At 66.8% G+C, this 55,384-nt stretch carries 57 protein-coding genes, 1 other RNA gene and 2 riboswitches (1 of these 60 cut by a window edge); of the genes, 31 read left to right on the top strand and 27 right to left on the bottom strand.

The window, feature by feature from the left end; translation table 11 throughout:
* Positions 1-823: the start of a DNA gyrase subunit A gene (gene gyrA, locus Q0632_RS02470; RefSeq protein WP_298923987.1), read on the bottom strand. Its footprint begins 1,829 nt before the window's first position; 823 of the gene's 2,652 nt are visible here — the first part of the coding sequence; the start codon lies at positions 821-823; its stop codon lies off the left edge, out of view.
* 226 nt (positions 824-1,049) lie between these two features.
* Here gyrA and ompA point away from each other — a divergent pair, with 226 nt between their 5' ends.
* The 7 genes from ompA (at position 1,050) to Q0632_RS02435 (ending at position 5,035) form a co-directional block, all read left to right on the top strand.
* The gene (ompA, locus tag Q0632_RS02465; RefSeq protein WP_298923986.1) at positions 1,050-1,709 is read left to right on the top strand and encodes an outer membrane protein OmpA; all 660 of its coding nucleotides are present in this window, start codon (positions 1,050-1,052) and stop codon (positions 1,707-1,709) included.
* A 70-nt stretch (positions 1,710-1,779) separates the two neighbouring features.
* On the top strand, positions 1,780-2,493 hold the full coding sequence (gene ubiG / locus Q0632_RS02460; protein ID WP_298923984.1) for a bifunctional 2-polyprenyl-6-hydroxyphenol methylase/3-demethylubiquinol 3-O-methyltransferase UbiG: 714 nt from the start codon (positions 1,780-1,782) through the stop codon (positions 2,491-2,493).
* On the top strand, positions 2,493-3,167 hold the full coding sequence (locus tag Q0632_RS02455) for an HAD-IA family hydrolase (RefSeq protein ID WP_298923982.1): 675 nt from the start codon (positions 2,493-2,495) through the stop codon (positions 3,165-3,167). The genes ubiG and Q0632_RS02455 overlap by 1 nt, the downstream gene beginning before the upstream one ends.
* Before the next feature lie 13 nt (positions 3,168-3,180).
* Positions 3,181-3,567: a transfer-messenger RNA gene (gene ssrA, locus Q0632_RS02450) on the top strand.
* A gap of 73 nt (positions 3,568-3,640) precedes the next feature.
* A complete protein-coding gene (locus tag Q0632_RS02445) occupies positions 3,641-3,949 on the top strand; it encodes a hypothetical protein (RefSeq protein WP_298923979.1) in 309 nt (102 codons plus the stop codon).
* A 115-nt stretch (positions 3,950-4,064) separates the two neighbouring features.
* A complete protein-coding gene (locus tag Q0632_RS02440) occupies positions 4,065-4,247 on the top strand; it encodes a hypothetical protein (protein ID WP_298923977.1) in 183 nt (60 codons plus the stop codon).
* A gap of 65 nt (positions 4,248-4,312) precedes the next feature.
* The gene (locus Q0632_RS02435; protein WP_298923975.1) at positions 4,313-5,035 is read left to right on the top strand and encodes a pseudouridine synthase; all 723 of its coding nucleotides are present in this window, start codon (positions 4,313-4,315) and stop codon (positions 5,033-5,035) included.
* Here the strand turns inward: Q0632_RS02435 and Q0632_RS02430 are convergent, their stop codons facing one another.
* On the bottom strand, positions 5,036-5,809 hold the full coding sequence (locus Q0632_RS02430) for an alpha/beta hydrolase (protein ID WP_298923973.1): 774 nt from the start codon (positions 5,807-5,809) through the stop codon (positions 5,036-5,038).
* Positions 5,810-5,902: 93 nt separating this feature from the next.
* On the opposite strand from Q0632_RS02430, the gene Q0632_RS02425 reads away from it, so the two are divergent.
* The 9 genes from Q0632_RS02425 to ntrC all read left to right on the top strand — a co-directional run bounded on the left by Q0632_RS02425 (position 5,903) and on the right by ntrC (position 15,178).
* A complete protein-coding gene (locus tag Q0632_RS02425) occupies positions 5,903-6,856 on the top strand; it encodes a YncE family protein (RefSeq protein ID WP_298923971.1) in 954 nt (317 codons plus the stop codon).
* Positions 6,822-7,652: a polysaccharide deacetylase family protein gene (locus tag Q0632_RS02420; protein WP_298923969.1), complete on the top strand. Its 831-nt coding sequence runs from the start codon at positions 6,822-6,824 to the stop codon at positions 7,650-7,652. The genes Q0632_RS02425 and Q0632_RS02420 overlap by 35 nt, the downstream gene beginning before the upstream one ends.
* Before the next feature lies 1 nt (position 7,653).
* The gene (locus tag Q0632_RS02415) at positions 7,654-8,610 is read left to right on the top strand and encodes a sterol desaturase family protein (protein WP_298923967.1); all 957 of its coding nucleotides are present in this window, start codon (positions 7,654-7,656) and stop codon (positions 8,608-8,610) included.
* Positions 8,611-8,635: 25 nt separating this feature from the next.
* Complete coding sequence (locus tag Q0632_RS02410) at positions 8,636-9,499, top strand: EI24 domain-containing protein (protein WP_298923965.1); 864 nt, start codon at positions 8,636-8,638, stop codon at positions 9,497-9,499.
* Positions 9,477-10,289, top strand: a complete 813-nt coding sequence (locus Q0632_RS02405) for a molybdopterin-binding protein (protein WP_298923963.1) — start codon at positions 9,477-9,479, stop codon at positions 10,287-10,289. The genes Q0632_RS02410 and Q0632_RS02405 overlap by 23 nt, the downstream gene beginning before the upstream one ends.
* 208 nt (positions 10,290-10,497) lie before the next feature.
* Entirely contained in the window at positions 10,498-11,916 is a 1,419-nt protein-coding gene (gene glnA, locus Q0632_RS02400) for a type I glutamate--ammonia ligase (protein WP_298923961.1), read from the top strand.
* 148 nt (positions 11,917-12,064) lie between these two features.
* On the top strand, positions 12,065-12,562 hold the full coding sequence (locus tag Q0632_RS02395) for a hypothetical protein (protein ID WP_298923959.1): 498 nt from the start codon (positions 12,065-12,067) through the stop codon (positions 12,560-12,562).
* Positions 12,563-12,566: 4 nt separating this feature from the next.
* Positions 12,567-13,646, top strand: a complete 1,080-nt coding sequence (glnL, locus tag Q0632_RS02390; RefSeq protein ID WP_298923958.1) for a nitrogen regulation protein NR(II) — start codon at positions 12,567-12,569, stop codon at positions 13,644-13,646.
* Between the two features lie 38 nt (positions 13,647-13,684).
* Positions 13,685-15,178 (top strand): nitrogen regulation protein NR(I), encoded by a 1,494-nt coding sequence (gene ntrC / locus Q0632_RS02385; RefSeq protein WP_298923957.1) that lies wholly within the window; start codon positions 13,685-13,687, stop codon positions 15,176-15,178.
* A gap of 103 nt (positions 15,179-15,281) precedes the next feature.
* Here ntrC and xth read toward each other — a convergent pair whose 3' ends face one another.
* Complete coding sequence (gene xth / locus Q0632_RS02380) at positions 15,282-16,058, bottom strand: exodeoxyribonuclease III (protein ID WP_298923956.1); 777 nt, start codon at positions 16,056-16,058, stop codon at positions 15,282-15,284.
* Between the two features lie 229 nt (positions 16,059-16,287).
* Between xth and Q0632_RS02375 the strand changes: the two genes are divergently transcribed.
* From Q0632_RS02375 to Q0632_RS02365, 3 genes are read left to right on the top strand one after another with little or no spacing between them, the layout of a single operon-like run.
* Positions 16,288-16,857: a DUF3302 domain-containing protein gene (locus Q0632_RS02375; RefSeq protein WP_298923955.1), complete on the top strand. Its 570-nt coding sequence runs from the start codon at positions 16,288-16,290 to the stop codon at positions 16,855-16,857.
* Positions 16,857-17,993: an HlyD family secretion protein gene (locus tag Q0632_RS02370; RefSeq protein WP_298923954.1), complete on the top strand. Its 1,137-nt coding sequence runs from the start codon at positions 16,857-16,859 to the stop codon at positions 17,991-17,993. The genes Q0632_RS02375 and Q0632_RS02370 overlap by 1 nt, the downstream gene beginning before the upstream one ends.
* Before the next feature lie 6 nt (positions 17,994-17,999).
* Positions 18,000-19,433 carry a TolC family protein gene (locus Q0632_RS02365; RefSeq protein ID WP_298923953.1) on the top strand — a complete coding sequence of 478 codons (1,434 nt, stop codon included), beginning with the start codon at positions 18,000-18,002 and terminating at the stop codon, positions 19,431-19,433.
* A 78-nt stretch (positions 19,434-19,511) separates the two neighbouring features.
* Here Q0632_RS02365 and Q0632_RS02360 read toward each other — a convergent pair whose 3' ends face one another.
* From Q0632_RS02360 to Q0632_RS02340, 5 genes are read right to left on the bottom strand one after another with little or no spacing between them, the layout of a single operon-like run.
* Positions 19,512-20,120 (bottom strand): DUF4337 domain-containing protein, encoded by a 609-nt coding sequence (locus tag Q0632_RS02360; RefSeq protein ID WP_298923952.1) that lies wholly within the window; start codon positions 20,118-20,120, stop codon positions 19,512-19,514.
* Between the two features lies 1 nt (position 20,121).
* Positions 20,122-20,619, bottom strand: coding sequence for a dihydrofolate reductase (locus Q0632_RS02355; protein WP_298923951.1), 498 nt, complete (start codon positions 20,617-20,619; stop codon positions 20,122-20,124).
* Between the two features lies 1 nt (position 20,620).
* Positions 20,621-21,430 (bottom strand): thymidylate synthase, encoded by an 810-nt coding sequence (locus Q0632_RS02350; protein ID WP_298923950.1) that lies wholly within the window; start codon positions 21,428-21,430, stop codon positions 20,621-20,623.
* 7 nt (positions 21,431-21,437) lie between these two features.
* Positions 21,438-22,856: an FAD-binding oxidoreductase gene (locus Q0632_RS02345; RefSeq protein WP_298923949.1), complete on the bottom strand. Its 1,419-nt coding sequence runs from the start codon at positions 22,854-22,856 to the stop codon at positions 21,438-21,440.
* The gene (locus Q0632_RS02340) at positions 22,853-23,248 is read right to left on the bottom strand and encodes a DUF2069 domain-containing protein (protein ID WP_298923948.1); all 396 of its coding nucleotides are present in this window, start codon (positions 23,246-23,248) and stop codon (positions 22,853-22,855) included. Before Q0632_RS02340 ends, Q0632_RS02345 begins: the two co-directional genes overlap by 4 nt.
* 22 nt (positions 23,249-23,270) lie before the next feature.
* On the opposite strand from Q0632_RS02340, the gene Q0632_RS02335 reads away from it, so the two are divergent.
* Complete coding sequence (locus Q0632_RS02335) at positions 23,271-24,473, top strand: YihY family inner membrane protein (protein ID WP_298923947.1); 1,203 nt, start codon at positions 23,271-23,273, stop codon at positions 24,471-24,473.
* Positions 24,474-24,479: 6 nt separating this feature from the next.
* Complete coding sequence (locus Q0632_RS02330; protein WP_298923946.1) at positions 24,480-25,913, top strand: class I adenylate-forming enzyme family protein; 1,434 nt, start codon at positions 24,480-24,482, stop codon at positions 25,911-25,913.
* Here the strand turns inward: Q0632_RS02330 and Q0632_RS02325 are convergent.
* Genes Q0632_RS02325 through Q0632_RS02310 form a run of 4 tightly spaced genes read right to left on the bottom strand, consistent with a single transcriptional unit; the run spans position 25,903 to position 29,671 of the window.
* Complete coding sequence (locus Q0632_RS02325) at positions 25,903-26,247, bottom strand: Mpo1-like protein (RefSeq protein WP_298923945.1); 345 nt, start codon at positions 26,245-26,247, stop codon at positions 25,903-25,905. The genes Q0632_RS02330 and Q0632_RS02325 overlap by 11 nt on opposite strands.
* Before the next feature lie 24 nt (positions 26,248-26,271).
* Positions 26,272-27,531, bottom strand: a complete 1,260-nt coding sequence (locus Q0632_RS02320; protein ID WP_298924415.1) for a cytochrome P450 — start codon at positions 27,529-27,531, stop codon at positions 26,272-26,274.
* 23 nt (positions 27,532-27,554) lie between these two features.
* Positions 27,555-28,361, bottom strand: a complete 807-nt coding sequence (locus tag Q0632_RS02315; RefSeq protein WP_298923944.1) for an alpha/beta hydrolase — start codon at positions 28,359-28,361, stop codon at positions 27,555-27,557.
* A complete protein-coding gene (locus Q0632_RS02310) occupies positions 28,361-29,671 on the bottom strand; it encodes an O-acetylhomoserine aminocarboxypropyltransferase (protein WP_298923943.1) in 1,311 nt (436 codons plus the stop codon). Before Q0632_RS02310 ends, Q0632_RS02315 begins: the two co-directional genes overlap by 1 nt.
* A gap of 85 nt (positions 29,672-29,756) precedes the next feature.
* Between Q0632_RS02310 and Q0632_RS02305 the strand changes: the two genes are divergently transcribed.
* Complete coding sequence (locus tag Q0632_RS02305) at positions 29,757-30,221, top strand: CBS domain-containing protein (protein ID WP_298923942.1); 465 nt, start codon at positions 29,757-29,759, stop codon at positions 30,219-30,221.
* A gap of 52 nt (positions 30,222-30,273) precedes the next feature.
* Here the strand turns inward: Q0632_RS02305 and Q0632_RS02300 are convergent, their stop codons facing one another.
* Positions 30,274-31,485, bottom strand: coding sequence for a polyhydroxyalkanoate depolymerase (locus Q0632_RS02300; protein WP_298923941.1), 1,212 nt, complete (start codon positions 31,483-31,485; stop codon positions 30,274-30,276).
* A 133-nt stretch (positions 31,486-31,618) separates the two neighbouring features.
* Between Q0632_RS02300 and Q0632_RS02295 the strand changes: the two genes are divergently transcribed.
* Complete coding sequence (locus Q0632_RS02295) at positions 31,619-32,275, top strand: glutathione S-transferase (RefSeq protein ID WP_298923940.1); 657 nt, start codon at positions 31,619-31,621, stop codon at positions 32,273-32,275.
* Between the two features lie 97 nt (positions 32,276-32,372).
* On the opposite strand, the gene Q0632_RS02290 is transcribed toward Q0632_RS02295, so the two are convergent.
* A complete protein-coding gene (locus Q0632_RS02290; protein ID WP_298923939.1) occupies positions 32,373-32,795 on the bottom strand; it encodes a cupin domain-containing protein in 423 nt (140 codons plus the stop codon).
* Between the two features lie 89 nt (positions 32,796-32,884).
* Here Q0632_RS02290 and aroC point away from each other — a divergent pair, with 89 nt between their 5' ends.
* From aroC to Q0632_RS02275, 3 genes are all read left to right on the top strand, one after another.
* Complete coding sequence (aroC, locus tag Q0632_RS02285) at positions 32,885-33,982, top strand: chorismate synthase (RefSeq protein WP_298923938.1); 1,098 nt, start codon at positions 32,885-32,887, stop codon at positions 33,980-33,982.
* A gap of 4 nt (positions 33,983-33,986) precedes the next feature.
* Positions 33,987-35,171 carry an MFS transporter gene (locus Q0632_RS02280; protein ID WP_298923937.1) on the top strand — a complete coding sequence of 395 codons (1,185 nt, stop codon included), beginning with the start codon at positions 33,987-33,989 and terminating at the stop codon, positions 35,169-35,171.
* A gap of 97 nt (positions 35,172-35,268) precedes the next feature.
* Positions 35,269-36,054 (top strand): alpha/beta fold hydrolase, encoded by a 786-nt coding sequence (locus tag Q0632_RS02275; RefSeq protein ID WP_298923936.1) that lies wholly within the window; start codon positions 35,269-35,271, stop codon positions 36,052-36,054.
* A gap of 35 nt (positions 36,055-36,089) precedes the next feature.
* Here Q0632_RS02275 and Q0632_RS02270 read toward each other — a convergent pair whose 3' ends face one another.
* The gene (locus tag Q0632_RS02270; protein WP_298923935.1) at positions 36,090-37,829 is read right to left on the bottom strand and encodes a cation:proton antiporter; all 1,740 of its coding nucleotides are present in this window, start codon (positions 37,827-37,829) and stop codon (positions 36,090-36,092) included.
* 60 nt (positions 37,830-37,889) lie between these two features.
* Here Q0632_RS02270 and Q0632_RS02265 point away from each other — a divergent pair, with 60 nt between their 5' ends.
* Entirely contained in the window at positions 37,890-38,540 is a 651-nt protein-coding gene (locus Q0632_RS02265; protein WP_298923934.1) for a DsbA family oxidoreductase, read from the top strand.
* A 97-nt stretch (positions 38,541-38,637) separates the two neighbouring features.
* Here the strand turns inward: Q0632_RS02265 and Q0632_RS02260 are convergent, their stop codons facing one another.
* The 10 genes from Q0632_RS02260 to Q0632_RS02215 all read right to left on the bottom strand — a co-directional run bounded on the left by Q0632_RS02260 (position 38,638) and on the right by Q0632_RS02215 (position 49,828).
* A complete protein-coding gene (locus tag Q0632_RS02260; RefSeq protein ID WP_298923932.1) occupies positions 38,638-39,081 on the bottom strand; it encodes a response regulator in 444 nt (147 codons plus the stop codon).
* A gap of 90 nt (positions 39,082-39,171) precedes the next feature.
* Positions 39,172-39,576: a response regulator gene (locus Q0632_RS02255; RefSeq protein ID WP_298923930.1), complete on the bottom strand. Its 405-nt coding sequence runs from the start codon at positions 39,574-39,576 to the stop codon at positions 39,172-39,174.
* Positions 39,577-39,684: 108 nt separating this feature from the next.
* Positions 39,685-40,437 carry a sulfite exporter TauE/SafE family protein gene (locus Q0632_RS02250; protein WP_298924413.1) on the bottom strand — a complete coding sequence of 251 codons (753 nt, stop codon included), beginning with the start codon at positions 40,435-40,437 and terminating at the stop codon, positions 39,685-39,687.
* A 9-nt stretch (positions 40,438-40,446) separates the two neighbouring features.
* Complete coding sequence (gene gcvP, locus Q0632_RS02245; RefSeq protein ID WP_298923929.1) at positions 40,447-43,335, bottom strand: aminomethyl-transferring glycine dehydrogenase; 2,889 nt, start codon at positions 43,333-43,335, stop codon at positions 40,447-40,449.
* A gap of 16 nt (positions 43,336-43,351) precedes the next feature.
* Positions 43,352-43,726, bottom strand: coding sequence for a glycine cleavage system protein GcvH (gene gcvH / locus Q0632_RS02240; protein WP_298923928.1), 375 nt, complete (start codon positions 43,724-43,726; stop codon positions 43,352-43,354).
* 36 nt (positions 43,727-43,762) lie between these two features.
* Complete coding sequence (gcvT, locus tag Q0632_RS02235) at positions 43,763-44,923, bottom strand: glycine cleavage system aminomethyltransferase GcvT (RefSeq protein ID WP_298924411.1); 1,161 nt, start codon at positions 44,921-44,923, stop codon at positions 43,763-43,765.
* A 14-nt stretch (positions 44,924-44,937) separates the two neighbouring features.
* A riboswitch (glycine riboswitch) is annotated at positions 44,938-45,052 on the bottom strand.
* Between the two features lie 13 nt (positions 45,053-45,065).
* Positions 45,066-45,156, bottom strand: a riboswitch (glycine riboswitch).
* A 10-nt stretch (positions 45,157-45,166) separates the two neighbouring features.
* Positions 45,167-46,459 carry a TRAP transporter large permease gene (locus Q0632_RS02230; RefSeq protein WP_298923927.1) on the bottom strand — a complete coding sequence of 431 codons (1,293 nt, stop codon included), beginning with the start codon at positions 46,457-46,459 and terminating at the stop codon, positions 45,167-45,169.
* On the bottom strand, positions 46,456-46,968 hold the full coding sequence (locus Q0632_RS02225; RefSeq protein WP_298923926.1) for a TRAP transporter small permease: 513 nt from the start codon (positions 46,966-46,968) through the stop codon (positions 46,456-46,458). The genes Q0632_RS02230 and Q0632_RS02225 overlap by 4 nt, the downstream gene beginning before the upstream one ends.
* A 50-nt stretch (positions 46,969-47,018) precedes the next feature.
* A complete protein-coding gene (locus tag Q0632_RS02220; protein WP_298923924.1) occupies positions 47,019-47,993 on the bottom strand; it encodes a TRAP transporter substrate-binding protein in 975 nt (324 codons plus the stop codon).
* A gap of 137 nt (positions 47,994-48,130) precedes the next feature.
* Positions 48,131-49,828, bottom strand: coding sequence for an electron transfer flavoprotein-ubiquinone oxidoreductase (locus tag Q0632_RS02215; protein WP_298923922.1), 1,698 nt, complete (start codon positions 49,826-49,828; stop codon positions 48,131-48,133).
* Positions 49,829-49,954: 126 nt separating this feature from the next.
* Between Q0632_RS02215 and Q0632_RS02210 the strand changes: the two genes are divergently transcribed.
* Genes Q0632_RS02210 through Q0632_RS02200 form a run of 3 tightly spaced genes read left to right on the top strand, consistent with a single transcriptional unit; the run spans position 49,955 to position 52,055 of the window.
* Complete coding sequence (locus Q0632_RS02210; protein WP_298923920.1) at positions 49,955-50,737, top strand: SDR family oxidoreductase; 783 nt, start codon at positions 49,955-49,957, stop codon at positions 50,735-50,737.
* Between the two features lie 11 nt (positions 50,738-50,748).
* Positions 50,749-51,639 (top strand): DMT family transporter, encoded by an 891-nt coding sequence (locus Q0632_RS02205; RefSeq protein ID WP_298923918.1) that lies wholly within the window; start codon positions 50,749-50,751, stop codon positions 51,637-51,639.
* Positions 51,636-52,055, top strand: coding sequence for a thioesterase family protein (locus Q0632_RS02200; RefSeq protein WP_298923916.1), 420 nt, complete (start codon positions 51,636-51,638; stop codon positions 52,053-52,055). The genes Q0632_RS02205 and Q0632_RS02200 overlap by 4 nt, the downstream gene beginning before the upstream one ends.
* Positions 52,056-52,072: 17 nt before the next feature.
* Here Q0632_RS02200 and Q0632_RS02195 read toward each other — a convergent pair whose 3' ends face one another.
* A complete protein-coding gene (locus Q0632_RS02195) occupies positions 52,073-53,590 on the bottom strand; it encodes a methyl-accepting chemotaxis protein (RefSeq protein ID WP_298923914.1) in 1,518 nt (505 codons plus the stop codon).
* Between the two features lie 178 nt (positions 53,591-53,768).
* Positions 53,769-54,347 (bottom strand): peroxidase-related enzyme, encoded by a 579-nt coding sequence (locus tag Q0632_RS02190; protein WP_298923912.1) that lies wholly within the window; start codon positions 54,345-54,347, stop codon positions 53,769-53,771.
* 222 nt (positions 54,348-54,569) lie between these two features.
* Here Q0632_RS02190 and Q0632_RS02185 point away from each other — a divergent pair.
* Positions 54,570-55,384 (top strand): Tar ligand binding domain-containing protein (locus Q0632_RS02185; RefSeq protein WP_298923910.1); only part of this gene is annotated, 815 nt, incomplete at its 3' end.

Genomic DNA, 55,384 nt, shown 5'->3' with positions numbered 1-55,384 from the left:
CCTGCAGGGTCTTCTTGTTCACCTGGTAGGGCAGCTCGTCGACGATGATGGCCTGGCGGGCGCCCTTGTCGATGTCCTCGAAGTGGCACTTGGCCCGCATCACCACCTTGCCGCGGCCGGTGCGGTAGCCGTCCTTGACGCCGTTGATGCCGTAGATGATGCCGGCGGTGGGGAAGTCGGGCGCCGGGATGATCTCCATCAGCTCGTCGATGGTCGCTTCCGGGTTGCGCAGCATGTGCAGGCAGGCATCGACCACTTCATTGAGGTTGTGCGGCGGGATGTTGGTGGCCATGCCCACCGCGATGCCGCCCGAGCCGTTGACCAGCAGGTTGGGCAGCTTGCTGGGCAGGACCGCCGGCTCTCTCTCGGAGCCGTCGTAGTTGTCCTGGAAATCGACGGTTTCCTTGTCGATGTCCGCGATCATCTCGTGGGCGATCTTGGACAGCCGGATTTCGGTGTACCGCATGGCCGCGGCGTTGTCGCCATCGACCGAGCCGAAGTTGCCCTGGCCGTCCACCAGCATGTGGCGCATGGAGAAGTCCTGCGCCAGCCGCACGATGGTGTCGTAGACCGACTGGTCGCCGTGCGGGTGGTATTTACCGATCACGTCGCCGACGATACGGGCCGACTTCTTGTACGGCCGGTTCCAGTCGTTATTGAGTTCGTGCATCGCGAAGAGCACGCGGCGGTGTACCGGCTTGAGGCCGTCCCGGGCGTCGGGAAGGGCGCGTCCCACGATCACGCTCATCGCGTAATCGAGGTAGCTGCGCCGCATTTCCTCTTCAAGACTGATGGGCAGGGTTTCTTTGGCGAATTGGGTCATGAGGAGGATTGAGGCGCGCGGAGTCCGGATTTTACGGGCAAGCCTTGCCTGTCGCGCACCAGCAACATTCCTCCCTAATTAGGTTTTGTCCTACGTTGCTTGCACCCGGTACCCATTGCTTGTGTAAGGACGTGTGGCACAATAACTTTGACGTTTTCGGTGATGGTCACCTTAATCGTAATGTTTAACGCAGCGCAGCTGCGGCTTTTTCCCCAAGAGGAGAACCATGAAGAAACTGAACAAAGTGGCGCTGTTGATTGCCTCCGCTGCGCTGGCAACTGCTGCGGGCGCACAAACCCGCGTGACCGCAGCCGATGGTGGCACCCGTATCGACAACTGGGTCAACGGCACCGGCGAATACGTCTGGAAGAACGGCACGAACGAACTGTGCTGGCGCAATTCCAACTGGACGCCTGCCACTGCCGCCAAGGGTTGCGATGGCGCTCTGGTCGCTCAGGCTCCGGCTCCTGTTGTCGCCCCGGCCCCGGCCCCGGCCCCGGCTCCCGCCGCCCCTCAGCCGCCCGCAGCCACCAAGGTGACCTACGCTGCTGACGCCTTCTTCGACTTCGACAAGTCTGTCCTCAAGCCCGAAGGCAAGGCCAAGCTCGACGATCTGGTCGGCAAGGTCAAGGACATCAACCTGGAAGTGATCATCGGCGTCGGCCACACCGACTCCGTCGGTTCTGACGCCTACAACCAGAAGCTGTCGGTCCAGCGCGCTGAATCGGTCAAGGCCTACCTCGTGTCCAAGGGCATCGAGAAGAACCGCGTGTACACCGAAGGCAAGGGCGAGAAGCAACCTGTCGCTGACAACAAGACCAGCGAAGGCCGCGCCAAGAACCGCCGCGTGGAAATCGAAGTGGTCGGTACCCGCGCCACCAAGTAATCCGCAAGGATTGCCCGAAAAAAGCCCCGGCAACGGGGCTTTTTTCATTGGCTCCGCGAAAATGACGTCCATGACCGACACCCCTGCCGTCAACGCCGACCCGGCCGAACTGGCCAAGTTCTCGGAACTGGCCCACCGCTGGTGGGACCCCGACAGCGAGTTCCGGCCGCTGCACCAGATCAACCCGCTGCGCTTGGACTGGATAGGTTCGCAAATGCCGCTGGCCGGCAAGCGCGTCCTGGACGTCGGCTGCGGCGGCGGCATCCTGTCCGATTCGATGGCCCGCAAGGGCGCTGACGTGCTGGGGATCGACCTGGCCGCCAAGGCCTTGCGGGTCGCCCAGCTGCATGCACTCGAAGCGCAGACACCGAATGTGACCTACCGCGAGGTCAGCGCCGAAGCCCTGTCGGCCGAGCAGCCCGGCAGTTTCGATGCCGTGACCTGCATGGAAATGCTGGAACACGTGCCCGACCCTTCGTCCGTGGTCCGTGCCTGTGCCACCCTGGTCAAGCCCGGTGGCTGGGTGTTCTTTTCCACCATCAGCCGCAACCCCAAGGCCTTCCTGTTTGCCATCGTGGGCGCTGAGTACCTGCTCAACATGCTGCCGCGTGGCACGCACGAGTACCTCAAATTCATCCGGCCCAGCGAACTGGCTGCGCATTGCCGCGAGGCGGGCCTGCAGCTGGGGCAGACGCGAGGCATGGAATACAACCCGCTGACGCAGCGCTACTGGCTGTCGGCCAACACCAGCGTCAATTACCTCATCTCGACGCAAAAAAATTGATGTTCAAGGATGTGCAAGCCGTGCTGTTCGACCTGGACGGCACCCTGATCGACAGTGCGCCCGACCTGGGCGCGGCAGCCGACCGCATGCGCACCGGCCGCGGCATGGCTTCCCTGCCCCTGGAGCAGTACCGGCCGATGGCCGGTGCCGGGGCCCGCGGCATGCTGGGTATTGCCTTCGGCATGCAACCTGACCATCCCGAGTACGAGGCCATGCGCGAGGAGTTCTTCGTCAACTACGAGAACTGCATGACCGAGCGCACCTATGCCTTCGACGGCGTTGCCCAGATGCTGGCGCAACTGCACAGCCTGGGCCTGGCCTGGGGTGTGGTGACCAACAAGTCGCAGCGTTTCACCCTGCCGCTGACGCGGCAGATGCCGCTGTTTGCCACGGCCGGCACGGTGGTCAGCGGCGACACCACGCCGCACGCCAAACCGCATCCGGCCCCGTTGCTGGAAGCCGCCAGGCAATTGCGTCTGGATCCGGCACGCTGCGTGTATGTGGGCGACGACGAGCGGGACATCGTGGCTGGCCTGGCGGCTGGCATGGGCACGGTGGCGGCCAGCTATGGCTACCTCGGCAGCAACGCCGACACGCAGCAATGGGGCGCCCATGCCCACATTGATTCACCGCTTGAATTGCTGGCGCTCTTGCAATCGGCCGCCAGGGCTTAAACTATGCCTTCCTGGGGCTGCACTGGTTTCGACGTGGGTTCGGACGCGCGGCAGGGCATGTCGAGCTGAATGCGCTCGTAAAACAGATTCAAACAAACTAACTGCAAACGACGAACGTTTCGCACTCGCCGCTTAATTGCCGGTGAGCTTTGCAACAGCAGGCCTCTGGGCTGGGCAAGGGGTCTTTAGCGCAAGCTAGGGGCTCCCGGCTGCAAAGATAATTTCAGAGGCTGGCTCCGTGTCGGGTAACTTGGCACGGGACGAGAAAATAGGTTGCTGGCGTCCTCTAGAGCGTGCCGCTGTGCGCTAGGGGAAGCGAGATCCAAATCAGACGGCTAAACATGTAGAACTGTGCGAAAAAGGCTTGCGGACGCGGGTTCAATTCCCGCCAGCTCCACCATCTCGCAGACGGCCTGCCTTTTGAAGCTCTTCCGGGCTACGATAGGCAGGCTTTCTTTTTTCCAGGAGTACTCATGCGTGTTGCACTGTGCTGCGTGGCCCTCGCGCTGACGGCGGGCTGTTCCACGGTGTCGTCCATCGGCGACGCCTGGACCTGGCAGGCGGCCGGTTCGCGGCCCCGGCCCACGCTGACGGCGGAGCAGGTTGCTGATCTGATCAGCCAGGCCGTACCTTTGCAGGCGCGCCGCAATGAGATCCGCACCCGCATCAGCGCCGAACCCGACATCTGGGCACGCCAGAGCCTGTACAGCGAGCTCCATGCGGTCGGCATGGAACTGGCGCCCCTGGAGCGCCAGCTGGCGATGACGTCCGCAGTGCGCTGAGCGCCGCTGTCCTACACGCACGGGAATTCGTCCTACGGCAGGCGCGCGCTGCGGCCACTACGTTTTGCGCAGAGGTGGCCCTCGGCTGCCAAACGCAGGACCAAGAGGACGAGCCATGCACCAATCCCCTGAAAAGCACCCGGTCAGCCGGCGCGACAAGTACGCCGGCCTGGACGCGTCGGATGCCGAGGCCGAGCGCCGCAGCTACCGCGCCAGCCAGCCCAAGGCACGCAAATTTCTGCGGCGCGACGAGGAAGCGCCGCGAGAGCAGCGCCAGAACCGCCAGCCGCGCGGCTGACCCTGGGCAGGCGGCCTGAGGCCGCTGCAAGCCTGCGCGTGGCGGACGTTTGCGATACTCCCCGCATGCAGTTGCAGGAAATTCTTTATTCACAGGGCTTCGGCACGCGCCGGGTCTGCGCCGGTCTGGTCCAGCAGGGCAGGGTGAGCGTGGCAGACGAGGTTTGCACCGACGCCTCGGCGGAGTTTGAGGCGCTGGGCCTGTGTTTCAGCGTCCAGGGCGTTCCCTGGGCGTACCACGAGAAGGCCTATGTGTTGCTGCACAAGCCGGCCGGCACGGAGTGTTCGCAAAAGCCTTCGACCTGGCCGAGTATCTACACCCTGCTGCCGGCGCCGCTGCGCCAGCGGCCGCAAAAGGGCCCGATCCAGGGTGTGCAGGCGGTGGGCCGGCTCGACCAGGACACCACGGGCATGCTGCTGCTGACGGATGACGGCAAGTTCATCCACCGCATGAGTTCGCCGCGCCACCACGTGCCCAAGGTCTATGAGGTCGGGACCAAGCACCCGGTCGACGCCAAGCAGGTGGACAAGCTGCTGGCTGGCGTGGTGCTGGACGACGACCCCAAGCCCGTGCTGGCGGCCGCCTGCGAGGCGACCGACGAACACAGCCTGCGCCTGACCCTGACCGAGGGCAAATACCACCAGGTCAAGCGCATGCTGGCGGCAGTGGGCAACCGGGTCGAAACCCTGCACCGCTCGCGCATCGGCGCGCTGGCGCTGCCGACCGACCTGGCGCCCGGCCAGTGGCGCTGGCTGACGCCAGCCGACCTGGCGGCTCTGCAGCCCTGATCAGCCGACGGCGGCCAGGAAGCTGGCAATGCGCGCCGTCGTGCGCTCGGGCTGGTCCTTGTGGGGCGAGTGGCCGCATTGGGCGATGGGCTCCATCTCGAAACGCCCCAGCGTCGGCGCGATCTCCCTGATCTGGCGCAGGCTGCCATAGGGGTCATCCAGGCCCTGGATCGCCAGCACCGGCGTACTGATGTGCTGGCACTCGGCGCGGATGTCAAAGTCGCGGAAGGCGGGGCTGAGCCAGATGTCGTTCCATTGCCAGAACGCGCCGTCTACATCCGCGTGGTAGCGCGCCAGCCGCTCGCGCAAGCCCCCACCGGCGTAGGCGTCGCGCGCCTGGGCGATGGCCTGGACCGACATGTCCTCCACGATGACATGCGGGGCCATCACCACGCAGGCCTGCACCGGGAAACGCGAGGCGTGGAGCAGGGCGATGCTGCCGCCGTCGGAGTGGCCCACCAGGACCGGTTTTTCGATGCCCAGCTGCGCCAGCACTTGCGGCAGCACCTGCAGTGCCTCGCGGTGCATGTAGTCCGGCTGCAGCCGGCCGGTGGCGCGCACGTCGGAAACGGCCTCGGAGCGGCCATAGCCACGCCGCGAGTAGACGATGCCCGGCCGGCCCGTCTCCAGGCACAGCCGTGCCGGCCAGTCGCGCCACATCGCCACCGAACCCAGCCCTTCATGCAGGAACACCAGCGGCGCCAGCGGTCGGCCGGCGCCGGCAGCCAGGCGTTGAACTTCGAGGCGCGCGCCGTCTGCCAGGATGGTTTCCATGCGCGGATGTTACGGGGAGCGCAGGGCGCCGGATACACTTGACGATTCCCCTGGAAGTGCCTTGTTGTGATCTTTTTATTGCGTCGCCTTGCCTTGACGGCAGCCCTTTTCTGCGTTTTCTGCCACGCCGCCCTGGCCCAGACGTCGCCGATCTTCGTGCTCAACTCGCTCGATGCCAGCGTCAGCGTGATCGATCCGGTGACGTGGAAGGAGGTCAAGCGCCTGCCCACCGGCAAGGAGCCGCACCACCTGTACATGACGCCCGACGAGAAGTCGGTGATCGTGGCCAATGCCCTGGGCGACACGCTGACCTTCATCGACCCCAAGACGGCCGGCATCCAGCGCACCCTGCGCGGCGTCTTCGACCCCTACCACCTGCGCTTCTCGCCCGACATGAAGTGGTTCGTCACGGCGGCCAACCGCCTGAACCACGTCGACATCTACCGCTGGGACGGCAGCAACATCCAGCTGGCCAAGCGCGTCGCCACCGGCAAGACGCCCAGCCACATCTGGATCGACAGCAAGAGCACGACCGCCTATGTCTCGATGCAGGACAGCGACGAGCTGGTGGCGATCGACCTGGCCAGCCAGACCCAGAAGTGGCGCGTGAAGACCGGTTCGTTGCCGGCCGACGTGTACGGCACGCCGGACGACCGCATGGTGCTGGTGGGCATGACAGGTGGCGACACGGTGGAGGTCTATGACGTCAGCGGCAAGGAGCCCAAACTGGTCAAGGCGATCAAGACCGGCGCCGGTGCCCATGCCTTCCGCGGCGCCGGCGACAAGCGCCATGTCTACGTCAGCAACCGCGTCGCCAACACCATCGGCAAGATCGACCTGCAGACCCTGGAACTGGTCGACACCTATGCCGCACCTGGCGGCCCGGACTGCATGGAGGTGCTGGCTGACGGCAAGCTGCTACTGGTGAGCTCGCGCTGGGCCAGGAAGCTGACCGTGATCGACACCGCGACCCGGAAGATCGTGCGGCAGGTCAATGTCGGGAAATCCCCCCATGGCGTCTGGACGCTGGACCACGCGCCGCGCTGAAGCCCTGCGGAAGCTGGCATTTGCTACGCTTTTGGTAGCGGGCTGCGTCCATTCCACGGGGGCTGCAGGCCAGAACGCCTGCGAAAAGCCGCTCTACCTGACATTCGACACCGGCCACATGGAAGTGGCACCCCTGGTGGCCCAGGTGCTGCAGCGCCAGCAGGTTGTTGTCACCTTCTTCGGCGCCAACGAGCCCACCAAGGCCGGCGACGGCAGCCTGGGCGGGCACTGGGCGCCCTGGTGGAAGGCGCGTGCAGCCGAGGGCCACGAGTTCGCTTCCCACACCTGGGACCACACGTACTGGCGCGCCGACGTGGCCGGCGATCCACCCCGTTTTCGCGTCCGTCCCTCGGCCGGCCCGAACGCCGCTGTCGAGGCGACATGGACAGCAGGCCAGTACTGCACCGAGATCGGCAAGGCGGCGCAGCGCCTGCAGGACATCACGGGCAAGAAACCCTTGCCTCTGTACCGCGCGCCCGGCGGCAAGACCTCGCCGAGCCTGCTCGCAGCCGCCAAGGCATGCGGCTATGCGCACGTGGGCTGGGCGCCGGCCGGCTTCCTGGGCGACGAGCTGCCCAGCGAGTCTTCCAGCAATGATGCGCTGCTCAAAAAGGCTTTGCGCGACATCCGCGCCGGCGACATCCTGCTGGCGCACCTGGGCATCTGGTCGCGCAAGGACCCCTGGGCGCCGGCCGTGCTGGAACCGCTGATCGTGGGACTCAAGGACAAGGGCTTTTGCTTCCGGACGCTGCGCGAGCATCCGGCGTACAGCGGCTGGATCGGGGGGACGCGCTGACATGGATTGGCTGGACAACACCTTCTCTGGCGCGCAGCAATGGCTGTTTGAAACCGCGGTGCAGCCGCTGATGTTCGCGCTGGGCCTGGGCCAGCTGCTGGAAGATGGCTACACCGCCACCGGCTGGCTGCTGGTAGGGCTGCTGCAGATCGCCGTGCTGCTGGCGGTGATCGGGCCGCTGCAGCGCTGGCGGCCGGTGGAAGCGGTGACCGACCGCGCCACCATCCGCACCGACGTGCTCTACACCCTGATCCACCGGCTCGGGCTGTTCCGGGTGGCGCTGTTCTTCCTGGTCGAGCCGCTGTTCGATGCGCTGTTCGGCATGGCACGGGTGGAGGGCCTGGGCACCTTCCACCTCGACCAGCTCTGGCCGGGCGTGACCGACGTGGCCTGGGCCAGCTTCCTGATCTACCTGCTGCTGTTCGACCTGGCCGACTACTGGATCCACCGTGGCCAGCATGGGCTGAACCTGTGGTGGAGCCTGCATTCGCTGCACCACTCGCAGCGCCAGATGACGATGTGGAGCGACAACCGCAACCACCTGCTCGACGACTTGATCCGCGACAGCCTGCTGGTGCTGCTGGCGCAGCTGCTGGGCGTGGCGCCGGGCCAGTTCGTCGCCATCGTCGCCATCACGCAGTTGAGCGAAAGCCTGCAGCACGCCAACCTGCGCCTGGGCTTCGGACGGGTGGGGGAGCGGTTGTGGATCAGCCCACGCTTTCACCGCCTGCACCACAGCATCGGCATTGGCCACGAGACGCACGGCAAAGGCACGCTGGGAGGGCATAACTTCGGCGTGCTGCTGCCCTGGTGGGACATCCTGTTCGGCACGGCCAACTTCGAGCAGCGCTACGACCCGACCGGCGTGCGCGACCAGGTTGAACAGGGCCGCGACTACGGCCGCGGCTTCTGGTCGCAGCAATGGCTGGGCGTCAAGCGCCTGTTCGGCAAGGCCTGACACGGCGCCGCGCTATGCTGCGCCCATGAGCCTGTTTCTCGATGCTTTCTGGCGTGCGGTGGCCTACTGCCTGCATCCGCGGGTGATCGCCTTGTCGGTTCTGCCGCTGATCCTGATGGTGGCCCTGGCGCTGGGCCTGGGCTGGCTGTACTGGGACACGGCAGTGGGCGGCGTGTTTGCCTGGCTGGAATCTTCGGCGCTGATCAGCAGCATCGGCAACTGGCTGCAAGGCATGGGTGTGGGCAACCTCAAGACCGTGGTGGCGCCGCTGATCGTGATCTTCGCCGTGACCCCGCTGATCGTGGTGGGCTGCCTGTTGCTGGTGGCCGTGCTGATGGCGCCCGCGCTGGCGTCGCTGGTGGCCGAGCGTCGCTTTCCGGCGCTGGAGCGCAAGAAGGGCGGCTCGCTGCTGTGGGCGATCGCCTGGTCGCTGGGCTCGACCCTGCTGGCGCTGGTCGCCCTGGTCATCTCCTTGCCGCTGTGGCTGGTGCCGCCCCTGATCCTGGTGCTGCCGCCGCTGATCTGGGGCTGGCTGACCTACCGGGTGATGGCCTTTGACGCGCTGGCCGACCACGCCAGCCCCACCGAGCGGCGCGAGCTGATGCGTCGCCACCGCATGACCTTGCTGGGCATGGGCGTGCTCACCGGCTACCTGGGGGCCGCGCCCAGCCTGATCTGGGCCTCGGGCGTGCTGTTCGCCGCCGCCTTCGTCATCCTGGTACCGGTGGCGATCTGGATCTACACCCTGGTGTTTGCCTTCTCCTCGCTCTGGTTCTCCCACTACTGCCTGGCGGCGCTGGAGAAGCTGCGCGCCGAAGCGCCCGCGGCGCCGCCCGGGCCCATTCCCACCTTGCCCCCCATCGAGAATGTCCCACTCACCATCCCCTGACGTCGGCCTGGTCATCGTCGGCGACGAAATCCTCTCGGGCAAGCGCGCCGACAAGCACATGCCCAAGCTGATCGAGCTGCTCGCCGCGCGCGGGCTGCAGCTGGCCTGGGCCGACTACGTGGGCGATTCGCCCGAACGCATCACGGCCACGCTGCAGCGTGCTTTCGCGTCGGGCAGCCCGGTGTTTTCCTGCGGCGGCATCGGCGCCACGCCCGACGACCACACCCGCCAATGCGCGGCCCGCGCCCTGGGCGCGGAGCTCGAGCTGCACCGCGAAGCTGAGGCCCTGATCCGCGAGCGCATGCAGGACATCGCGCGTGAGCAGGGTACGCCTTACGAACCGGACCGGCCCGACAACATCCACCGACTGAACATGGGTGTGTTCCCCAAGGGCGCGACCATCATCCCCAACCCGTACAACAAGATCGCCGGCTTCAGCGTGGGCGATGTCCACTTCGTGCCCGGCTTTCCGGTCATGGCCTGGCCGATGATGGAGTGGGTGCTGGACACCCACTACCAGCACCTGTTCCGGCAACAGGCCTATGTCGAGAAGTCGGTCATCGTCTTCGGCGCGATGGAGGCTGCGTTGACGCCGCTGATGGAAACCATAGAGCGCGACCATCCGGGGATCAAGGTGTTCAGCCTGCCCAGCGTCGACCACCCGCAGTACGGCCGCCACATCGACCTGGGCGTCAAGGGCGAGCCCGGTGCGGTCGATGTCGCCTACGCCCAGCTCATCACTGGCCTACAGGCACATGGGGTCAAACTTGGCCCCGAATTGGTGCGATAACACAATGCACTATGACGGTGCATTGTGTTGGTTTGCACTGTTGTGGTGCTTTGTGCGGGGAGCTGTGACAGCTCCCCGTAGGGAAAAGCGCCCAAGATGGTAGACAATCGCCGGGCTTTGCGGGACCGCGCCATGCACCAGCTTTGGCACAGAAACTGCATTCCTGTGTCCCATCAATTGATCAACAACCATCGAACAGGAGAACCTGATGGCAGCCAAGACCGTCGCCGACGTGATGAAGATGGTGAAGGAAAACGAAGTCAAGTTTGTTGACTTCCGCTTCTCCGACACCCGTGGCAAGGAGCAGCACGTCACCGTGCCCGTGTCGCACTTCGACGATGACAAGTTCACCTCCGGCCATGCCTTCGACGGCTCGTCCATCGCCGGCTGGAAGGGCATCGAAGCGTCCGACATGCTGCTCATGCCGGACCCGAACACCGCCAACATCGACCCGTTTTACGAAGAGACCACGCTGTTCATGTCGTGCGACGTGCTCGACCCGACCGACGGCAAGGCCTATGACCGCGACCCGCGCTCGATCGCCCGCCGTGCCGAGGCCTACCTGAAGGCTTCCGGCCTGGGCGACACGGCCTACTTCGGACCGGAACCCGAATTCTTCATCTTCGACGACGTGCGCTGGGGCAATGAAATGTCCGGCTCGTTCTTCCACATCGACGAGTACGAAGCGCCGTGGAATTCCGGCAAGAAGATCGAAGGCGGCAACAAGGGCCACCGTCCCACCGTCAAGGGCGGCTACTTCCCCGTGCCCCCGGTCGACAGCACGCAGGACATGCGCGCCGAGATGTCCTTGATCCTCGAATCGCTGGGCATTCCGGTCGAAGTGTTCCACCACGAAGTGGCCGGCGCCGGCCAGAACGAGCTGGGCACCAAGTTCAGCACGCTGGTGCAGCGCGCTGACTGGACCATCCTGCTCAAGTACGTGGTGCACAACGTCGCCAACGCCTACGGCAAGACCGCGACCTTCATGCCCAAGCCCATCGTCGGCGACAACGGCTCGGGCATGCACGTGCACCAGTCGATCTGGAAGGACGGCAAGAACCTGTTCGCCGGTGACGGCTACGCCGGCCTGTCGGACTTCGCGCTGTACTACATCGGCGGCATCATCAAGCACGCCCGCGCCTTGAATGCGATCACGAATCCCGGCACCAACAGCTACAAGCGCCTGGTCCCCGGCTACGAGGCCCCGGTCAAGCTGGCCTACTCGGCCAAGAACCGTTCCGCATCGATCCGCATCCCGTTCGTGGCCAACCCCAAGGGCCGCCGCATCGAGGCGCGCTTCCCCGATCCGCTGGCCAACCCCTACCTGGCCTTCTCGGCCCTGATGATGGCCGGCCTGGACGGCGTGGAAAACAAGATCCATCCGGGCGAAGCCGCCACCAAGGACCTGTACCACCTGCCGCCCGAAGAAGACGCGCTGATCCCGACCGTCTGCCACAGCCTGGACCAGGCGCTGGACTACCTGGACAAGGGTCGCGGCTTCCTGACAAAGGGTGGTGTGTTCACCGATTCCATGCTCGACGCCTACATCGAGCTGAAGATGCAGGAAGTCACGCGCTTCCGCATGGCCACCCACCCGGTCGAATACGACATGTACTACTCCCTGTAATTAAGCACAGGGGGAATTCCCCGGGAATTGCAAAAGGGCGACATTTGTCGCCCTTTTCCTTTTTGAATCAATGGCTTAATTGGATTTCATCAAGCTTTGCACGATACTGGCAGACCGTCCCGCGCATTCCGATGCGAGGAAGCAAGCCATGAAGTCCCTCCTGCTGATCCCCTTGCTCGCTGCCGTCATGGTGGCCAACAGCCAAGCGCAAAGCCGCGTCTACCGCTGCGGCAACAGCTACACCAACAACACCGCAGAGGCGCAATCCAAGGGCTGCAAGCTGGTCGAAGGTGGCAACGTCACCGTGGTGGAGGGTACGCGCGTCAGCGGCAGTTCCTCTGCCCGTGCGCCGTCGGCCGAGGCCAAGGCCGCGCCCCGCGTCGACTCGGGTGACCAGCGCGCGCGCGATTCCGATGCGCGCCAGATCCTGGAGTCGGAGCTGAAGAAGGCCGAGGCCCGCCAGGGTGAACTGGTCAAGGAATACAACAACGGCGAGCCCGAGAAGCTCGGTCCCGAGCACCGCAACCATCAGAAGTACCTGGACCGCGTGGCCGAACTCAAGACCAGTATCGCCCGCAACGAGAGCGATATCGCCGGCATCCGCCGCGAACTGGGCCGGGTGCCCGCGCCCACTGCGTCAAAATAAGGGCTTGACCAAGCCCTCACCCCCGCTCCCCCCCGCCGCCCGCTTCCAGTCCTTCGACCTGCTGGCCACACTGGTGGCAGTCGTCCATGGCGACGGCGCCGTTCTGTTTGCCAATGCAGCGCTGGAAGACGCCCTGGGCAGCTCGCGCCGGACCATCGAAGGCTCGAGCTTCCCGCAGTGCTTCACCGAGCCGCACATCCTGAGCAATGCGCTCGAAGGCGCAGGCAGCAACGAGTTCGCCGCGCTGCGCTACGACGCCTGGCTGCTGCGCCACAACGCCGATCCATTGCAGGTCCACGTCATCGTGGCGCAGACCGACAGGCCGGGCGAGTTCGTGGTCGAACTGCTGCCGCTGGAGCAGCAGGCCCGGCAAGAGCGCGAGGAGCGGCTGATCGACCAGGCCCAGGCCAACAAGGAACTGATCCGCAACCTGGCCCATGAGATCAAGAACCCCTTGGGCGGCATCCGTGGCGCGGCGCAACTGCTGCAGATGGAGATCGAGTCCAAGGACCTGATCGAGTACACCCAGGTCATCATCCATGAGGCCGACCGGCTGCAGACCCTGGTGGACCGGCTGCTGGCGCCACACCGCCGGCCCCACGTGGTGGGCGACGTCAACATCCACGAGGTCTGCGAACGCGTTCGCTCGCTGATCCTGGCGGAGTTCCCGCGCGGCCTGCGGGTCGTGCGCGAGTACGACATCTCCATCCCCGAGTTTCGCGGCGACCGCGAGCAACTGATCCAGGCCGTGCTGAACATCGCGCACAACGCCTGCCAGGCGCTGGCCGAACGCATCGCGCAGGGCGAGGCCCAGCTGACTTTACGCACCCGGATCGCCCGCCAGGTGACATTCGGCAAGCAGCGCTACCGACTGGCACTGGAATTGCATGTCATCGACAATGGGCCCGGTGTTCCGGACTCGATCAAGGACCGCATTTTTTACCCGCTGGTGTCGGGCAGGGAAGGCGGATCCGGCCTGGGGCTGACGCTGGCGCAAACCTTCGTGCAGCAGCACCATGGCCTGATCGAATGTGACAGCGTGCCCTGGAGGACGGATTTCAAGCTCTTGATTCCGTTGCCATGAACAAATGATGTATCTGACCCGAGGTTGACAAGGAACCCATGAAGCCGATCTGGATCGTTGACGATGACCAATCCATCCGCTTCGTGCTGGAAAAAGCGCTGTTGCGCGAGGATCTCCCCACCCGCAGCTTCACCAACCCGCGCGATGTGATCTCGGCGCTCGACGACGCCGACGACGACGGCCCGCAGATCCTGGTCAGCGACATCCGCATGCCCGGCGGCTCCGGCCTGGACCTGCTGTCCAAGGTCAAGGAAAAGCATCCTGGCCTGCCGGTCATCATCATGACGGCCTTCTCCGACCTGGACAGCGCCGTCTCGGCCTTCCAGGGCGGCGCGTTCGAATACCTGCCCAAGCCGTTCGACCTGCCCAAGGCGGTGGAGCTGATCCGCCGTGCAGTGGAGGAAAGCCAGCGCGAGGAGGTGGCCGAGGAGCGCATGGCCGCCACGCCCGAGATGCTGGGCCAGGCGCCGGCCATGCAGGACGTGTTCCGCGCCATCGGCCGGCTGTCGCAATCCAACGTCACGGTGATGATCACCGGCGAGTCCGGCTCGGGCAAGGAACTGGTGGCGCGCGCGCTGCACAAGCACTCGCCGCGCGCCAACGGTCCCTTCGTCGCCATCAACACCGCCGCAATCCCCAAGGACCTGCTCGAGAGCGAGCTGTTCGGCCACGAGCGCGGCGCCTTCACCGGCGCCCAGACCATGCGCCGCGGCCGCTTCGAGCAGGCCGAGGGCGGCACGCTCTTCCTCGACGAGATTGGCGACATGCCGTTTGACCTGCAGACGCGCCTGTTGCGCGTGCTGTCGGACGGCCACTTCTACCGCGTCGGCGGCCACAGCGCCGTCAAGGCCAATGTGCGCGTCATCGCAGCGACGCACCAGGACCTGGAGCAGCGCGTCAAGGAAGGGGCCTTCCGCGAGGATCTGTTCCACCGCCTGAACGTGATCCGCCTGCGCCTGCCGGCGCTGCGCGAGCGCCTCGAAGACATCCCCATGCTGACCCGGCACTTCCTGGGCCAGAGCGCCAAGCAGCTGGGCGTGGAGCCCAAGCGCATCTCCGACGCGGCGATCACCCGCCTTGGCACCTTCGGCTTTCCGGGCAACGTGCGCCAGCTGGAGAACATCTGCCACTGGCTGACGGTGATGGCGCCGGCCCAACTGGTCGAAGCCAAGGACCTGCCACCGGAAGTGGCCGCAGGTCCTGCGGACGCGGCCCCACCACGGCCCAGCCTTGCCCCGGCAGCCGAGCCGGCCAGGCTGATGGGCGACGGCGCTGCGCTTGCGGTGCCGGCCGAAGTCTTCGCCGCCCCGGCAGGCCAGCGCAGCTGGGAGTCGGGCCTGGAAGCCGAGGCGCTGGAGCTGCTGGCCAGCGGCCGCATGGATGTCTGGGATGAGCTGACGCGGCGCTTCGAGTCGCGCCTGATCGTCACCGCCCTGGCCAACACCCGTGGCCGCCGTATCGAGGCCGCGCAAAAGCTGGGTATCGGCCGCAACACCATCACGCGCAAGATCCAGGAACTCGGCCTGGAGTAAGACGCCCCCCGAAGCGGCCTGCGGCCGCCTCCCCCCACTGGGGGGCGACGCAGTGGACCGGCGGAGCCGGATCCACGCGTCCTGGAAAAGACACTGCCGCCGGTTAGATCTCTAGTGTCACGGGTGCGTGGTCGCTGGGCTTTTCCCATTTGCGCGGGACGCGGTCGATGCTGCAGGCTTTGACCTGGGCTTGGAGCGGCGCGCTGACCAGGATGTGGTCGATGCGCAGGCCGCGGTTCTTCTGGTAGCCCAGCATGCGGTAGTCCCACCAGCTGTAGCTCTTCTCGGGCTGCTCGAACAGGCGGAAGCTGTCGCTCAGGCCCAGCGCCAGCAGCTGGCGGAAGTGCTCGCGTTCTTCCACTGTGTGGTGGATGGTGTCCTTCAGGCCGACCGGGTCGAAGGAATCGCGGTCTTCCGGCGCGATGTTGAAGTCGCCCAGCAACACCAACTGCGGATGGCGGGCCAGTTCGGCCGCCACGTAGGCTTGCAGGCCGCCCAGCCAGCGCATCTTGTAGCCGAACTTCTCCGAGCCGGGCTCCTGGCCGTTGACGAAATAGCCGTTGATGACGCGCAGCGGGCCCTGGGGGCCGTCCACCGTTGCTGCGATCACGCGCGAATGTTCGTCCTCGAATCCGGTGATGTTGCGCACCACGTCCAGCAGGGGCAGCCGGCTCAGGAGGGCGACGCCGTTGTAGGTTTTCTGGCCGAAGACCGCGCAGTGCGCGTAGCCGGCCTGCTGCAGAGCCTGCAGCGGGAATTTGTCGTCGGTCAGCTTGAGTTCCTGCAGGCACAGGACATCGACCGGGTTGGCGGCCAGCCAGTCCAGCACATGCTGCAGGCGGGCCGTCAGCGAATTGACGTTCCAGGTGGTGATTTTCATGGGGGCCCCATCGTTGCTCAGGCCGGGATTTTCACTGATGCCAGGACGGCCCACTGGCCGCAGCGCTGTCCATTGGCGAAAACCATCGGTAGGACCAAAGGGCAATTGTCCGTCCAGCCGGGTGACTGAACACTCGCTGGGGTACAACACCGTCCGTACAGTCCGGACGGCGCACACCGTTGGGATCTTCGCCACCCCTGCTTTTTCATCCCTCTGGAGGGGACGCGCCATGACTGTGACAATCAAACGGGCAGCAACGCCAGCCGTGATCGGGCCAGCCATGGCCGCCGGTGGGCTTTTGTGCGCCGGCCCGGCGCAAGCCTCCTTCCTGTCGGGCGAGGCGCTGGACACTGCCGCCAACGTCATCTCCTACATCGTGCTGCTCATTGTTCCGGTCATCGCGATCGCGGTGTTCTGGATCGTCCATGTGATGCCCGAAAAGATCGCCGAGAAGCGCCACCATCCGCAAAAGCAGGCCATCCATACCCTGTGCCTGCTGTCGCTTGCCTTCGGCGGCCTGTTGTGGCCGCTGGCCTGGTTGTGGGCCTACACCAAACCGATTGGCTACAAGGTGGCCTACGGGACGGAAAAGCACGATGACTTCTTCATCGAGGCCGGCGAGAAGGCGCGCCGCAATGAGTTGGAGGACGAGCACCTGGAGCACCTGCTGGCCGAGCTGGACCGGCTCGAGCAGCACGGCGCCCTCACCCCCGAACTCAAGCTCGTCCGCGCGCGCGCGCAGGCCGCGCGTTCGGGCATGCCATCGGCCTCCGCGCCGCGTCCTGCCGGAGCCGCGTAATGGACATCCTGCTGCTTGGCATCTACGCGTCCTTCGTGTGGCTGATCTTCTTCAAATTCAAATGGTTGCCGTGGAATACGACGTCCATGGTGATCGTGATCACCATCCCCATCGTTGCGTTGACTGCGATGATCCTGGCGTTGAACGTGTTCGCCCCGTCCACCGCCGACGTGCGTGTCTTCAAGTACGTGATCAACGTGGTGCCGCAGGTCAAGGGCAAGGTGATCGCCGTGCCGGTCGAGCCCAATCGCCCCGTCAAGCGCGGCTCCGTGTTGTTCAAGATCGATCCCACGCCCTATGAGCTGCAGGTCAGGGCGCTGGAGGCGCAGCTGGAAAACGCGATCGGCGGCACCCGCAAGCTGCGCGAAGAACTCAATTCCGCCACGGCCAAGTCCAGGGCCGTGCGCGCGCAACTCGAACTGGCGCGCAAGCGTGTCGAGCAGAACAGCCAGCTGGTCGCCGGCGGCGCGGGCGACCGTTTCGCCCTCGAGCAGGCACAAGCCAACACGCTGGAACTCGAAGCCCAGCTTGCCGGCGCCCTGGCGGGCGAATCGCAGGTGCGCGCCAGCTTGTTCGCCACCGTCGGCGACGACCGCGCCGATGTGGCGCAGATCAAGGCCCAGCTGGAGAACGCGCGCTGGGAGCTGTCGCAAACCACCATCCTGGCGCCCGCCGATGGCTATGCGATCAACGTGCAGCTGCGTCCCGGCGCGATGACGACGGCTTTTCCCGTGACGCCGGCGATGACGTTTGTCGAGCAGACCTATGAGGTGGTCGCGCTCTACAGCCAGAACGAGCTGCACCAGGTCGCACCCGGCGACGAGGCCGAGTTCACCATCAAGACCAACCCCGGCGTGGTGATCAAGGCCAAGGTCGACTCCATCGTCTGGGCCCAGGCTCAGGGGCAGGTGGCGAACTCCACAAACCTGCCGACGACCGGCCCGATGGCGATTCCGCCGGGCCGCTTCGGTGTCAAGCTGGACGTCGACCCCAAGTTCGCCGACGTCTTTCTGCCGGCCGGCGCGGTGGGCGAGGGCGCCATCTACACGCAGCATGTGCAGGCGATCCACATCCTGCGCAAGGTGCTGCTGCGCGTGAGCACCAAGCTGGACTACCTGGTCCTCAAACTCCACTGAGCGGCCATGACCTTGTCTTCCAAGCGATTCTGGTGGCTGGTCGCCGTCGCTGGCCTGGGAGCCGGCTGCGCGACCAAGCGTCCGCCCGACCAGGCCGAGCTGGCCAAGGAGGCGCTGGCCAACGCCCAGCCGCCGGCGCAATGGCGCGCCGGCGCGGTGACGGGCAGCGTGCAGAACGACTGGATCGCCGTCTTTGCCGACCCGGTGCTGACGCGTCTGGTGGCCGAAGCGCTGAGCTACAACAACGACCTGCGCGCATCTGCTGCGCGGGTGGAACAGGCCGCCGCGGGCGTGCGCATCGCCGGCGCCCAGGCCCTGCCGGCGGTCGACCTGCTGGGGCGCTTTGGCGGCAAGATGGGCGGCGACGGCTCCGGCCTCAATGGCTGGGTGGTCTCCGCCTCCTGGGAGCTGGACCTGTGGGGCCGTGTCCGCTATGCCAGGCGCTCGGCGGAGGACCAGTACGCATCGACCGAGGCCGACTTTGCGGCGGCCCGGCAGTCGATCGCCGCGCTGGTCGCCAAATCCTGGTTTTTGGCCACGGAAGCCGCGCTGCAACGCCAACTGGCGCGCCAGATGCTCGGCTCCAGCGAGCAGTCCGTGCAGCTGGCCGGCCAGCGCCAGCGCGTGGGCGTGGGCAGCGATGTGGATGTGGCCCAGGCCCAGGTGAACCGCCAGACCTTTGCCGACGCCGAGCGGCAGCTCGACCTGTCCTACACCAAAGCCGTGCGTTCGCTGGAGCTGCTGCTGGGCCGCTACCCGGCTGCGGAGTTGCAGACCACCGAGGCCTGGCCGCGCGTGGACTTCGCGGTGGCGGCGGGCGTGCCCTCGGAGCTGCTGGAGCGCCGGCCCGACATCGTGGCCGCCCACAGGCGCGTGGCCGCTGCCTTCAACCGCGCCGGCGAGGCCCAGGTGGCGCGCCTGCCGCGCCTGACCTTGACGGCGGGTATTTCCTCCATCAGCAGCGACATGTTCGTGATGCAGGAAAGGCCTGACCCGCTGGGCAGCGTGGGTCTGAGCCTGCTGGCGCCGTTGTTCAACGCCGGCGCGCTCAAGGCCCAGGCCGAAGCGCGCGCGGCCGAGCAAAAGCAGGCCACCGCGGTCTGGGCGCAGACCGCGCTGCGGGCGTTCAGCGAGGTTGAGACGGCGCTGTCCGAAGAGGCCACGCTGCGGCAGCGCGAGCCCATCATCGAGGCCCAGACCCGGGACTCACAACGCGTGCTGGACCTGCAGAACGTGCGCTACCGGGTCGGCTCCACCGACCTGCGCACGGTGACGCAGCAGCAGCTGGCCGTCTACTCGGTGCGCTCCACCATGCTGCGGGTGCAGGCCGAACGGCGCGTGCAGCGCGTCAACCTGCTGCTGGCGCTGGGCGGTGGCTTCAGTGCCGAGCCGGCCATTGCGTCTGTCCCGCCGTCGCAGCAGCAGGCCAGCCAGCCCTGAGGACATCTGGGGGCGCGGCGCCGCCGCGCTTTCAGGGAAAAAGGCCTGTAACCCCCTCCCAATGGGCCTGGGCTGCTATCAAATACGGAGCATTGCGAGCACGCCGATGCCCAGGCCCAGCAGGCCCATGCCGGCCATGCCCCATTCCAGCCAGCGCTTTTTCGTCAACAGGGCGATCGCCGCCAGCGCGATCGTGACCTGCAGCGCCGTGGTGGCCTGGGCCCAGCGGTGGTGCTGGTGCATCTGCTCGTCGCTTCGCTTGTCCCAGTCCGCTGAGGTGGCCTCCAGCTTGCGCGCCTCGGCCTCGATCTCTTTCTTTTCCTTCTCGTAGCGCTCCATCTTGGCCTGGTAGACGGCCTTGCCTGCTTCCGGCGACAGGTCGCGCGAGACCTCGGCCAGCGATTGCTTGGTGCTCTTGGACTGGAAGTAATTCCACTGGTTGGAAGCTTCGGTCTTCTTGATGGCGGCGTTGTTCTTGTACAGCCCGGCATTGGCCTGGGTCGCGCCGCCCATGTAGGAGAAGATGGCGCCGACGGTGGCGATCACCGCGGTGAACATGGCGACCTGGCTGGTCAGGCTGCCGCCGCCGATACCATGGCCCTTGTCGCCGCCGTGCGCCGCATGCTCGCGCGCATGTTCGAGTTCGTGGTCGTGCGGGCCGTGCACGTGGAATCCGCCTGCTGACATGTCAGTCTCCCCGTTGTGTGTTGTTGTAGGTGACGAAGCTGTAGGGCAGGCCGCTGGCCGCCGTGTGTTCGCTGCGCGCCACTTCCTGCCAGCGCGCATCGAGCTCGGGCGCGAAGGCATCGCCTTCGTAGTCGGCGTCGATGAAGGTGACCTCGGCACGGTCGGCCAGCGCCAGGGCCTGACGGTAGATCTGGGCGCCGCCGATGACCCAGGTCTGGGCCTGGCCTGCGCACAGCGCCAGCGCCTCTTCGAGCGAGCCGGCGCGCTCGGCGCCTGCGGCCAGCCAGTCGCTCTGGCGCGTGATGACGATGTTGCGGCGGCCCGGCAGCGGGCGAAACTTCGGCGGCAGCGAATCCCAGGTCTTGCGGCCCATGAGGACGGGCGCGCCCATGGTGACGGTCTTGAAGTGGGCCAGGTCCTCCGGCAGCCGCCAGGGCATGGCGTTGTCCTTGCCGATCACGCCGTTGCGCGAGCGCGCGTAGATGATGCCCAGCTTCATGCTAGACAGCCACGGGCGCCTTGATCGCGCCGTGGCACTGGTACTCCAGCACCTCGAAGTCCTCGTACTGGTAGTCGAAGATGGATGCCGGCTTGCGCTTGATGTGGAGCACCGGGTAGGCGTAGGGCGCACGCGACAGCTGCAACGCCACCTGCTCGTGGTGGTTGCTGTAGATGTGGCAGTCGCCGCCGGTCCAGAGGAAGTCGCCCACCTGCAGGTCGCATTGCTGGGCCACCATGTGCGTGAGCAGGGCGTAGCTGGCAATGTTGAAGGGCACGCCCAGGAAGATGTCGGCGCTGCGCTGGTAGAGCTGGCAGGACAGCTTTCCATCAGCGACATAGAACTGGAAGAAGGCATGGCAGGGCGCCAGCGCCATCTTCGGGATGTCGGCCACGTTCCAGGCGCTGACGATGATGCGGCGCGAGTCCGGGTTGGTCTTGATGGTGTGGACGGCCTGGGCGATCTGGTCGATGGTGCCGCCGTCCGGCGTGGGCCAGCTGCGCCACTGCACGCCGTAGACCGGGCCCAGGTCGCCGTCCTCGCGTGCCCACTCGTCCCAGATGGTGACGCCGCGCTCGCGCAGCTTGTTGTTGTCGCTCGAGCCTTCCAGGAACCACAGCAGCTCGTGGATGATGGACTTGAGATGGACCTTTTTGGTGGTCACCAGGGGAAAGCCTTCGGCCAGGTCGAAGCGCATCTGGTGGCCAAAGACGCTCTTGGTGCCGGTGCCGGTGCGGTCGGTCTTGGGCGTGCCATGCGTGTCCACATGGCGCATGAAGTCTTCGTACTGGGAGCGGACGGGGCGGGTCATGGCGCAATTATGCAAATGGCCGGACCACGCGGCCCGGATTGAGGGTGTTGGCAGGATCCAGGGCCTTCTTGATGGCGCGCATCATGTCCAGCGCCACCGGCGACTTGTAGTGCGGCAGCTTGTCCAGCTTGAGGCTGCCCACGCCGTGCTCGGCCGAGATCGAGCCGCCGAAAGCCTGGACCGAGTCGTAGACCAGGGTGTTGACCCTGTCCTCCCAGTCGCGCAGAAAGGCCTGGTTGTCGCCGCCCTCGGGCGCCTGCACGTTGTAATGCAGGTTGCCGTCGCCCAGGTGGCCGAAGTTGACCAGGCGCACGCCGGGAATTTCGCGCCGCAGCAAGGCGTCGGTTTCCAGGCAGAACTCGGGGATGCGCGAGACCGGGATGGAGATGTCGTGCTTGATGTTCAGGCCTTCTTCGGCCTGGGCCAGCGGGATGCTCTCGCGCACATGCCAGAGCTGGCGCGCCTGCGACAGGTTCCCGGCGAGCACCGCGTCGGTGACACAGCCGTCTTCCAGCGCCTGTTCCAGCAGGCGCTCCAGGCGCGTGCGGGCATGCTCCTCGGACTCGCTGTCGGAGGTTTCCAGCAGCACGCAGTAAGGCGAGTCCTCGTACAGCGGCACGCGCAGCTGGCTGAAGTGGCGCACCACCAGGCTCAGGGCGAACTGCCCCATCACCTCGAAGCCGGTCAGGCTGGCGCCCAGCTGGCGGTGGGCCAGCCCCAGCAGGGCCTGCGCGTCCTCCAGCGAGGGCAGGGCAGCCCAGGCCGTCAGGGTGGCCGCGGGCAGGGGGTGCAGGCGCAGCGTGGCGGCGGTGATGATGCCCAGCGTGCCCTCGCTGCCGATGAACAGGTCGCGCAGGTCGTAGCCGGTGTTGTCCTTGCGCAGGCCCGACAGGCCGTCCCAGACCTCGCCGGCGGCGGTGACCACTTCCAGGCCCAGGCACAGTTCGCGCGCATTGCCGTAGCGCACGACCTGGGTGCCACCGGCATTGGTCGCCAGGTTGCCGCCGATGGTGCAGCTGCCCTCGGCCGCCAGGCTCAGGGGAAACAGGAAGCCGGCCACCTGGGCGGCGTCCTGCACCATCTGCAGCACGCAGCCGGCCTCCACCGTCATGGTCAGGTTGTCGGCATCGACGGCGCGCACGGCGTTCATGCGCGCCAGGTTCAGAACCACCTGGGTGCCCGAGCTGTCGGGTGTGGAGCCCACCACCAGGCCGGTGTTGCCGCCCTGCGGCACGATGGACACGCCGGCGGCGGCGCAGGCCTTGACCACGGCGGCCACCTCGCCGGTGGAGCCTGGCCGCACCACGGCCAGGGCCTTGCCGCGCGCGCGCTTGCGCCAGTCGGTTTCGTAGGCGTCCAGGTCGCCTTCGTGCAGCACGTTGGCCGCGCCGGCGATGCGGCGCAACTGGTCGATCAGGGAGCTCATGGCGCCGATTTTCGCAGGCGGCGGCGCACATGCAGGGCGCAGGCCGCGAACAACACCAGGCACAGCACGACCTCGAGCATCGCCAGCCAGTTGCCCGGCGGCCGGTCGCCCCAGGCGCGCACCACGCCTTCGGTGAAATACAGCCAGACCAGCAGGCTGACCCAGCGGTAGGTGTACATGCGGTGGCGCAGGATGCCGGCCAGCGGGATGCACAGCGGCAGGACCTTGATGGCCAGCCAGGTGCCGCCCGGGCGCAGCGGCGCCAGCCACAGCTCCCAGGCCAGGCCCAGAACGATCAGTCCCAGCAGGCTGGCCACGGCCAGGGTGCGGGTCAGGGCGACGGCGGGATCGGGGGGGAGGGCGGCGGGCGGTGAGGCGGGGGTGGTGTCCATGGGCGATGGCATCATAGCGGCGATGGACGCCCGTGAACTGCTCAACGACCTGTCGCACTTTCCGTGGAAGTCCACTGCGCTGACGCTGGGCGAGCGTTTCCGCGAGGACAGGCTGGGCCTGACGGCCAGCAGCCTGACTTTCACCACCACCATCGCCCTGGTGCCTTTCTTCACCGTGGTGCTGGCGGTGTTCACCGCCTTTCCCATGTTCGGCAAGCTGCAGGTGGCGCTGCAGAACTGGCTGGTGCAAAGCCTGATCCCCGAGGCCATCGCACGCCAGGTGCTGGGCTACCTCACGCAGTTCGCCGGCAAGGCCAGCCGGCTGGGCGTGGCCGGCCTGGCGGCGCTGTTTTTCACCGCCCTGGCCCTGGTGCTGACCATCGACCGCACGCTCAACGGCATCTGGCGGGTGCGGCGGCCGCGCTCGCTGGGACGCCGGGTCCTCATTTACTGGGCGGTGATGACCCTGGGCCCGCTGCTCCTGGCCGCGTCCATCAGCCTGAGCTCCTATGTGCTGTCGGCCTCGCGCGGCCTGGTCGGGGCCATGCCGGGCAGCCTGCGCTTCGTGCTGGACCTGCTGGAGTACGTGCTGCTGGCCGCCGGCCTGGCGGCGCTGTACCGCTACGTGCCCAACACGCCGGTGCGGCGTTCGCACGCCTGGGCCGGCGGCCTGTTCGCCGCCGCCGGCATCGAGCTGGCCAAGCGCCTGTTGGCGGCCTACATCGGCATGGTGCCCACCTATTCGGCGGTCTACGGCGCCTTTGCCACCTTTCCCATCCTGCTGGTCTGGATCTACGTGGCCTGGGTCGTCGTGCTGGCGGGCGCGGTGGTCGCGGCCTACCTGCCCAGCCTGATGGCCGGGGTGGCGCGGCGCGGCGGCGGCCACGGCTGGCAGTTCCAGCTGGCCCTGGAGGTGTTGCAGGCGCTCGGGCGCAGCCGGCCGACGGCGCAGCGTGGGCTCAGTGCGGCGGCGCTGGGCCAGGCCCTGCAGGTCGACGCGCTGCAGCTCGAGCCGGTGCTCGAGACCCTGGTGGCCCTGGACTGGATCGGCCGCGTCAACGAGGTCGATGACGAGGACGCTACCCGCTACCTGCTGCTGGCCGATCCGCAGGCCACGGCGCTGGAGCCGCTGATGCGGCATCTGCTGCTGCCGCAATCGGAGTCGACCGCGGGGCTGTGGCGCAGCGGCGGCCTGTCCACGGTCTACCTGAAAGACGTGTTGTAGATGGCCATGGGGCGGCCGCCGCCCACCAGCTTCGAATGGATCGAGGCGGTGGCGATGCGCGAGCCGGACCGCATCGCCGTGGTCCAGGACCGCCAGGCCTGGACCTACGCCAGCCTGCTGCGCGGCATCGACGGCCTGGGCCGCTGCCTGCAGGCGCTGGGCGTGCAGCGCGGCCAGCGGGTGGCGCTGTCGCAGCCGGGCTTTTACCTGCAACTGCTGGGGCTGCTGGCCTGCGAGAACATCGGCGCGGTCTCGGCCCTGTTCAGCGCTCGCGATGACGCCGATGCGCCCGCGCTGTTTGGCCTGGTGGACTGGGTGCTGTCGGAGGCGCCGCAGCAGGTGCCGGTGGCGGCGCGCTTCCAGCTGGCGGACACGGCCTTCATCGAGCAGGCGCTGGCCGCGCCCACCGCAATTGCCATGCAGGCTGCGCGCGCCGTGCTGGAGCCGCACGAACCGCAGCGCCTGATCCGCACCTCGGGCTCATCGGGCCTGTCCAAGTTCATGCAGGTCTCGCGCCAGGCCATGGAGCACTGGATCGACAGCGGCGCCGAGAACTCGGGCTACGGCCGCGACACGCGCCTGATGCTGGCCGGGCCGCTGGTGATCAACACCGCCTTCAGCCACAGCTGCGCCTGCCTGCGCCGCGGCGGCACGCTGCTGGCTGTGTCGGGCAGCGCGTTGCCGGCGCTGGACCCCAGCCACATCTGGGCACTGCCGCTGCACCTGGAGCGCCTGTTGGCGCAGTTGCCGCCGCAATTCCAGGCGCGCCGCAAAGTCTTCGTCGGCACCGTGGGCGGCTTTGTCTCGCCGCAGCTGCGCGAACGCGCCCTGCAGGTCTTCGGCGGCCCGCTGATCAGCCGCTACGGCGCCAACGAGACCGGCGGCATCTGCTACGACCTCGATGCGCAGGGCCGCGGCGTGCTCAGCGCGGGGGTGGACGTGCGCATCGTCGACGAGGCTGGCGCGCAGCTGCCGGCCGGCCAGACCGGCCGCATCGTGCTGCGCACGCCGGCCATGGCCGACGGCTATGTGGGGGCGGCGACGCAGGGCGACACGGCTTTGCGCGACGGCTGGTTCCACAGCGGCGACTGGGGCGCCCTGGTGGGCCCGCGCCTGCTGCAACTGGCCGGCCGCCACGACGACCTGGTCAACCTGGGTGGCATCAAGCTGCCGGCAGTGCGGCTGGAGGAGCAGATCCGCGGCCTGCTGGCGCTGCGCGATTGCGCGGTGCTGGCCGTGCGCCTGGACGGCGGCGCTGTCACCGTGGGCATCGCCCTGGCGCAGGAGCCGGGCACCGAGCAGGCGCCGCAGCTGCGCCTGCTGGAGCAGTCACTGCAACTGGGCACTGGCGCCCGAGTGCTCTTTGTCGACGCCCTGCCGCAGCTGGCCAGCGGCAAGGTCGACCGGCTGGCCCTGCTGCGGCTGTTCGCTACATCCTGACCTTGCCGGTCCAGATGTCCTTGTACATGGTCCAGTCGCCCATGAAGCTGTAGAGCGGCCGCTTGAAGCTGGCCGGCTTGTTCTTCTCGAAGCCGAAGTGGCCGATCCAGGCGAAGCCATAGCCGCACAGCAGGCCGGCCAGCAGCCACCAGGCATTGCCGGTGGTCAGCAGCCGGGCCAGGCAGACCAGCGACAGGGTGGAGCCGGCGAAGTGCAGGCGGCGGCAGGTCCGGTTGCTGTGCTCGGTGAGATAGAAGGGATAGAACTGCGCGAAGCTGGCAAAGCTGCGTGGGTCGACCGCGCCGGCGGATGCGGGATGGGCTGTGCTGTCCATGGTTTGTCTCCTGTTTGCGCCAGTTTAGGCCAGCGCAAACGGCGCCTGCAAGAAGCCTCTGAAACGTGCGCGACCGCCACGGGTCGGGTTGGCCGTCAGCCGGTAGCCGGGAAAACGCTGCAGGAAGCGGCCGATGGCGATGCGGCCTTCCAGCCGCGCCAGGCTCAGGCCGGCGCACTGGTGGATGCCCAAGCCGAAGGCCAGATGGCGATTGGGCTCGCGGTCCAGCCGCAGCGTGTCGGGGTCGTCGAACTGCGCCGGGTCGCGGTTGGCCGCGCCTATGCACAGTGTCACCAGGGCGCCCGCCGGCAGCGCCACGCCACCGACTTCGCAGTCGCGCCGGGCGCGCCGGTTGCCCAACTGGTTGGACGACTCGAAGCGCAGGAACTCGTCGACTGCAAGGGTCAAATCGGCCTCCAGAGCCCGGAGATCCTCCCTGTGATGCTTCAATTTCGATAGCAATCCGGACTTTTCCTGCGGCCACTCCTGCAGCGCCACCAGGGCGTTGGCTATCAGGTTGGTGGTGGTCTCGTGGCCGGCGTTGAGGATGAAGACGCAGTTATGCAAGAGCTCGGACTCGCTGAGCGTTTCACCTGCTTGCTCTCCTTGGATCAGCCTGGTCAGCACGTCGTGCTCCGGGTCGCCGGGGCGCTTGCGGCGCTCAGCGACCAAGGTTTTGAGATAGGCGCTGAACTCGTTAACGCTGCGATTGCCCAGCGCTTCCTGTTCGGGCGTGAGCCTGGGTTCGAGCGCGCCCAGGATGGCCAGCGACCACGCGCGCAAGGGCGTGCGGTCTGCGTGCGGAACGCCCAGCAGGTTGCCGATGATCTCCACGGGAATCGCCGATGCGAAATCCTCGACCAGGTCGCCACCGCCTTGGGCTTCGATCGCATCGAGCAGGCCGTCCACCAGCGTGACCAGGCCCGGCTCCATGTCGGCGATGGCGCGCCGCGTCAGCGCACCCATGATCAGCTTGCGCACCCGCGTGTGCAGCGGCGGGTCGTTGAACACCAGGCTGGTCGTGTGGTGCTCCAGTAACGGGGCGCCTTCCCCGTACTTTGGTGTGAACTCCACCCTTTTATCCGAGCTGAAGCTCTCGGCGTCGCGGTACACGCTCACCAGGTCGGCATAGCGGGTGAGCAGATACGAACCGTCCGGCATGCGCTTGACTGGCTCGGTGGCGCGCAGATGGGCATAGACCGGATAGGGGTTTGCGTAGAAGTCGGGCGGCAGGGCGCGCAGGTCCAGCGTGTGCGCGATCTCGCCGGCGCGCTGCGCCGTCATCGGTGGCGTGATGGCGATGCCGTTCACGGCTGCAAGAAGCCGCGCAGGGCGAACAGCACGCCGTCGGGCGCCTCGGTCATCATCTGGTGGCCGGCCTCCAGCAGGACGGTGCGGCCGTTCTTCGCGCGCTCCTGCAACGGCAGGGCCATCCTGGGCAGGGTCATGGAATCGTTCTTGCCCAGCACGAAGAGCACCGGGCATTGCAGCTTGTCCATTGCCGCCTCGCCGCCGCTGTAGTCGTCGCAGGCCTTGAAGCCGGTGTGGAACAGGTTGACCTGGGTGTTGCTGGCCAGCACCCGCTTCATCAGCGCCCTGGAGCCACCGTACAGCCAGGTGCCTGGACCCAGGGCTGAGGGCGGCGGCGCCAGCATGGAATGCGAGAACAGGTTGACCATGGCGATGGCCTGCATCGGCTGGTGCAGCGAGCTGTCCAGCAGGGCAGGCGAGACCTTCATGGGCGCCGCCGTGCCCAGCAAGGCCAGGTGGCTGATGCGCTCCGGCGCCATGGCCGCGGCCTGCAGTGCGACCAGCGAGCCGAAGCTGTGGCCCACCAGGGCGGCCTTTGGCACGCCAGCGGCATCCAGCAGGTTCAGCACGAACTGCGCGGCCTCTTCCACCGAACGCGGCGGTGCGCCCGCGCTCCTGCAGTGGCCGGGCAGGTCGGGCGCCAGCACGTTCCAGCCGTGGTGGGCGACATAGCGGGTCTGCAGGATCCAGACGCTGTGGTCGTTGAGCACGCCATGCAGGAAGACCACGCTGGGCTTGGCGGCATCGAAGGGCTTGCCGCCGGTGTAGACGAAGGTCTTGTGGCCGTTGACGAGGAGTTCCATCAGGCGCCCGCCTTTTCCGCCGCCTTCAGGGCGCGCTTGAGGTCCTCCACCAGGTCGGCCGGGTCTTCCAGGCCGATGGACAGGCGGATCGTGCCCTGGCCGATGCCGGCACCGGCCAGGGCGTCGTCGGTCATGCGGAAATGGGTGGTGCTGGCCGGGTGGATGACCAGCGAGCGGCAGTCGCCGACGTTGGCCAGGTGGCTGAACAGCTTGAGCGCCTCGATGAAGGCCTTGCCCTGGGCCCGGTTGCCCTTGATGTCGAAGCTGAAGACCGAGCCCGCGCCCTTGGGCAACAGTTTTTGCGCCAGCGCGTGGCTGGGGTGGGATGCCAGCATGGGATGGCCCACACGCGAGACGAAGGGATGGGCCGCCAGGAATTCCACCACCTTGGCGGTATTGCTCATGTGGCGCTCCATGCGCAGCGGCAGGGTCTCGATGCCTTGCAGGATCAGCCAGGCCGTGTGCGGGCTCATGCAGGCGCCGAAGTCGCGCAAGCCTTCGCGGCGCGCGCGCAGCAGGAAGGCCCCGACGGTGGACTCCTCGCTGAAGACCATGTTGTGGAAGCCCTCGTAGGGCGCGGTGAGTTCGCTAAAGCGACCGGCTGCCGCCGGGCCGTCCCAGTCGAAGCTGCCGCCGTCGACCACCACGCCGCCGATCACCGTGCCATGGCCCGACAGGAACTTGGTGGCCGAGTGGTAGACCAGGTCGGCGCCCAGATCCAGGGGCCGCATCAGGTAAGGGGAGGTCAGGGTGGAATCCACAAGTAAGGGCACGCCGGCCGCATGGGCGATCTCGCTGACCACCGGGATGTCCAGCACGTCCAGGCCGGGGTTGCCCACGGTCTCGCCGAACAGCAGCTTGGTGTTCGGCCGGACCGCATCCCTCCATCCAGCTATGTCGCCCGGTTTGACGAACGTGGTCTCGATGCCGAAGCGGCGCATGGTGTAGTGCAGCAGGTTCTGTGAGCCGCCATACAGCGCCGTGCTGGCGACGATGTGCGAACCGGCGCCCATCAGGGTGGCGATGGCCAGGTGCAGGGCGGCCTGGCCGCTGGCGGTGGCGATGGCGCCGATGCCGCCTTCCAGGGCGGCCACCCGCTGCTCCAGCACCGCGTTGGTCGGGTTGCTGATGCGCGAATAGACGTGGCCCGAGCGCTCCAGGTTGAACAGCGCCGCCGCGTGGTCGCTGGACTCGAAGACGAAGGACGTGGTCAGGTGGATGGGGACGGCGCGGGCGCCGGTGGCCGGATCGGGCGCGGCGCCGGCGTGCAGCGCCAGGGTGTCGAAACCGGGGTCGGAATAGCCGGGCATGGGGGGTGTCTCCTCGGAATGCCTCTGTGGAACGGCACGATTGTGGGCTATATTCGTTCGACCACCCTGCCCCCGAGGAGCAACCATGAAAGTCAGCGACATCCTGCGCGTCAAGGGCAGCACCTTGTACACCGTCACACCCGACGAGCCGCTGGCCACAGCCATCGACGCCATGGCCGAAAAAGACATCGGCTCCCTGGTCGTCATGGACCATGGCGACCTGGTGGGCATGCTGACTTTCCGCGAGGTGATCGTCTGCATCGTCAAGAACGGCGGCGTGGTCGGCTCGACCCTGGTGCGCACGGCGATGGACGACCATCCGCTGACCTGCACCGCGGAAACCGAGCTCGACGAGGTGCGCCGCATGATGCTGGAGCGCCACGCGCGCTACATGCCGGTGATGGACCGGCGCATGCTGATGGGCGTGATCAGCTTCTACGACGTGGCCAAGGCCGTGGTGGACAGCCAGAACTTCGAGAACAAGATGCTCAAGGCCTACATCCGCGACTGGCCTGAGACCGGCGACGAGACACCGGCGCCCAGGCTCTGACGGGGCGGCGACGGGCCGTCCCCGGCTGCGAAGGCCCCCTCGTGGGGGCTTTTTAATTGCTGGCGGCGTGCACCACGTCGCGCAGGCGCGGGTAGATCTGCTGGTTCCAGCGCCGGCCGCTGAACACCCCGTAGTGGCCCACACCGGTCTGGATGTGGTGGGTTTTCAGGCAGGGCCGGATGCCGGTGCACAGATCCTGCGCGGCCACGGTCTGGCCGACCGCGCAGATATCGTCGCGTTCGCCCTCGACCGTGAACAGGGCGGTGCGCCGGATGGCGCCGCAATCGACCTTGCGGCCGCGGTAGTACAGCTCGCCGCGGGCCAGGTCGTAGGTCTGGAAGACTTTCTCGACCGTCTCCAGGTAGAACTCGGCCGGCAGGTCGTTGACCGCCAGGTACTCGTCGTAGAACACCCGGATCACGTCGGCCTGCTCGATCTCGCCATCCACCAGGTGCTGGTAGAGGTTGCGGAACTGCTGCTTGTGCCGCTCCAGGTTCATGCTCAGAAATGCCGAAACCTGGACGAAGCCGGGGTAGACGCGGCGCATGTGGCCGGCATGGGGGAAGGGCACGTGGCTGATCAGGTTCTTCTCGAACCATTCGATCGGCTTGCTGGTGGCCAGTGTGTTGACCGCCGTCGGGTTGACACGGCAGTCCACCGGGCCGGCCATCAGGGTCAGGCTGCGCGGCTGGGCTGGATGGTCGTCCTCGGCCATCAGGGCGGTGGCGGCCAGCGCCGCCACGCAGGGCTGGCAGACGGCCACGACATGCACGCCCGGGCCGATCGCCGCCATGAACTGCATCATGTGGTCGATGTAGTCGTCCAGGCTGAAGCCACCCTCGCGCAACGGGACGTCGCGGGCGTTGTGCCAGTCGGTGATGTAGACGTCGTGGTCCTGCAGCAGGGTGCGCGCGGTTTCGCGCAGCAGGGTGGCGAAATGGCCCGACAGTGGCGCCACCAGCAGCACCGCTGGCTGGGCGGCAACGCCCGGCTTGCGAAAGTGCAGCAAGGTGCCAAAGGGCAGGGTCTGGGTTTTTTCCTCGACCACAGTGACGGCATGGCCCTGGACCTGGACGCTGGCGATTCCATAGGCCGGCCGCGAATGGGTCAGCCGCATGCGCGACACCACCTCGGCTGCGGCAGAGAGCTTGCGCAGCAGCGAACCCTCGGTCTTTTGCAGCCACAGCAGGCTGCTTTGCTGCATTGCCAGCAGGCGCAGCGGCGAGGTGAAGTCGGATTGCGTCTGGTACGCCTGGTAGAGCATGGGCTGGGCTTTCCGGCAGGCTGGTGGCCTGCCCGGTGCAAAGGCAGGCAAGTTGCGGGCCAGCATGCACCGCTCTGGCACAGGGATTGCGATAGGGGTTCAGGCGGAGCTTTCCGCCGCACCAGGAGACAACATGGCCAAGCCCGTCCTCACCATCAGCAGCAAGAACTACGGCGCCTGGGCGCTGCGTGGCTGGCTGATGGCCCGCTTGGCCGGTCTGGACTTTAGCGAAAAGGTGATCCCGCCGGACGACCCAGCCATGAAGGCCGAGATGCTGCTGCTGTCGAGTTCCATGCTGGTGCCCTCGCTCGAGCATGGCGGGGTCAAGGTCTGGGACACCCTGGCGATCGGCGAATACCTCAACGAAATCAAGCCCAAGGCCGGCCTGCTGCCGGCCGACATCAAGGCCCGGGCCCATTGCCGTGCCATCTGCGGCGAGATGCATTCGGGCTTTTCAGCCTTGCGCGGCGCCCTGCCGATGAACATCAAGGCCCACTTCCCCGGCTTCAAGGTCTGGTCGCGGGCCCAGGCCGACATCGACCGCGTGCTGGCGATCTGGAAGGAGTGTTTCGCCGCCTATGGCGGTCCCTTCCTGTTCGGCAAGCAGCCCTGCATGGCCGACGCCATGTACGCACCGGTGGTGACGCGCTTCCTCAGCTACGACGTGCCGCTGGACAAGGCCAGCGTGGCCTATTGCAAGCGCGTCATGGAACTGCCGGCGATGAAGGAGTGGGTCACCGCGGCGAAAAAGGAACCCGACGAGATCGACGAGTTGGACGCTGAGTTTTGACCCGTCCCTTCGTGGGCCACCGCGGATCCGGCTTTGCCGGTCCGCTGGTGGCGCCCCCTTGAGGGGGAGGCGGCCGTAGGCCGCTTCGGTGGTGGGCCTACTTCCAGGGCGTCGCGGGGGGGATGGCGCAGACCGGCTCGACGTCGATGCTCTTGAAGTCGGCCGGGGAGACGATCTCCAGGTACTCCATGTCGGGCGAGTAGTCGAACAGGTAGTGGGCGATGCCGGGCCGCTGGTGCACGCAGTCGCCGGCCTCGACCAGGGTTTCCTTGTCCTCGTACATGAAGCGGGCCCAGCCCTTGATCATGATGACGATCTGGAAATCCGCCTCATGGCGGTGCCAGCCTGTGCCCGTTTCAGGTGCCATATTGGCCTTGACCAGGTGCGCGATCACCTTGCCCTGGGTGGCTTCGGCGATGCCGAGGTCGCGGTAGAGGAAGAAATCACGCAGACCGCCCGACACATAAGTCGTATCGGTGGGCTTGACGTGCGAGAACTGGGTCTTGGTCCGGTCCAGCATGGCTTTGCTCTCCTTCGGTGCCTGGCGGGCCCCGCGTCAGCATTCCAAGCAGGAAGCATTCCCGGCCCCCTCTGGGATAATCCGGGTCTATGAGCGGCAACACCTTCGGAACACTCTTCGCGGTCACGAACTTCGGCGAATCGCATGGCCCGGCCATCGGCTGCGTCATTGACGGCTGCCCGCCCGGCATGGCGCTGTCCGAGGCCGACATCCAGAGCGACCTGGACCGGCGCCGTCCCGGCACCAGCCGCCATGTCACCCAGCGCCAGGAAGAGGACAAGGTCGAGATCCTGTCGGGCGTCTATGAGGGCCGGACCACCGGCACCCCCATCTGCCTGCTGATCCGCAATACCGACCAGCGCAGCAAGGACTACAGCGAGATCGCCCAGACCTTCCGACCCGGCCATGCCGATTACGCCTACCTGCACAAATACGGCCTGCGCGACCCGCGCGGCGGCGGGCGCTCCTCGGCGCGACTGACGGCGCCCATGGTGGCGGCCGGCGCGGTCGCCAAGAAATGGCTGGCGCACAAGCACGGCATGCTGTTTCGCGGCTGCATGCAGCAGATCGGCGAGCTGGCCATCCCGTTCGAGGGCTGGGAGCATGTCGCCCACAACCCATTTTTCGCCCCGGTGGCCGATGTATCGGCGCTGGAGGCCTACATGGACAGCCTGCGCAAGGCCGGCGACTCCTGCGGCGCGCGCATCCGCGTCACCGCGAGCAATGTGCCGGTGGGGCTGGGTGAGCCCCTGTTCGACAAGCTCGACGCCGACATCGCCTGGGCCATGATGGGCATCAACGCCGTCAAGGGCGTGGAGATCGGCGCCGGTTTCGCCAGCGTGGCGCAACGCGGCACCAGCCACGGCGACTCCATGACGCCGCAGGGCTTTCGCTCCAACAACGCCGGCGGCATGCTGGGCGGCATCAGCACAGGCCAGGACATCGAGGTGTCCATCGCCATCAAGCCCACCAGTTCCATCATCAGCCCGCGCGAGACCATCAATGTGCGCGGCGAGGCCACCGAGGTGGTGACCAAGGGCCGCCACGACCCCTGCGTGGGCATTCGCGCCACGCCGATTGCCGAGGCCATGCTGGCCCTGGTGCTGATGGAGCATGCGCTGCGCAACCGGGCGCAAAACGCCGACGTCGACCCGCCGATGGAGCGGATCCAGGCTTCCTTCCTGTGACGGAATGAGCCTGCCTGCAGTGGCGGCCAGAGGCCGCCAGATCGTGCCATTTGCCGCGCTGTCGGCCACCTACTTCGCCCACATCGGCTTTTTCAATCCCTACCTGCCGCTGTGGCTCAAGAGCCTGGGCCTGCCCATCGTCGTCATCAGCCTGCTGACCTCGGTGCAGTCCCTGACCCGGGTGTTTGCGCCCTATGCATGGGGCGCGCTGTCCGACCACACGGGTGAGCGGGTGCGGCTGCTGCGGCTGAGCGCCGCCGTGGCCCTGGTGGCTTCGCTGGGCCTGTGGTGGGACGGTGGCGCCCTGTGGATAGCCCTGGTGCTGTTGCTGCTGTTCACCCACACCAGTTCGATGATGTCGCTGACCGAGGCCGCCATGGCCCACCTGGTGGCCGGCGACTGGGGCCGCTACGGCCGCATCCGCCTGTGGGGCTCGGCCGGCTTCATGCTCACGGTCTTTCTGGCCGGCGCCTGGTTCGAGCACTTCGGCATGGGGCATTTCCCCGGCTGGACCCTGCTGACCCTGGCCGGCGTGCTGGCCTGCACCTGGTGGCTGCCCGATGTGCGCGAGAAGCCCACCCACGCCGATGCTCCGCGCGAGCCGATCGGCCCGGTGCTGCGCCAGCCGGTGCTGCGCTGGTTCTTTGCCGCGCTGTTCTTCCATGTGATGGCGCACTTCGCGGTCTACGGATTCCTGTCGCTGTACCTGGACGCGCTGGGCTATAGCAAGGCCATGATCGGGGCGCTGTGGGCCGTCTCGGTGCTGGTGGAGATCGGCTGGTTCTTCTGGCAGGGCCGGCTGATCGGCCGTCTGCCGATGTCCCGCTGGCTGGTGGTCTGCGGCGCGGCGACGGCGCTGCGCATGGCGCTGACGGGCGCGGGCGGCGACTGGCTGGCTGTCCTGTTTGTCGCCCAGCTTTTGCATGCGCTGACTTTCGCCACCCACCACACGGCCTGCATCGCCATGGTCACCCAGCACTTTCCCGGCCGCCTGCGGGGCCGCGGCCAGGCACTGTTCACCGTCACCGGCTACGGCCTGGGCGGGGTGCTGGGCGTGCTCGCCGGAGGGGCCTTTGCCTCGCGCTGGGGCTTCGAGTGGATGTATGGCATCGCCGCCGTGCTGGGCGCCATCGGCACCTTTTGCGCCTGGCGGGTCGACCGGCTGGAGCGCTGCACTGTTGCGCATTAGGATCAGTGCACATGAAACGGTACATCTTGGGCATTAATTCCACGGCAAATTGCCACCCGGCGACCAAAATGCCGGTTCGATGGCGACGGGGACACGCATGCCGCACCTGAATTTCGTCAAGCAAGGCCGAGGACCGGTGGTGATGCTCAGCCACGCGCTGGGCTGCGACCTGAGCATGTGGGACGAGGTGGCGCAAATCCTGGCGCGCCACTACACGGTGCTGCGCTACGACCACCGCGGCCACGGCCGTTCGGAACGGCTGCCGGGGCCCTTCACCATGGCCGCTTTCGCCGACGACGCCGCCAGCCTCATCCAGGAGCATGCGGACGGCCCGGTGAGCTTTGTCGGCCTGGTCTTGGGCGGCATGGTGGGCCAGCAGCTGGCATTGCGCTACCCGCATCTGGTGACCAGCATCGTGATGGCCAATTCCGCCACCTATTTCGATGGCGTGATCCGCCAGCGCCTGCTGGCGCGGGCCAAGATGGCGCTGGACCACGGCATGGAAGGCGTTGCCCAGGAGGCGATGGGGCGCTGGTTCTCGCCGGCCTTCCTGGCCGACCCGCATGGTGCGGCCACGGCCGCCCAACTGCGTTCGGTGCTGGTCGAGGCCGATCCGCAGGTCTATGTGTCCACCTGCCAGGCCATCCTGGACGTCGATTTCGGCGGCAGCAATCCGCTGATCGCCTGCCCCACCCTGGTGATCGCCGCCAAGCACGACGACAGCATCACGCTGGACAAGGGCGCAGCCTTGTCGCGCAGCATCTCAGGCGCGGAGCTGCGCACCCTGGACACCGGGCGCATGAGCGCGGTGGAAAAGCCCTACGAGTTCGCCGCCCTGGTGCGTGAATTCCTGCGCACCCAGCGCGACCCTGCCATGGCGTAGGCGGCTGCCGGCAGGCCGCCGGAAAACGTGCCCGCTCAGTGCGGGCTGCTGTGGGCTTGCATGGTCTCGATCAGCGCCAGCTGCAGCCGCGTGTGCAGGCGCACGAAGCGCTGCCACAGCACCGCCGTGACCACGGCCGCGCCGGCCAGGATGCCGGCCAGCCATTCCCAGGGTGGCAGGATGCTGGCGCTGAGCCAGCCGATCAGCGCCAGGATGCCGGCGACGCCGGCCGCGGGGATGACTTCTTCCATGGCCCGGCGCAGCACCCGGGAGCGCACCAGCATCTCGGCCAGCAGCATGGCCAGGGCCTTGAGCTTGCGGTAGGCGGCGATCAGGAAGGGCAGGGACACCAGCAGGGCGGCGCTCCAGGCCAGGGCATCGGACACCCGGGGGTCGTCCAGCAGCGGCAGGCTGACCACGCCGCCCAGCTGTGAGCCAGCATAGGCGCCGGCGATGAAGACCGCCGCGATCAGAGCGAAATTGACCAGCACCTGCAGCACGATGCGGCCGATGATGGCGCGCAGGTGGACGGCATCGCCGGGCCGGGACAGGCGTGCCAGCCAGGCCGGGTAGCGGCCCAGCCAGGCCGACAGGCGCGTGGGCATGGCAGCGGCGGCGCGCAGGCTCAGCGGGTCCGACAGCCGGATCAGGTAGGGCGTGAACAGCGTTGTGAGGGCCGACACCGCCACCGCGATGGGGTAGAGGAAGTCGCTGGTCACCTTCAGGGTCAGGCCCAGCGAGGCGATGATGAAGGAGAACTCGCCGATCTGCGCCAGGCCCATGCCGACCTTGACCGAGGTGCGGCCGTCGTTGCCCGCCAGATAGCTGCCGCCCGCGCAGGAGAGCACCTTGCCCAGTACCACCGCCGCCGTGATGATGGCAATAGGCCCGGCGTAGGCCAGCAGCACACCGGGATCGAGCAGCAGGCCGATGGAGACGAAGAAGATCGCGCTGAACATGTCGCGCAGCGGCCCGGTCAGGCGCTCGATCAGCCGCAGCTGGCGCGACTCGGCCATCACCGCGCCGATGACGAAGGCGCCCAGGGCGATGCTGTACTCGAGCTTGACCACCAGCAGGCAAAAGCCGAAGCACAGGCCCAGCACCGTGATCAGCAGCATCTCGTCGCTGGCCGCTTTGGCCACGGAGTCGAGCAGGCGCGGCACGACCAGGATGCCCAGCACCAGCGACACCACCATGAACAGCGACAGCCGGCCCAGGGTGCCGAACACCGCCGGCGCATCGACCTCGCCGGTGGTGGCCAGGGCCGAGAGCAGGGCGATCATGGCGATGGCCAGGATGTCCTCGACGATCAGCACGCCGAAGATCAGCTGGGCAAAGCGCTGGTTCTTGAGCTGCAGCTCGGACAGCGCCTTGACGATGATGGTCGTCGAGGAGATCGACAGGATGGCCCCGAGGAAGATCGAGTCCATCCGGCTCCAGCCGAACCACTGGCCCAGGCCGAATCCGATGGCCAGCATGGCGGCGATCTCGGTGACGGCGGCCACCACGGCCGTCATGCCCACCGCCGCCAGCTTGCGCAGGCTGAATTCCAGGCCCAGCGAGAACAGCAGGAAGACCACGCCCAGCTCCGACAGGATGCGAATGGTGTGCTCGTCGCTGACCAGGGCGAAGGGCGGCGTGTGCGGCCCGATGATGACCCCCGCCAGAATGTAGCCCAGGACCACGGGCTGCTTGAGGCGATGGAAGACGATGGTGACCAGGCCCGCGATCAGCATGATCACGGCCAGATCCTGGATGAAGCCGGCGGAATGCATGGCATGACCTTATCAGCTTTGCTCTGGCGGGGGCATTCAAAGCCCACTAGCATGGACGCCATGAACAAGCCACTGAAGATCGATTTCGTCTCCGACATCGCCTGCCCCTGGTGCGCGATCGGCCTGGCCAGCCTGGACGAGGCGCTGCGCCGCCTGGGCAGCGAGGTGCCGGTGGAACTGCACTTCCAGCCCTTCGAGCTCAACCCCAACATGCCGCCCGGCGGCCAGGACATCGGTGAGCACCTGCGCGAGAAGTACGGATCGACGCCCGAGCAGCAGGCCGGCGCCCGCGAGAACATCCGCCAGCGCGGCGCGGCCCTGGGCTTCGAGTTCCGCAAGGAAGGGCGCGGCCGTGTCTGGAACACCTTCAACGCGCACCGCCTGCTGCACTGGGCCGGACTGGAAGGGCCGCAGGCCCAGTACGCGCTGAAGAAGGCCTTGCTGCAGGCCTACCACGGCGAGGCCCGCGTGATGGAGGACCTCGAGGTGCTGGCCCAGGCTGCCGAGGCCGCGGGGCTGGACGGCGCGCGGGCCCGCGAGATCCTGGCGGGTGAGGAGTATGCCGACCAGGTGCGCGAGCGCGAGAGCTATTACGTGGACCACGGCATCCATGCCGTGCCCTCGGTCATCATCAACGACAAGCACCTGGTCCAGGGTGGCCAGCCGCCCGAGGCTTTCGAGCAGGCGCTGCGGCAGATCACGGGCAGTTGACCCCCACGCTTGCTCACTGCGTGTAGCTCGCTGCCCCCCGAGGGGGCCTTCGCGCCTTGGGGCGGCCCAGCGCCGCTCAAGAGCCGCCTGAGGCCTGTCAGCCGCTGTTGCTGAAGCGCTCGTTGACCGTCATCCAGAACGCATACACCTGGCGCATCTTGCGGCGCAGCTCGTCGTAGTCGGTGGCCTTGCGCACATAGCTGTTGGCGCCGTTGGCATAGCACGCAGCGATGTCGCTCTTTTCGGTGGACGAGGAGTGCATGACCACCGGCAGCACCGCCGTGCGTGGGTCGGCCCGCAGAGCCTTGAGTACTTCCAGGCCGTGCATGCGCACCAGTTTCATGTCCAGGATCACCAGCCGGGGCTGCTGGCGTGTGTCGCGGCCGGCGTGGCTGTTGCGGCCGAACAGGTAGTCCAGGGCTTCGACGCCGTCGCTTGCCGTCGCGATGCTGGAGACGTCGCAGCATTCGCTGAGCGCCATGACGGTCAGTTCAAGATGGTCGGGATTGTCATCCACCACGAGGATCGCGGCGTCGTTCATTGTGGGCCTGGTGAAATGCTGTGTTGCTCCGGCCTTGGGATTGCCTTGCGCGTTGCGCGGGCCGGGTGCGAAACATTTTCGCACAGTCAGTCATGCGCGAGGCTGGGCCGCGGTGGCGGCCTCGCGCGAGAGGGCGGCGCAGAAATCCAGCAGGGCCTCGGCCTCCATGGCCTTGTCGAAAATGGCGTCGCAACCCAGTGTTTCGCATTGGCGCCGGACCTCGGCGCTGGCCATGCCGGTGAGCACCACCACCTTCTGCTGCGAACTGCGCCCGCGCAGGGCGGCCAGCACGCGCAGGCCGTTGCCGCCGGATTCGAGCAGCAGGTCGACGATGGCGATGTCCCAGGCGTTGGCCGGGTCGCCCAGCCAGGCGATGGCCTGCTGCTCCTGGCCGCTGACGCCGGTGGTGACGATGCCGGCGAGCTCTTCGAGCGACTCCACCAGGCTCGAGCGGATCGCCGGGCTGTCTTCCACCACGTACGCTTTCAGGGTCACGGCCTGTCTCCTTCGCCCGTTACACCCATGCATGATGGCATGCTAACCAGGCGCCTGCCACTGCGACGGGTGGCCACTGTGGGCCAATTCCCACGGTCCGGGCTGCGGCTACAGGCGCCGGCCCAATTCCGGCAGGGCGGCGACCAGCAGGGCGATGCCCGAGGCGGTCAGCAGCAGCAGGATCAGCTTGCGAAAGGCCGTGTCGCTGATGCCGGCGTAGGCGCGCGCTCCCAGCAGGGAGGCCAACACCACGGCCGGTGCGACGATAGCGAACAGGGGCAGCATGGCGGGGGTGACGATGCCGGTGAGCAGGTAGCTGCCGAAGGTGGCCGTCAGTACGGCGAGGTTGAAGGTCTGGATGACGCTGCGCTGGCTGTCCCTGGCCATGCCGCGCAGGCTGCACCACAGGGTGGGCACCACGCCGCTGAAGCCGCCGAGCGCGCCCATGAAGCCGCCCACCGCGCCGGCCAGGCCGTCGGCGACACGGCCCCCGCGGGTCACGCGCGGCAGGCGCGCCGAAAAGTACATCAGCGGGCACACCACCACCAGCAGCAAGCCAAGCAGGCCCTTGAAGGCAGGGATGTCCAGCCGCGGCAGCAGCAACAGGCCCAGGGGCAGGCCGGCCAGGCCGCCTGCGAGGAAGGGGCCGACCTGGGCCAGGCTGAAGCCGCGGCGCACGGTGAGCGCGCTGAAAACCTGGCCGGTCAAGCCGCCGAAGACCGCCAGGGCCACCGCCAGCCGCGGCTCCAGCAGCCAGGCCCACAGCGACATGGCGGTGAGGCTGAAACCGAAGCCGGACAGGCCCTGGACGAAGCCGGCCATGGCGGCGCCGGCAATGACGATGGGGATCAGCGGGTCGATCGCGCGACCCTATTCGTAGGCCGAGACCGGCACGCAGCTGCAAAACAGGTTGCGGTCGCCGTAGACGTTGTCCACCCGGCCCACCGGCGGCCAGTACTTGGCGTGGCGGCGCTCATCGAGAACAGCCGCACCGGTGCCGCGCGGATAGGCATGCTCCCAGTGCGCGCCCAGCAGGCTGGCGGCCGTGTGCGGCGCGTGCTTGAGCGGGTTATCGTCCTGCGGCCACTCGCCTCGCTCGATGCGGCGGATTTCCTCGCGGATCGCCAGCATCGCGTCGATGAAGCGGTCGATCTCCTCCAGCGTCTCGCTCTCGGTGGGCTCCACCATCAGCGTGCCGGCGACGGGGAAGCTCAGCGTGGGCGCGTGGAAGCCGTAGTCGATCAGGCGCTTGGCCACGTCTTCGGCGGTCACGCCGCAGGCCTCCTTGATGGGCCGCAGGTCCAGGATGCATTCGTGGGCGACGTGGCCGTTTTCGCTGGCGTACAGCGTGGGGTAGTGGTCCTTGAGCCGGGTGCTGATGTAGTTGGCGCTGAGGATGGCGGCCTCGGTGGCCTGCTGCAGGCCCGCCGCGCCCATCATGCGGCAGTACATCCAGCTGATCGGCAGCACGGCTGCATTGCCCAGGGGCGCGGCGCTCACGGCGCCGACACCTCCGGCAACCCCGCCGGTCGCGTGGCCCGGCAGGAAGGGGACGAGATCTTCGACCACGCAGACCGGGCCGACGCCGGGGCCGCCGCCACCGTGCGGGATGCAGAAGGTCTTGTGCAGGTTCAGGTGGCTGACGTCACCGCCGAACTCGCCCGGCGCGGCCACGCCGACCAAGGCGTTCATGTTGGCGCCGTCGACGTAGACACGGCCGCCATGGCTGTGCACCAGGGCGCACAGCGCCTTGACCTGGGTCTCGAACACGCCGTGCGTGCTGGGGTAGGTGATCATCACGCAGGCGAGGTTGGCGCTGTGCGCCTCGCACTTCGCCTGCAGGTCGGCCAGGTCCACATTGCCACTGGCATCGCAGGCCGTCACCACCACCTGCATGCCCGCCATCTGGGCACTGGCCGGATTGGTGCCGTGGGCCGAGGAGGGAATCAGGCAGACCTTGCGCTGGCTGTCGCCGCGGCTCTCGTGGAAGGCCTTGATGGCCAGCAGGCCGGCGTATTCGCCTTGCGAGCCGGCATTGGGCTGCAGGCTGATGCCGGCATAGCCCGTGGCCTGGCACAGCCACTCGCGCAGCTGCGCATCGAGCTGGGCATAGCCTTGCAACTGGTCGGCCGGCGCGAAGGGATGGACGTTGGCGAACTCCGGCCAGGTGATGGGGATCATCTCGCTGGTGGCGTTGAGCTTCATGGTGCAGCTTCCCAGCGGGATCATGCTGCGGTCCAGTGCCAGATCCTTGTCCGACAGGGCGCGGATGTAGCGCAGCATGCCGGTCTCGCTGTGGTGGCTGTTGAACACCGGATGCGTGAGGTAGGGCGTGGTGCGGCGCAGCGCCGGCGGGATCAGCGGCTCGATGCCTTTTTCGAAGGCGTCGAACGAGGGCAGGGCCTGGCCGTCCTTGGCGAAGAGCTTCCACAACAGCACGATGTCCTCGCGCGTGCTCGTCTCGTCGAGCGTGATGCACAGGTAGTCTTTGAAGTAAATCCGCAGGTTGGCCCCCGCGGATACTGCGCGTTTCGCTATCGAATTGGTAGCATCCCGGGTGTGCAGCGAGAGCGTGTCGAAAGCGCTGTCGCCGCGCGGCGCGTGGCCCAGCTGGGCCAGGCCGCGGGCCAGGATGGCGGTGTAGCTGGCCACCCGCTGGGCGATGCGCTTCAAGCCCTGCGGCCCGTGGTAGACCGCATACATGCTGGCCACCACCGCCGGCAGCACCTGGGCGGTGCAGATGTTGGACGTGGCTTTCTCGCGCCGGATGTGCTGCTCGCGGGTCTGCAGCGCCAGCCGGTAGGCCGGATTGCCGTGGCTGTCGACGCTGACGCCCACCAGGCGACCCGGCAGCGAGCGCTTGTATTCGTCACGGCAGGCCATGTAGGCGGCATGCGGGCCGCCCGCGCCCATGGGCATGCCAAAGCGCTGGGTCGTGCCCACGACGATGTCGGCGCCGAACTCGCCGGGGGGCACGATCAGCGTCAGCGCCAGCAGGTCGGCCGCGACGATGAAGGCGGCCTGCTTGCCATGCACCTTGTCGACGTCGGCGCGCAGGTCGTCGATGCGGCCGCTGGTCGATGGGTACTGGGCCAGCGCGGCGAAGTACTCGCCGGCCAGCAACTTGTCCCACTCGGGGCCGGAATTGGCCAGCACCACCTCGATGCCCAGCGGCCGGGCGCGGGTCTGGATCACCTCGATGGTTTGCGGATGGCAGTCGCCGGCGACCACGAAGACGTTGCTCTTGCTCTTGACGCTGCGTCGGGCCAGGGTCATGGCCTCGGCGGCGGCCGTGGCTTCGTCCAGCATCGACGCGTTGGCGATCGGCATGGCTGTCAGGTCGCAGACCATGGTCTGGAAGTTCAGCAAGGCTTCCATGCGGCCTTGGCTGATCTCGGCCTGGTAGGGCGTGTAGGCGGTGTACCAGGCGGGGTTTTCCAGCACGTTGCGCAGGATCACGCCCGGCGTGTGGGTGCCGTGGTAGCCCTGGCCGATGAAGCTGCGCAGCACCTGGTTGCGCGAGGCCATGGCCTTGAGCTCGGCCAGCGCCGCCGCTTCCGTCACCGGCGGCGGCAACTCCATCGCGCTGCTGCGGGCGATGGAGCGGGGCACGATGCTGTCGATCAGGGCGCGGCGCGAGGCCTCGCCGACCACCGACAGCATGTGGCGCTCACCGGCCTCATCGATGCCGATGTGGCGCGGGATGAATTCGGCGGGGTTTTCAAGCTCGGTGAGCGGGCGGGCGGACTGCATCAGCATGGTGGCTCCGGTGGAATCAGTTGTCCTTGGCGAACCTGGCGTAGTCGGGCTCGTCCATCAGCACATCGAACTGCGCCATGTCCTTGATCAGAATCTTGAAGAACCAGCCATTGCCCAGCGGGTCGCTGTTGGCCAGCGAGGGGTCGGCGCGCAGGGCTTCGTTCACCTCCGTCACTTCGCCGGCGATCGGCATGTAGACATCGGCGGCGGCCTTGACCGACTCCACCACGCCGGCGACCTCACCCTTGGCGTAGCTCTTGCCGACCTCGGGCAGGTCGACGAAGACCACGTCACCCAGCGCGTCCTGCGCATGCAGGGTGATGCCGACCACGGCTGCTTCGTGGTCCTCGAGTTGGACCCATTCATGGTCCTGCGTGTACTTCATGGTCATGGTGCTTCTCCTAATGGGGGTCAGATTCCAATTTTTTCAGCCGCGGTGGTAGCGCGCCGGCACGAAGGGCATGGCGCGCACCTCCATGGGCACACTCTTGCCCCGCACGATGGCATTGAGGCGTGTGCCCGGCGATGCAAAAGCCGCGCCCACATAGCCCATGGCCACTGGCGTGTCCACGGTCGGGCCCAGCAGGCCGCTGGTGACGGCGCCGATGGGCCGGCCCTCCAGGTCCTGCAACTGGGCCGGCTCGCGCACCGGAATGCGCTCCAGCGCCACCAGGCCGACGCGCTTGCGCGCCAAAGGCACTGTGCCATCGAGTTGGGCCAGCACCTTGGCGGCGCCGGGAAAGCCGCCGGCGCGCGCGCCGCCGCTGCGCCGCACCTTCTGGATGGCCCAGGTGAGGGCCGCCTCCACCGGCGTGGTGGTCGTGTCGATGTCGTTGCCGTACAGGCACAGCCCAGCTTCCAGCCGCAGCGAATTGCGCGCGCCCAGGCCGATGGGTTTGACTTCGGGCTGGGCCAGCAGGGTGCGGGCCAGCAGCTGCGCGTGGGTATCGGCCACCGAAATCTCGAAGCCGTCCTCGCCGGTGTAGCCGCTGCGCGTGATGTACAGATCCGTGCCTTCCCAGGTGAAGGCGCCGCCGGTCATGAAAACCAGCTTCTCCACCCCGGTCAGCAGCCGCGACAGCGCCGTCACCGCCTGCGGTCCCTGCAGGGCCAGCAAGCCGCGCTCCGGCATGGGGATGACTTCGCAGCGTGTGCCTATGCGCGACTGGATGTGGGCAATGTCACTCACCTTGCAGGCGCCATTGACGATCACGAAGATGTCTTCTTCCCTGCGCACGAACATCAGGTCGTCGATGATCCCGCCCTCGTCGCTCAGCAGCAGGCCGTAGCGCTGCTTGCCCACGGCCAGGTCGATCACGTCGACCGGCATCAGCGACTCGAACGCGGCGGCAGCATCGGGCCCCGCCAAGCGCAGCTGGCCCATGTGCGAGACGTCGAACAGGCCGGCGGCGCTGCGAGTCTGCTGGTGCTCGGCCATCAGGCCGGCCGGGTATTGCACTGGCATGGAATAGCCGGCGAAGGGCACCATGCGGGCGCCGAGCTCCACATGCAGGGCATGCAGCGGGGTTTGCAAAAGGCTGGATGGGGTGGCTGGCACGCGTGACTCTCCAGGGGCGAACGAAACCATGGTACAGACCATGGGCGGCCCCTGCTGTCCGCTTTACCTGAGAGATTCGCCCCGTGCGAAACGGGGGTTGCTCCTTCGGTGGGACTGCTGCGCCACGGGGGCGGCAGGCCTCTCTCCAGCAAGGTGAACGCCCCGCGATGGAAGCGCCTTGTCAGTCCTGGGTACCTGAGCGTTCGGCTGGGGGCCTGCGCCTTCGGTGGTTCCGCGAAGGAACTCTCTCCTGACGCGGCGAGTATAGCCGCGCTATTTGAATCCCAGCGCGTGCGGCGCCCAGGTGCTCAGGGCCGGCACGAAGGTCAGCAGCACCAGCACCACGCCATGGGCCCACAGGAAGGGCATGAGCTCGCGCACCAGCGGCCCCATGGGCACGCGCGAGACGTTGGAGGTGACGAACAGCAGCCCGCCCACCGGTGGCGTGATCATGCCCAGCGTCAGGTTGTAGATCACGATCATGGCGAAGTGGATCGGGTCGATGCCCAGTTTCATGGCCACCGGCCCGAGGATGGGCGCGAGCACCATCACGCCGGGCAGGGGCTCGATGAATATGCCGAACAGCAGCAGGAAGATGTTGACGAAGATGAGGAACATCCACGGCGACAGGTTCATGCTGACGATCCACTCGGCCATGGTCTGCGGCACGGCCTCGATGGTCAGGATCCAGGCGAACGAGGCCGACAGGCCGATGATGATCAGCACCGAGGCGGTCAGCAGGGCCGATCGCGCCAGGATGTCGGGCAGGGCCTTCCATTCCAGCGTGCGGTAGATGAATTTGCCGCAAACCAGGGCATAGAACACCGCCACCACCGAGGCCTCGGTGGGCGTGAACCAGCCGGCGCGCATGCCGCCCAGGATGATCACCGGCAGCAGCAGGGCGGGGATGGCCTTCCAGGTGGTGCGCCAGACCTCGGGCCAGGGCGGCATCTGGCCCTCGCCGCGGTAGTTGCGCTTCTTGGAAACCCAGAAATTGACGGCGCACATGGCCACAGCGATCAGGATGCCCGGCACGATGCCCGCAACGAACAGGCCACCGACGGTGACGTTGTCCTCCTGCAGCGCGTAGATGATCATGATGATCGAGGGCGGGATGATGGGACCGACGATGGCGGTCGATGCCGTCAGTGCCGCCGCGTAGGCGCGGCCGTAGCCGGCCTTGTCCATCATCTTGATCAGCATCGAGCCGGGACCGGCCGCGTCGGCCAGGGCCGAGCCCGAGATGCCGGAGAAGAAGGTCAGTGACACCACGTTGGTGTAGCCCAGGCCGCCACGCTTGTGGCCGACGAACTGGCCGGCGAACTTGAGCAGCACCTCGGTCAGCGAGCCGCCGCTCATCAGCTCGGCGGCCAGGATGAAGAAGGGCACGGCCATCAGCGGGAAGCTGTCGACGCCGGTGAAGGTTTCCTTGAGCAGCACGAACAGCGGATAGCTCTCGGCCAGGATCAGGGTGACGACGGTGGCCAGGCCCAGGGCAAAGGCCACCGGCACGCCGATGGCCAGGAAGAAGCAGGAACCGAGAAGCAGAAGCAGGCTGGCGTTCATAGGGAGGCACTCGCGGTGGCGTCGAAGTGAGCGTCAGAGGCGAACTCGCGGCGCAGCACGTAGCTGCGCACGATGAGGCTCCAGTGCACGATCAGCAGCAACCCGCCCACCGGCATGGCGGAATAGACATAGGCAAAGGGGATCTGGGTGGCGGCCGTCAGCTGGAACATGGTGCGCTGCATGTAGAGCCAGCCGTACCAGATCATGAAGCCGAAGAAGGCAAACAGGCAGACGGCGATGAAGGCGCGCAGGGCGATGGCGGCCTGGCGCGGCAGCGCGTCCTGCAGGTTCTCCACCGCGATGTGGCCGCCGTAGCGCAGCACGGGCCCGGCGCCCAGGAAGGTCAGCCAGATCATCATGTGGCGCGAGACTTCCTCGGCCCATTCGATGGAGTGGCTGGTGAGGTAGCGCAGCGCCACGTTGGTGAAAATAATGACGGCCATGGCCGCCAGCAGGCCGATCAGGGCCCAGCGGTTGGCGGCGAGGAAATAGCGTTCGAAGGTCTTCATGAAAAAACCGCCCGGGGTCGCCGGGCGGTGTGTTGGGTCGTCGCCGGAGCTTACTTGACGTCCTGGATCTTCTTGATGTTGTCGGCGCCGAATTCCTTGGCGTAGCCGGCGTAGGCGGGCTTGAGCGCTTCACGGAAGGCCGCGCCGTCGACGGTCTTGGTGACCTTCATGCCGTCCTTCTCGAGCTGGGCGATGCCGCTGTTCTCGTCGTCGTTGACCTTCTTGCGCTGGGCCGCACCGGCCTTCTTGGCCGCGTCGCTGAAGACCTTCTTGTCGGCGTCCGACAGCTTGTTCCAGACCTTGGGCGACAGCAGCAGCAGGGCGGGCGAGTACACGTGGCCGGTCAGCGACAGGTGCTTTTGCACCTGCGAGAACTTGGAGGCCAGGATCACGGGGATGGGGTTTTCCTGGCCGTCGACCGTGCCTTGCTGCAGGGCACCGAACAGTTCCGGGAAGGCCATGGGCGTGGGCAGGATGCCGAAGGTGCGGTAGCCGTCCATGTGCACCTTGTTTTCCATGGTGCGCATCTTCAGGCCGGCAGCGTCGGACGGCTTGACGATGTCGCGCTTGCTGTTGGTCATGTGACGGAAGCCGTTTTCCGTCCAGGCCAGGGCGATGATGCCCTTGCTGGGGAATTTGGCCAGGATGTCCTGGCCGATCGGGCCGTCCATCACCTTGCGCGCGTGGTCGTAGTCACGGAACAGGAAGGGGATGTCGACGATCTTGACTTCCGGCACGAAGTTGCCGACCGGGCCGGTCGAGGTGTTGGTCAGGTCCTGCGTGCCCAGTTGCACGGCTTCGATCTGCTCGCGCTCACCACCCAGGGCGGAACTGGGGAACTGCTGGCACTTGTAGCGGCCGGCCGTGCCCTTCTCGATCTCATCGCAGAACACCGTGGAGCCCACGCCGTAGTGCGATTCCTTGGTCGTGGCGTAGCCGATCTTGAGCACCGTGGTCTGGGCTTGTGCGGCTGCGGCGAGGCCCAGGGCCAGGCCCGCGGCGAGAGTGAGTTGGGAAAGCTTCAAGTTTGTCTCCTGGAGGGGAAGGGTTGCGCATGGCCATTGGGGCCACGTTCGCCAAAGTTGTCATACAACTTTTCCCGATTATGGCCCGGCCGGACGGGCCCCCGACTACGGGTTTTCGCGGACCCCTGCCGCGCCGCCTACATGTTGGTGTAGTTGGGCCCGCCGCCGCCTTCGGGCGTGACCCAGACGATGTTCTGGGTGGGATCCTTGATGTCGCAGGTCTTGCAATGCACGCAGTTCTGCGCGTTGATCTGCAGGCGGTCGGTGTTGTCCGGGTTCTTGACGAACTCGTACACGCCGGCCGGGCAGTAGCGGGCCTCGGGACCGGCAAAGCGCGCCAGATTGACGTTGACCGGCACCGACGCATCCTTGAGTGTCAGATGGGCCGGTTGCTCCTCGGCGTGGTTGGTGTTGGAGATGAACACCGATGAGAGCCGATCGAAGGTCAGTTTGCCGTCGGGCTTGGGGTAGACGATGGGCTTGCACTGCGATGCCGGCTTCAGGGCGGCGTGGTCGGGCTTGTCGCGGCGCAGCGTCCAGGGCATGCGGCCGCGCAGCAGCCATTGCTCGATGCCGTTCATCAGCGTGGCCACCAGCAGGCCCTTCTTGAACCAGGCCTTGAAGTTGCGCGATTTGCTCAGCTCCTCGTGCAGCCAGCTCTTTTCGAAGGCCTTGGGGTAGGCGTCCAGTTCGTCGTGCTGGCGACCGGCGGTGATGGCGTCGTAGGCTGCCTGCGCGGCCAGCATGCCGGTCTTGATGGCGGCATGGCTGCCCTTGATGCGGCTGACGTTGAGAAAACCCGCATCGCAGCCGACCAGGGCGCCGCCGGGGAAGACCAGCTTGGGCAGGCTCATCAGGCCGCCGGCGGTGATGGCGCGCGCGCCGTATTCCAGGCGCTTGCCGGGATTGATGCCCTGCTCGGTGTCGCCTTCGAGGTACCAGCGGATGTTGGCGTGCGTCTTCCAGCGCTGGAATTCCTCGAAGGGGCTCAGGTAGGGGTTGCTGTAGTCCAGGCCGGTGATGAAGCCCAGCACCACCTTGTTGCCTTCCATGTGGTACAGAAAGGCGCCGCCGTAAGTGCTGTTGTCCATGGGCCAGCCGGCGGTGTGCATGACGAAGCCCGGCGTGTGACGCTTGGGGTCGATCTCCCACACTTCCTTGACGCCCAGGCCGTAGGTCTGCGGATCCTTGCCGGCGTCCAGCTTGAAGCGGCCGATCAACTGCTTGCCCAGATGGCCGCGCGAGCCCTCGGCGAAGATGGTGTACTTGGCATGCAGTTCCATGCCCAGCTGGAAGCTGTCGGTGGGCTCGCCGTCCTTGCCCACGCCCATGTTGCCGGTGGCCACGCCCTTGACCGAGCCGTCGGCGTTGTACAGGACTTCGGCCGCCGGAAAGCCCGGGAAGATCTCCACGCCCAGGGCTTCGGCCTGCTGGGCCAGCCAGCGGGTCACGTTGCCCAGGCTGACGATGTAGTTGCCGTGGTTCTCGAAGCACGCGGGCAGGAAGATATTGGGCGTGCGGAACGCCGAGTTCTCGCCCAGGAACACCATGGCGTCGTCGGTCACCGGCTGGTTCAGCGGCGCGCCGCGTTCCTTCCAGTCGGGGAACAGCTCGCTCAGGGCGCGCGGGTCCATGATGGCGCCCGACAGGATGTGGGCGCCGGGCTCGGAGCCCTTCTCCAGCACCACCACCGACACCTCCTTGCCATGCGCGGCCGCCAGCTGCTTGAGGTGGATGGCCGTGGCCAGGCCGCCGGGGCCGCCGCCGACCACCACCACGTCGTATTCCATTGCTTCGCGCGGTCCGAACTGCGCCAGTATTTCTTCGTGGGTCATGGAGCTCTCTCGCTGATAATTGTTTGCACTCGCGGGTGGGCGGTGGCTGCCGCCGGGCCCAGGCATTTTAGAGTGGCAGACGGTGGTAACCGAACGGTCGTTCTTATTTTTAGTCAGGAGACTCCTGTGGCGTACAGCATCGATTTATCCGGCCGCGTCGCCTTTGTGACTGGCGCCTCCAGCGGCCTGGGCGCGCAGTTCGCCCGGGCCCTGTCCCGCGCCGGCGCCGCCGTCGTGCTGGCCAGTCGGCGGGTCGAGCGCCTCAAGGAGCTGCGCGCGCAGATCGAGGCCGAGGGCGGCGATGCCCATGTGACGCAGCTGGACGTGACCAACCTGGACAGCATCAAGTCGGCCGTCGCCCATGCCGAGACCGAAGTCGGCTCGATCGACATCCTGGTCAACAACTCCGGCGTCTCGACCACCCAGCGCCTGCAAGACGTGGGCGAGGACGACTACGACTTCATCTTCGACACCAACGTCAAGGGCGCCTTTTTCGTGGCGCAGGAAGTGGGCAAGCGCATGCTGGCGCGCGCGCGCGGCGCGGCGCCGGGCACCTACACCGGCGGGCGCATCATCAACATCGCCTCGATGGCCGGCCTGAAGGTGCTGCCGCAGATCGGCGCCTATTGCATGAGCAAGGCGGCCGTGGTCCACATGACCAAGGCCATGGCGCTGGAATGGGGCCGCTTCGAGATCAACACCAACGCCATTTGCCCGGGCTACATCGACACCGAGATCAACCACCACCACTGGCAGACCGAGCAGGGCCAGAGGCTGATGCAGATGCTGCCGCGCAAGCGCGTCGGCCAGCCCGAAGACCTGGACGCGCTGGTGGTGCTGCTGGCCAGCAGCCAGAGCCACTTCATCAACGGCGCCATCATCGCTGCCGACGACGGCTTCGCTTTGTAAAAAGCAGATCCGTGTTGACGGGCATCCTGGCCGGCCTGGCGGCTGGCGCCCTGTGGGGACTGGTCTTCGTGGCGCCGCGCATGGTGGCGGCTTATTCCTCGGTCGACCTGAGCGCCGGCCGCTTTGCCGCCTATGGCGCGGTGGCCGGCGTGCTCTTGCTGTTGTTGCGGCCGCGCCGCCTGCCGACATGGCAGCAAGCCGGCGCCGCCTTGGGCATGAGCCTGCTGGGCTTTGGCGGCTACTATCTGCTGCTGGTATTGGCCATCCGCGATGCTGGCACCGAGGTGCCCACGCTCATCATCGGCACCATCCCGCTGTGGGTCATGCTGCTGGGCAAGCCAGGCCACCTGCGCTGGGCGGCGCTGGCGCCCGGCCTGGTGCTGACGCTGGCCGGCCTGGCGCTGATGATGGGGGCCCCGCACGGCGGGCTGCAGACCGCAGCGGACGCCAGCTACTGGCGCGGCATCGCGCTGGCGGTGGCGGCCATGGCCTGCTGGACCGCCTTTGCCATCCTCAATTCGACCTGGCTCAAGCGCCACCCCGAGGTGCGCGCCACCGACTGGGCCAACTGGCTGGGCGTGGCCACAGGCCTGGGCGCGCTGGCCCTCTGGTTGGCCGCCGGATCAGAGGCAAAAGAGCTGTTCTCCCGCTCGGAATGGCCGCGGTTTGCTATCATTTGCATAGCGACAGGCTTTGGCTCGGCCTGGCTGGCAACCCTCCTGTGGAACATTGCCAGCCGGCGCCTGTCGGCCAGCCTGTGCGGCCAGCTGATCGTCAGCGAAACCTTGTTCGCGTTGCTCTATTCTTTTGCCTGGGACGGCCGCTGGCCCAGCCTGGCCCAATCGGCCGCCTGCGTGCTGTTCACCCTGGGCATCCTGGCATCCATCAAGGCACACCGATGAAGATCGACATCCCCGAGAAAAAGAAGTTTGTCTACGAGATGGTCATCCCCATCCGCTGGGGCGACATGGACGCCATGGGCCATGTCAACAACACCATCTATTTCCGCTACCTGGAGATCGCCCGGCTGGAATGGCTGCGCTCCATTGGCATTGCGCTGGACCCGCGCGGCGAGGGCCTGGTCATCATCAACGCCTTTTGCACCTTCCACCGCCAGTTCGAGTTTCCCGGCGACATCCTGGTCAAGATGTACGTCAGCGACCCGGGCCGCAGCAGCTTCGAGAGCTGGGCCACGATGGAGCGCACCGACCAGCTTGGCACCATCTACGCCAGCGGCGGCGCGACCACGGTGTGGGTCGACTTCCCGGCGCAAAAGTCGCTGCCCCTGCCGGACTGGGTGCGCGCCCTGCTTGCCTAGACGCCGGGCGCCAGGCCTCAGCTGAAGATGCGCACGGCCGCCACCAGATGCTGCGATTGCTGCTGCAGCGAGGTGGCTGCGGCCGAGGCCTCTTCCACCAGCGCGGCGTTCTGCTGCGTGGCCTGGTCCATCTGGGTGATCGCCTGGTGGATCTGCTCGATGCCGGCGGTCTGCTCCTGGCTGGCCAGGGTGATCTCGCCAACGATGTCAGTCACGCGCTTGACGCTGCCGACGATCTGCTCCATCGTTGCGCCGGCCTGGCTCACCAGGGCGCTGCCGGTATCGACCTTGCCGACCGAGTCGTCGATCAGGCCCTTGATCTCCCTGGCTGCCGCTGCCGAGCGCTGCGCCAGGCTGCGCACTTCGCTGGCCACAACCGCAAAGCCACGGCCTTGCTCGCCGGCGCGCGCTGCTTCCACAGCAGCGTTGAGGGCCAGGATGTTGGTCTGGAAGGCGATGCCGTCGATCACCGAGATGATGTCGACGATCTTCTTGGACGAGCCGCTGATCGAGGCCATGGTGTCCACCACCTGGCTGACCACGTCGCCGCCCTGCACGGCGATCGAGGAGGCCGACAGCGCGAGCTGGTTGGCCTGGCGGGCATTGTCGGCGTTCTGCTTGACGGTGGTGGTCAGCTCCTCCATCGAGGCCGCGGTCTGCTCCAGTGCGCTGGCCTGGGCCTCGGTGCGCGAGGACAGGTCCTGATTGCCGGAGGCGATCTCGCCGGAGGCGGTGGCGATCGTGTCGGTCGATTCGCGGATCTGCTTGACGGTGCCGGCCAGGTTTTGCTGCATCTGGTGCATTGCGGCCAGCAGGCTGGCCTCGTCACCCGGGCGCAGGTTCACGCTCACCGACAGATCGCCGGCGCCGATGCGGCGCACGATGTCCGAGGCATAGGCCGGCTCGCCGCCCAGCTGGCGGTACAGATTGCGCGCCAGGCTCCAACCCAGGCCGCCGACGATCAGCATCAGGACGCCGCCGATCGACAGCAGGATGATCGCGCTGCGCCAGAAGGCCGTGTCGATGTCGTCGATGTAGTCGCCGAAACCGATGGTCCAGTCCCAGGGCTCGAACTTGATCACCGCATACAGCTTCTCGACCTCGTTCTTGGTGCCGGGGCGGGTGCCGGGGGCGATCACCGTGCCGATGGTCTTGCCCTGCAGCGCGGCGCGGTAGCGCACGCCGGCTTCCTTGCCGCCCTTTTCGTCGACGATGCCGATGCGCTTGGGATTCGGGTGCACGTAGTTCACGTCATTGGTGAAGCCGCGCACGAAGAAATATTGCTCGTCCTTGCGGAAGCTGCCGATGATGCGCTTGGCCTCCTTCTGCGCGTCGGCCTGCGAGAGTTCGCCGGCCTTTTCCTGCGCATGCAGCTTTTCCAGCGCCGAATGCGCCAGAACGACCAGCGTGGACAACTGGGCGGTGCGGTCCTTCATCATCGATTGCCGCAGGGTGGACAGCGACACCGCGGCCAGCACCACCATGCCCAGCAGGGCAACCATACAAAGGAGCAGGACGCGAGTTCGCAGTTTCATGGGATTCACCGTGGGGGCAGGCTCAAGAAAGCGGCCGGACGACGAGAACAAGCAAGCGTACGGCCATGACAAGGCGCGCCTTGTGGCGGCACTGGTCCAGTTATCGGCCGGCGGGAAGGAATCTTGAGGTGGTGGTGTCGCCGTTCCCGGCAGCTCGATTGCGCGCCGCTCCTTCGTCCTATTTCTGCCTGGGTACCCGGCCCATCAGATAGAACTCCGGGTTGGGCAGCATGTTGGAAAAGCTGGCCATGCGGTTGGACAGGCCGAAGAAGGCCGTGATGGCGGCGATGTCCCAGATGTCCTCGTCCGAGAAGCCATGGGCATGCAGGGGCGGGAAGTCCTCCTCGCCGACCTCGTCGCTGTGCTGGCAGACCTTCATCGCGAACGCCAGCATGGCGCTCTGGCGCGGCGTGATGTCGGCCTTGCGCCAATTGACGGCCACCTGGTCGGCCACCAGGGGTTTCTTCTCGTGGATGCGCAAGATGGCGCCGTGCGCCACCACGCAGTACAGGCAGTTGTTGGCGGCGCTGGTGGCGGTGACGATCATCTCGCGCTCGCCCTTGGTCAGAGACCCATCCTCCTTGAGCATCAAGGCGTCGTGGTAGGCGAAGAAGGCCCGCCATTCGGCCGGCCGGCGTGCCAGCGCCAGGAAGACGTTGGGCACGAAGCCGGCCTTGTCCTGCACTTCCAGCACCTTGGCGCGGATGTCTTCGGGCAGGTCCTTGAGTTCGGGGGCGGGATAGCGGCTGGTGGGCATGGCGGTCTCCTTGGACGCAAATTATGCGTGTGGTGAAAGCGCAAATGAATGGCGTTCCCCCGCCTTCTCGCGCTTTGGCCGGTTCAGCGTCCAAACAAGAATCGTTCTGCCCTTCATCGAGACGACGTCTGGTTTTGGGCACCACGCTGGTCGACTTCGCCGCGTTGCGGGGCCGCCGGTTTTCTTCCCCAATTAGAACGCTGCCCCGCAGCAAAAAGAAACATGAAGAATCTCAAAATTGGTACCCGCCTGTCCCTGCTGCTGGGCCTGATGTCCCTGCTTCTGATCCTGGTCGGCGGCGTTGGCTTGCAGGGCCTGGGCGCGACCCGCGACGCATTGCAGACCGTCTACGAAGACCGCACCGTGGCCCTGGGCCAGATCGGCTCCGTCCGCCGCGCCGTGCAGGGCAGCCAGGTCGCCGCCTATGCCGGGATGAGCGCGGCAACGCCGGAAGCCGGCGCTCGCTTTGGCGAGGCCATCGAGAAAGACATTGCCGACGGCAGCAAGATGTGGAAAACCTACATGGCCACCCAGCTGACGGTGGAAGAAGAGCGCATCGCCAAGGACGTGAGCCAGGCGCTCGAGCGCTTCGTCGCCGAGGGCTTGCACCCGGTGCAGAAGGCGTTGCGCGCCCATGACCAGAAGGAAGTGGGCCGCCTGATTACCAGTGCCTTGCAGCCGCTGTTTACGCCCTTGGCCAAGCACCTTGACGCGATCGTGCAGTTGCAGGTGGATGTGGCCAAGCAGGAGTACGACGGCGCGGTGGCGCGCTATGCAACGATCCGGGCCGTGGCCATTGGCTCCATCGTGGTGGGCTTGCTGCTCGCCGTCCTGGTCGGCCTGTGGGTCATCCGCTCCATCACGCGTCCGATTTCTGAGGCAGTGCGCATTGCGCAGACGGTGGCGCAGGGCGATCTGACGTCCCGCATCGAAGTGCACAGCAAGGACGAGACCGGTCAATTGCTGAGCGCGCTCAAGGCCATGAATGAAAGCCTGGTCAAGGTGGTCACCACCGTGCGCCAGGGCAGCGACTCCAT

The organism is uncultured Ramlibacter sp. (assembly GCF_936925435.1).
Taxonomy (GTDB): domain Bacteria; phylum Pseudomonadota; class Gammaproteobacteria; order Burkholderiales; family Burkholderiaceae_C; genus Ramlibacter.
Note: the sequence above shows the minus strand (reverse complement) of the source record. Positions and strands in the feature narration are given on the sequence as shown.

Coding starts and splice junctions, on each gene's coding strand:
- glnA (WP_298923961.1), top strand. CDS start 10,498: ATGGCAGCCAAGACCGTCGCCGACGTGATGAAGATGGTGAAGGAAAAC.
- Q0632_RS02375 (WP_298923955.1), top strand. CDS start 16,288: ATGACTGTGACAATCAAACGGGCAGCAACGCCAGCCGTGATCGGGCCA.
- ntrC (WP_298923957.1), top strand. CDS start 13,685: ATGAAGCCGATCTGGATCGTTGACGATGACCAATCCATCCGCTTCGTG.
- ubiG (WP_298923984.1), top strand. CDS start 1,780: ATGACCGACACCCCTGCCGTCAACGCCGACCCGGCCGAACTGGCCAAG.
- Q0632_RS02370 (WP_298923954.1), top strand. CDS start 16,857: ATGGACATCCTGCTGCTTGGCATCTACGCGTCCTTCGTGTGGCTGATC.
- Q0632_RS02325 (WP_298923945.1), bottom strand. CDS start 26,247: ATGGACAGCACAGCCCATCCCGCATCCGCCGGCGCGGTCGACCCACGC.
- Q0632_RS02215 (WP_298923922.1), bottom strand. CDS start 49,828: ATGACCCACGAAGAAATACTGGCGCAGTTCGGACCGCGCGAAGCAATG.
- Q0632_RS02435 (WP_298923975.1), top strand. CDS start 4,313: ATGCAGTTGCAGGAAATTCTTTATTCACAGGGCTTCGGCACGCGCCGG.
- Q0632_RS02405 (WP_298923963.1), top strand. CDS start 9,477: ATGTCCCACTCACCATCCCCTGACGTCGGCCTGGTCATCGTCGGCGAC.
- Q0632_RS02200 (WP_298923916.1), top strand. CDS start 51,636: ATGAAGATCGACATCCCCGAGAAAAAGAAGTTTGTCTACGAGATGGTC.
- xth (WP_298923956.1), bottom strand. CDS start 16,058: ATGAAAATCACCACCTGGAACGTCAATTCGCTGACGGCCCGCCTGCAG.
- Q0632_RS02305 (WP_298923942.1), top strand. CDS start 29,757: ATGAAAGTCAGCGACATCCTGCGCGTCAAGGGCAGCACCTTGTACACC.
- Q0632_RS02455 (WP_298923982.1), top strand. CDS start 2,493: ATGTTCAAGGATGTGCAAGCCGTGCTGTTCGACCTGGACGGCACCCTG.
- Q0632_RS02315 (WP_298923944.1), bottom strand. CDS start 28,361: ATGGAACTCCTCGTCAACGGCCACAAGACCTTCGTCTACACCGGCGGC.
- Q0632_RS02445 (WP_298923979.1), top strand. CDS start 3,641: ATGCGTGTTGCACTGTGCTGCGTGGCCCTCGCGCTGACGGCGGGCTGT.
- Q0632_RS02300 (WP_298923941.1), bottom strand. CDS start 31,485: ATGCTCTACCAGGCGTACCAGACGCAATCCGACTTCACCTCGCCGCTG.
- Q0632_RS02410 (WP_298923965.1), top strand. CDS start 8,636: ATGAGCCTGTTTCTCGATGCTTTCTGGCGTGCGGTGGCCTACTGCCTG.
- Q0632_RS02190 (WP_298923912.1), bottom strand. CDS start 54,347: ATGCCCACCAGCCGCTATCCCGCCCCCGAACTCAAGGACCTGCCCGAA.
- Q0632_RS02270 (WP_298923935.1), bottom strand. CDS start 37,829: ATGCATTCCGCCGGCTTCATCCAGGATCTGGCCGTGATCATGCTGATC.
- gcvT (WP_298924411.1), bottom strand. CDS start 44,923: ATGGTTTCGTTCGCCCCTGGAGAGTCACGCGTGCCAGCCACCCCATCC.
- Q0632_RS02335 (WP_298923947.1), top strand. CDS start 23,271: ATGGACGCCCGTGAACTGCTCAACGACCTGTCGCACTTTCCGTGGAAG.
- Q0632_RS02260 (WP_298923932.1), bottom strand. CDS start 39,081: ATGAACGACGCCGCGATCCTCGTGGTGGATGACAATCCCGACCATCTT.
- Q0632_RS02295 (WP_298923940.1), top strand. CDS start 31,619: ATGGCCAAGCCCGTCCTCACCATCAGCAGCAAGAACTACGGCGCCTGG.
- Q0632_RS02310 (WP_298923943.1), bottom strand. CDS start 29,671: ATGCCCGGCTATTCCGACCCCGGTTTCGACACCCTGGCGCTGCACGCC.
- Q0632_RS02365 (WP_298923953.1), top strand. CDS start 18,000: ATGACCTTGTCTTCCAAGCGATTCTGGTGGCTGGTCGCCGTCGCTGGC.
- Q0632_RS02195 (WP_298923914.1), bottom strand. CDS start 53,590: ATGAAACTGCGAACTCGCGTCCTGCTCCTTTGTATGGTTGCCCTGCTG.
- Q0632_RS02290 (WP_298923939.1), bottom strand. CDS start 32,795: ATGCTGGACCGGACCAAGACCCAGTTCTCGCACGTCAAGCCCACCGAT.
- Q0632_RS02440 (WP_298923977.1), top strand. CDS start 4,065: ATGCACCAATCCCCTGAAAAGCACCCGGTCAGCCGGCGCGACAAGTAC.
- gcvP (WP_298923929.1), bottom strand. CDS start 43,335: ATGCTGATGCAGTCCGCCCGCCCGCTCACCGAGCTTGAAAACCCCGCC.
- Q0632_RS02355 (WP_298923951.1), bottom strand. CDS start 20,619: ATGAAGCTGGGCATCATCTACGCGCGCTCGCGCAACGGCGTGATCGGC.
- ompA (WP_298923986.1), top strand. CDS start 1,050: ATGAAGAAACTGAACAAAGTGGCGCTGTTGATTGCCTCCGCTGCGCTG.
- Q0632_RS02230 (WP_298923927.1), bottom strand. CDS start 46,459: ATGAACGCCAGCCTGCTTCTGCTTCTCGGTTCCTGCTTCTTCCTGGCC.
- Q0632_RS02330 (WP_298923946.1), top strand. CDS start 24,480: ATGGGGCGGCCGCCGCCCACCAGCTTCGAATGGATCGAGGCGGTGGCG.
- Q0632_RS02275 (WP_298923936.1), top strand. CDS start 35,269: ATGCCGCACCTGAATTTCGTCAAGCAAGGCCGAGGACCGGTGGTGATG.
- Q0632_RS02360 (WP_298923952.1), bottom strand. CDS start 20,120: ATGTCAGCAGGCGGATTCCACGTGCACGGCCCGCACGACCACGAACTC.
- Q0632_RS02345 (WP_298923949.1), bottom strand. CDS start 22,856: ATGAGCTCCCTGATCGACCAGTTGCGCCGCATCGCCGGCGCGGCCAAC.
- Q0632_RS02265 (WP_298923934.1), top strand. CDS start 37,890: ATGAACAAGCCACTGAAGATCGATTTCGTCTCCGACATCGCCTGCCCC.
- gcvH (WP_298923928.1), bottom strand. CDS start 43,726: ATGACCATGAAGTACACGCAGGACCATGAATGGGTCCAACTCGAGGAC.
- Q0632_RS02340 (WP_298923948.1), bottom strand. CDS start 23,248: ATGGACACCACCCCCGCCTCACCGCCCGCCGCCCTCCCCCCCGATCCC.
- Q0632_RS02430 (WP_298923973.1), bottom strand. CDS start 5,809: ATGGAAACCATCCTGGCAGACGGCGCGCGCCTCGAAGTTCAACGCCTG.
- Q0632_RS02280 (WP_298923937.1), top strand. CDS start 33,987: ATGAGCCTGCCTGCAGTGGCGGCCAGAGGCCGCCAGATCGTGCCATTT.
- Q0632_RS02320 (WP_298924415.1), bottom strand. CDS start 27,531: ATGACGGCGCAGCGCGCCGGCGAGATCGCGCACACGCTGGACCTGCGC.
- Q0632_RS02415 (WP_298923967.1), top strand. CDS start 7,654: ATGGATTGGCTGGACAACACCTTCTCTGGCGCGCAGCAATGGCTGTTT.
- Q0632_RS02420 (WP_298923969.1), top strand. CDS start 6,822: ATGGCGTCTGGACGCTGGACCACGCGCCGCGCTGAAGCCCTGCGGAAG.
- Q0632_RS02225 (WP_298923926.1), bottom strand. CDS start 46,968: ATGAAGACCTTCGAACGCTATTTCCTCGCCGCCAACCGCTGGGCCCTG.
- aroC (WP_298923938.1), top strand. CDS start 32,885: ATGAGCGGCAACACCTTCGGAACACTCTTCGCGGTCACGAACTTCGGC.
- Q0632_RS02350 (WP_298923950.1), bottom strand. CDS start 21,430: ATGACCCGCCCCGTCCGCTCCCAGTACGAAGACTTCATGCGCCATGTG.
- Q0632_RS02395 (WP_298923959.1), top strand. CDS start 12,065: ATGAAGTCCCTCCTGCTGATCCCCTTGCTCGCTGCCGTCATGGTGGCC.